Source organism: Pseudomonas sp. B34(2017), assembly GCF_002112915.1.
In the GTDB taxonomy this organism is placed as follows: domain Bacteria; phylum Pseudomonadota; class Gammaproteobacteria; order Pseudomonadales; family Pseudomonadaceae; genus Aquipseudomonas; species Aquipseudomonas pharyngis.
On sequence record NZ_NEJA01000005.1, the window covers coordinates 346,030 to 403,700 of the forward strand.

Genomic DNA, 57,671 nt, shown 5'->3' on the forward strand with positions numbered 1-57,671 from the left:
TCGCGCTGGCTGGGACCTGTCGCCACGCAACTGGTCGGCGGCCACCTGCGCAGCCGCGCCCGCTGGTATCAACAAGGATTTGCCAGCCTCAACCAGAACCTCGCCGAATACCTGGCCGAAGAATCGCGCACCCTCGTCGGGCAGCGCGAAGCCGAAGCCCGTTTCAGCGAACTGGACCGGATCAAACTCGATCTGGAACGTCTCGAGGCGCGCTTCGAGCGCCTTTCCCGATCCCTCGACCCAAGCGATAACGCATGAAGCTGCTCGCCGTCCGCCGTCTGTTGCGCATCCAGCGCGTCGTGATCCGCTACCGCCTCGATGACCTGCTGTTCGATCTGCCTTTGCCGTGGTTCCTGCTGGCGCTGCGCTACGTCCTACCGTGGCGCTGGTTCCCGCGCAAGCCGCTGGACCTCAGCCGTGGGGCACGCCTGCGCCTGGCGTTGCAGGACCTGGGGCCGATCTTCATCAAGTTCGGGCAGATCCTTTCGACCCGCCGCGACCTTCTGCCGGAAGACATCGCCGATGAGCTGATGCGGTTGCAGGACCGCGTGCCGCCGTTCGATTCGCAGCTGTCGGTCAAACTGATCGAAGAGCAACTGGGCAAGAAGATCAGCGAAGTGTTCAGCCGCTTCGACGTCGAACCGCTGGCCTCGGCTTCGGTGGCACAGGTACACGCTGCGCAACTGAAGACTGGCGAAGAAGTGGTGGTCAAGGTGATCCGCCCGGGTCTGAAACCGATCATCGCTCAGGATCTGGCGTGGCTGTTCATCCTCGCCCGCGCCGCCGAAAAAGTCTCCGCCGACGCCCGTCTGCTGCACCCGGTGGACGTGGTCAGCGACTACGAAAAAACCATCTACGACGAACTCGACCTGTTGCGCGAGGCGGCCAACGCCAGCCAGTTGAAGCGCAACTTCGAAGGCTCGCCGCTGCTCTACGTGCCGCAAGTCTATTGGGACTGGTGCCGGCCGAAAGTGCTGGTGATGGAGCGCATCTACGGGATTCAGGTGACCGATCTGGCGACCCTCGCCGACCAGCGCACCGACATGAAAATGCTCGCCGAGCGCGGCGTGGAGATCTTCTTCACCCAGGTGTTTCGCGACAGTTTCTTCCACGCCGACATGCACCCGGGCAACATCTTCGTCAGCACCGTCAACCCGTGGAGCCCGCAGTACATCGCGATCGACTGCGGCATCGTCGGCAGCCTGACCCCGGAAGACCAGGATTATCTGGCCCGCAACCTGTTCGCCTTCTTCAAGCGCGACTACCGTCGCGTGGCGCAATTGCACATCGATTCGGGCTGGGTGCCGGCGGAAACCAAATTGAATGAATTCGAAGCGGCGATCCGTACCGTGTGCGAGCCGATCTTCGAAAAACCATTAAAAGATATTTCATTTGGCCAGGTGCTGATGCGCCTGTTCCAGACCGCGCGCCGCTTCAACATGGAAGTGCAGCCGCAACTCGTATTGCTGCAAAAGACCCTGCTGAACATCGAAGGCCTGGGCCGTCAGCTGTACCCGGACCTCGATCTGTGGAACACCGCGCAGCCGTTCCTCGAACGCTGGATGCGCGAGCGCGTCAGCCCGAAAGCCTTGCTCGGCAACGTCCAGAGCCAGTTCGAACAACTGCCGCACCTGGCCAACATGGCCCGCGATCTGCTCGAACGCATGTCCCAACCCCACGCCAACGACCCGCCACCGCCGTGGAAAAAGCGCAAGGACGACTGGTTCCTGCGCCTGCTCGGCAGCGCCCATCTGGCAGGCGGTACGATCCTCGCCGCCGGGGGCCCGATGCACGAACTGGGGCATTGGCCCGCCGGGATCATGGTGGCCGTCGGCTTGTATCTGGTCGTTCGCCGATAGCCAGTTCCGTGATCGGCTGGCACACTGTTTCAACGCCTGAGCCCGACTATTGAAGTGTGGGTTCGCTGTCGGAGTCGAAGATGAAAAACTGGCTGGACGAGATCAAGTGGGACGCCGATGGCCTGGTGCCGGCGATTGCCCAGGATCACAAGACCGGACGCGTATTGATGATGGCCTGGATGAACCGCGAAGCCCTGGAGCTGACCGCGGCGGAAAACCGTGCCATCTATTGGTCACGTTCCCGTGGCAAGCTGTGGCGCAAGGGCGAAGAGTCCGGCCATGTACAGACGCTGCATGAAATGCGTCTGGACTGCGACGCCGACGTCATCATCCTGATGGTCGAACAGATCGGCGACATCGCTTGCCATACCGGCCGTCAAAGCTGCTTCTACCGCGTCTTCGAAAACGGCGACTGGAAAACGGTCGACCCGGTCCTGAAAGACCCGCACGCTATTTACTCCGCAGGACACAAACATGAGTGACACCCTGACCCGCCTTGCTCAGGTGCTGGAAGAGCGCAAGGGCGCAGCCGCCGACAGCTCGTATGTCGCCAGTCTGTACCACAAGGGTCTGAACAAGATTCTGGAAAAGGTCGGCGAAGAGTCGGTCGAAACGATCATTGCCGCCAAGGACGCCGCCGTCAGCGGCGACTGCAGCGACGTGATCTACGAGACCGCCGACCTGTGGTTCCACAGCATGGTCATGCTTGCCCAGTTGGGGCAGCATCCGCAGGCGGTGCTGGATGAACTGGATCGCCGTTTCGGCCTGTCCGGACACGTCGAGAAAGCCTCGCGCCCGTCCGCCTGAACAACTTCAAGAGAGGAACAGCAACATGGGCATTTTTGACTGGAAACACTGGATCGTCATCCTGGTGGTCGTGGTACTGGTGTTCGGTACCAAGAAACTTAAAAACCTTGGCACCGACGTCGGCGAATCGATCAAGGGCTTCCGTAAAGCCATGAACGACGACGAAAAACCGGCCGATCCGACCGTCACGCCTGCGCAACCGGTGCCGCCGGTTCAGCCGCAAGCCACCGCTCAGGCCAACCCGCCGCACACCATCGACGTGCAGGCGCAGAAAGTCGAAGAGCCGATCCGCAAAGACGTGTGAGCACTGACTAATGTTTGGTATCAGCTTCTCTGAACTGCTGCTCGTCGGCCTCGTCGCCCTGCTGGTGCTGGGTCCCGAGCGTCTGCCGGGCGCTGCACGCACCGCCGGCCTTTGGGTCGGACGGCTGAAGCGCAGCTTCAACGCGATCAAACAGGAAGTTGAGCGTGAAATCGGTGCCGACGAAATCCGTCGGCAACTGCACAACGAGCACATCCTGTCGCTGGAACAGGAGGCGCGGAAGATTTTCACGCCGGTTCAGCAGGAGCCGACGCCGGTACAGCCAGTGGCAGATCAGACGCCAGTGCCTCCGGTTGTGGAACAAACAATTCATGCGCCGACGGCGAGCATCGAGCACGTCTCTGCCGCAGCCGCTGAAACTGCGCCGATCATGAAGCCTGTCGAACCCATTGCTCCAGCTGCCGCGCCAACAACGCCAGCCCCACACGACCCAACACTGCCGCCGCGAGCCCCATGAGCGATCTCCCCGAAAACGACCAGCACATGCCGCTGGTTTCGCACCTCACCGAGTTGCGCACCCGCCTGCTGCGTTGCGTCGCGGCGATCTTCATCATCTTCGCCGGTCTGTTTGCCTTCACCCAGCAGATCTACACCTTCGTCTCGACGCCGCTGCGTGAATACCTGCCCGCCGGCGCGACGATGATCGCCACCGACGTGTCGTCGCCGTTCCTGACGCCGTTGAAGCTGACGATGATGGTCTCGCTGTTCCTGGCGATTCCGGTGATCCTGCATCAGATCTGGGGCTTCATCGCACCGGGCCTGTACAAGCACGAGAAGCGTGTCGCAGTGCCGTTGCTGATCTCCAGCATCCTGCTGTTCTACACCGGCATGGCATTCGCCTACTTCTTCGTGTTCCCGCTGATCTTCAAGTTCTTCGCCTCGGCCACCCCGGCCGGCGTGGAAATGATGACCGACATCACCAGTTACCTCGATTTCGTCATGACGCTGTTCTTCGCTTTCGGCGTGGCGTTCGAAATCCCGGTGGCCGTGGTGCTGCTGGTGTGGATCGGCGTGGTCGACGTCAAATACCTGAAGAAGATCCGTCCGTACGTGATCATCGGCTGCTTCGTGGTCGGCATGATCCTGACCCCGCCGGACATCTTCTCCCAGACCCTGCTGGCCGTGCCGATGTGGATGCTGTTCGAAGTCGGCATCCTGTTCGGCAGTCTGGTCAGCAAACGCGAGCGCCCGGAAGAAACCGCCGACGATCACAACGACCAGCCGCCAGCGACTCAGCCATGAACCTGCTGCTGCTCGAGGAGGCCGACTTCATTGCGGCCGACCGCGTCGTGCTGCGTGACCGGCGCCTGACCCACATGCAGGAAGTCCACCGCTCGGAAGTCGGCGACAGCCTGCGGGTCGGGCGCATTGGCGGGCTGATGGGCTCGGCCGAGCTGCTGCGCCTGGACGCGGGCGAAGCCGAGCTGCGGGTCACCCTCGATCAACCGCCACCGGCCAAACTGCCGCTGACCCTGGTACTCGCCCTGCCCCGCCCGAAGATGCTGCGCCGGGTGTTCCAGACCGTGGCGACCATGGGCGTGTCGAAGGTGATTCTGGTCAACAGCTACCGGGTCGAGAAAAGCTTCTGGCAGACGCCGTTCCTCGAACCGGAATCGATCCGCGAACAGTTGATCCTGGGCTTGGAACAGGCCCGGGACACGGTGCTGCCGGAAATCATCATCGAGAAGCGCTTCAAGCCGTTCGTCGAAGATCGCCTGCCGGCCATCACCGACGGCACTCTCGGTCTGGTCGGCCATCCGGGCAACTTCCCGCCCTGCCCCCGCGCCCTGAACGAACAGGTAACCCTGGCCATCGGCCCCGAGGGTGGCTGGATTCCCTACGAAATCGATCTGCTGGCCAAGGCCGGGCTGCAACCGGTGCAACTCGGCGAGCGAATCCTGCGGGTCGAAACCGCCGTCACCGCACTGCTCGCCCGGTTGTTCTGAAGTCCTCGCCAGACAAAAGGCGTTACAGATTGCCATCATGCGGCCGATACCCTCCCCATAAGTCCAATTAGTGGTCCGAGGGAGTCGTCGCATGTACCGTTGGTTAGCCGAGAGTCTTGGAAACGTCAGCGTTAAACGTAAGCTTGGAATCGGTTTCGGCCTGGTGCTGCTGCTGACCCTGTTGATCACCTTCACCGGCTGGACCGGCATGAGCGGGATCATCAGCCGAGGCGACAAGCTCGGCTTCATCTCCAGCCTCAACGAGCTGACCAAGGACCTGCGCCTGGCGCGTCTGGACTATGAAGCACGCCGTGGCGAACAGGGCCCCGGCGCGGTCAACGACCTGCTCGGCAAACTCGACGCCGGCCTACAAAGCGCCCGCGGCATGATCGAGCAACCGTCCGACGTGGCCATGATCGATCAGCAACTGGCAGCGGTCGCCGAGTACAAACGCGCCTTTGGCGACATGACCCAGGCCACCGTGCAGCGTGAAGACGCCCGCAGCAAACTCGGCGCCAGCGCCGATAACGCCGTGGCCAAGGTCAGCGAAGTCGAGAAATCCCTGTTGCAAGGCGACAGCGTTGCGCAATTCAACAGCGTGATCGAGCTGAGCAAACTGCTGCAGCAGGCGCGCTATCAGGTGCGCGGCTACACCTACAGCGGCAAGGCCGAAGCCGAACAACCGGCGCTGGATGCCATCGCCGCCGCCCTGAACAATCTGGAAAGCCTGCCGAGCAAACTGCCCGAGCAACACATCGCCAACCTGCAGCAGGCCACCGAATCGCTCAAGGCTTACCGCGCCGCCGTCAGCCAGTTCCGCGACTCCCAGGTGAACAACGCCAAAGCGCTGGCTCGCATGTCGGCCCAGGGCGACATCCTGCTCGACGTCAGCAAGAAACTCACCGAATCTCAGACCATCGTCCGCGACACCGATGCCGCGCACGCCAAAAACATGCTGATGATCGCCACCCTGCTGGCCCTGGCCTTCGGTCTGCTCGCGGCCTGGGCGATCACCCGGCAGATCATCATTCCGCTGGAGCAGACCCTGAAAGTCGCCGAACGCGTGGCCGCCGGTGACCTGACCCACAATCTGGTGTCCCTGCGCCGCGATGAACTTGGTCAACTGCAACGCTCGATGCAGAGCATGACCCAGGGCCTGCGCGAATTGATCGGCGGGATCAGCGACGGCGTGACCCAGATCGCCAGCGCCGCCGAAGAGTTGTCCGCGGTGACCGAGCAGACCAGCGCCGGCGTGAATAATCAGAAAATCGAGACCGACCAGGTCGCGACCGCCATGAACGAAATGGCCGCCACCGTGCAGGAAGTCGCGCGCAACGCCGAGGAAGCTTCGGAAGCCGCGGTCGCCGCCGACCAGCAGGCCCGTGAGGGCGACAAGGTGGTTGGCGAAGCCATCGCCCAGATCGAACGCCTGGCCGCCGAAGTCGGCCACTCCACCGAGGCCATGGGCGAGCTCAAGCGCGAAAGCGACAAGATCGGCAGCGTGCTTGACGTGATCAAGTCCGTGGCCCAGCAAACCAACCTGCTGGCCCTCAACGCCGCCATCGAAGCCGCCCGTGCCGGTGAAGCCGGACGTGGCTTTGCGGTGGTCGCCGATGAAGTCCGCAGCCTGGCCCAGCGCACTCAGAAGTCCACGGAAGAGATCGAAGAGCTGATCGTCGGCCTGCAGAACGGCACCCAGCAAGTGGCGACGATCATGGACAACAGCCGCACCCTGACCGACAGCAGTGTCGAGCTGACCCGGCGTGCCGGTGGTTCGCTGGAAAGCATCACCCGCACCGTTTCGGCAATTCAGGCGATGAACCAGCAGATCGCCGCGGCGGCCGAGCAGCAGAGCGCTGTGGCTGAAGAGATCAACCGCAGCGTGCTGAACGTGCGGGACGTGTCGGACCAGACCTCGGCGGCCAGTGAAGAGACGGCGGCCTCCAGCGTCGAGTTGGCGCGCCTGGGCACTCACCTGCAAACGCTGGTGGGCCGGTTCAAGGTGTAAGGGATGCTTGATCGCTTGATCGTTCCCACGCTCTGCGTGGGAATGCATCCTGTGACGCTCCGCGTCACGCTTGCGAAGGGACGCAGAGCGTCCTGAGCGGCATTCCCACGCAGACGGTTCGACGCCTCGACGTGGGAACGATCAGTGATAAAAAAACGCAGCCAATGGCTGCGTTTTTTTTGCCCTGCGTTTAGAGAACTTGCCGCAGGAACGCCTGGGCTCGCGGATCCTTCGGCGCATCGAAGAACTCGGCCGGCGAGGCGTCTTCCAGCAGTTTGCCGTGATCGAAGAACAGCACCCGATCCGCCACTTCCCGGGCAAAACCCATTTCGTGGGTCACGCAGACCATGGTCATGCCTTCCACAGCCAGGTTTTTCATCACGTCCAGCACTTCGCCGACCATTTCCGGGTCGAGGGCCGAGGTCGGTTCGTCGAACAGCATGACCTTGGGGTCCATCGCCAGCGCCCGGGCAATCGCCACGCGCTGCTGCTGACCGCCGGACAGGCGCGACGGGTATTCGCGGGCCTTCTGGGCGATGCCGACCTTCTCCAGCAATGCCAGAGCCTTGGCTTCGCTTTCCTTCTGGCCGCGCTTGCGCACGACTTTCTGCGCCAGGCACAGGTTCTCCAGCACGGTCATGTGCGGGAACAGATTGAAATGCTGGAACACCATGCCGACTTCGCGGCGGTAGGCGTTGACGTCGGTTTTCGGGTCGGCCAGTTGCAGGCCGTCGATGCTCACCGAGCCGGAATCGAATTCTTCCAGACCATTAAGGCAACGCAGGAAGGTCGACTTGCCGGAGCCGGACGGGCCGATCACCACCAGCACTTCACCTTTGGCCACGGACGTGCTGACGTTATCCACCGCGCGCACCACTTGCCCACGGGTGTCGAAGACTTTTACCAGATCACGGACTTCAATCACTTTGCGCGAGCCTCCGCTCAAGCCGGCTGGCGATTTTCGACAGCGGCAGGTTGATCAACAGGTACAGGCCGGCGACGCAGAACAGGATCTCGAACGGCGAGAACGACGTGGTGATGACTTCCCGGCCGCTTTTCAGCAGCTCGGTGATGGCGATCACCGACACCAGCGAAGTGTCTTTGACCAGACTGATGAACTGCCCGGCCAGCGGCGGCAGCACGCGTTTGAACGCCTGCGGCAACACCACATGACGCATCGACTGGCCGGCACTCAGACCCAGCGAACGCGCCGCTTCGTTCTGGCCGCGGGCAATCGACTGCACACCGGAACGAATGATTTCCGCCACGTAGGCGCCGGTGAACAGCGACAGCGCGGCAATCCCGGCGAACTCCCGGGACAGGTTCATCACCGTGCCGATGAAGAAATAGAAAATGAAGATCTGCACCAGCAGCGGCGTACCGCGCACCAGTTCGACATAGATCGTCGACAGGTCGCGCAGGGTCGGGTTGCTCGACAGCCGGCACAGCCCGGTGGCCAGACCGATCAGCAGACCCAGCACACCGGACACCACCGACAGCCAAAGCGTGGTCCACAGGCCCCACAGCAGCGGACCCGCCGCCCAATGCCGCGTCACGCCCACGACGTCGCCTTCGGCCACATCGTCGCCCTGAGCGAATTGCAGGCTGTTTTCGTCGACGGTCAGGTGCTGCTCGTCACCGGCATCGTTGCGCAGGGTGACCTGCGCGCTGCCACCTTTGCGCACCAGTTCGCTGACGGTGGAAATGTCGGTCGCGCGCTGGGTTTCCTCGGCCTGATAGGCGAAGTACTGCGGCACGCGGTTCCAGCGCCATTCGTAGGACATCAGCGACGTGGCGTAATACAACGCGCCGGCCAGGCCGACCAGCACCAGCACGGTCAGGACGTGCCAGGGCCATTGGGCTTTTTTCTGTTTCATTGAATGTTTCTCTGATTCGCTCGTTCCCACGCTCTGCGTGGGAATGCATCCTGTGACGCTCTGCGTCACGCTTGCGAAGGGACGCGGAGCGTCCCGGGCGGCGTTCCCACGCAAAGCGTGGGAACGATCAGCGGGCGGGCCTTATTCCATGTCCTTGAGCCACTCGGTGCTCTTGAACCACTTGTCATGGATGCGATCGTAGGTGCCGTCTTCGTGGATCTGGTGCAGGAAGTTGTTGATGAAGTTGATGCTGTCGTAGTCACCCTTCTTCAGACCGAAGGCCAGTGGCTCGTAGGTGAACGGCTTGTCGAGGAACACCAGTTTGCCGGCGCCGACCTTGTTCACCGCGACCACGTTGTACGGCGCGTCGTAGATGAAGGCATCAGCCTTGCCGTTGACCACGTCGAGCACGGCTTCCTGCTCGTTGTCGTAGCCGTGGTACTTGGCTTTGGAGATCAGCTTCTTGGCGACCATCTCGCCGGTGGTGCCGAGCTTGGAGGTGATGCGGTAGTCGGCGGTGTTCAGGTCTTTATAGGACTTGATGGTGCCTTCCAGTTCCTTGCGGATCAGCAGGGTCTGGCCGACCACGATGAACGGTTCGCTGAAGTTCAGGCGCAGGTTGCGTTCCTGGGTCAGGGTCATGCCGCTGCCGATCATGTCGAACTTGTCGGTCATCAGCGCCGGGATGATCCCGTCGTAGCCGGTGGAGACCAGCTCCAGCTTGACGCCCATGGCCTTGGTCATGGCTTTGAGGATGTCGACTTCGAAACCGATGATTTCGCCGCGCTTGTTGGTCATTTCGAACGGCATGTAGGTCGGATCCATGCCGACCTTCAACGAGCCACGCTTGACCGCGTCGTCGATTGCACCGGCCTGCGCCGCATTGACTGCAACCAGTGCCGTGACGCCGACCAGCAGCATCGACAGATACTTCTTCATCTTCAAGTCCCCAAAACCATTGCGTTTGCGGCGCGAAAACCGACAGAAATGGACAAGATTGTCCGGGTGCGCCAATTCGGGGACGGATGCTAACGCACTCGTCCGTTTGCACAAGGTTTTTTGATCGGTTGGTGCCGGATGGGACGCAGAGCGTCCCGGGCTGCATTCCCACGCAGAGCGTGGGAACGAGTGATCCGAGACGGTAATCGGCAGGCAAAAAAAAACCCCGCTTTCGCGGGGTTTCTTGATCAGGCCGGTTGCGCCTGCAAGCTCACAGGCTTGAGCGGCAGCAGCGGTGCATGAGGATCAGCTTTCACCGAAGCCCGCCAGGCGTCCAGCCACTCGGCGTGGCCTTCGGCCCACACCTGCTCGTGCAGACGGGCCAGGGCCACCGGATCGCTCAGCAGTTGCAGGCGATCATGGTTGTTCAGCCCGGCCGGGCCGACCTTGATCGCGTGACGCACACGTTCCTGGCGCAGCCATTCGATCGGCTCGGCCTGACCGTGACGCGAGGTCGCCAGCGAGCACGCCAGGGCGTTCTGCTGTGGATCGACCACCGCGCGGATGAAGCCGTCATTCAGTGCGTGCCAGCGGTTTTCGTGGGTGTACTGATCGGTGGCCAGCAGCTCCTGTGGCGGATTGTATTCCTCGGGGATGAGGAACAGGCTCTCGTCACGGGATTTGAGGCCCAGACCGACGCGGCTGGAAATCACCGACACCGGAATCGACAGCATCAGCGAACCGACGATCGGCACCAGCCACCACAGGAAGCTCGGGTTCAGCCAGATCACCAGCAGTGCCCAGAAGAAGCCCAGCAGGGTCTGCGGACCGTGACGCTTGACCGCTTCGCTCCATGGCGTCGAGTCGTCGTCACGCTGCGGCGAGTTCCAGGTCGCGGCCCAGCCGAGGAACGCGGCCAGAACGAAACGGGTGTGGAAAATCATCCGTACCGGCGCCAGCAGCATGGAGAACAGCATCTCCAGCAGCATCGACACGGTCACCTTGAACTTGCCGCCGAACTCTTTCGCGCCCTTGGCCCAGATCAGGATGATGCTCAACAGCTTCGGCAGGAACAGCAGCACGATGGTCGTCGAGAACAGCGCGATCGCCTTGTCCGGGTGCCATTGTGGCCACAGCGGATAGAGCTGACGCGGTTCGAGGAAGTACTGCGGCTCCATCAGCGTGTTCACCGCCAGCAGCGCGGTCGACAGCACGAGGAAGAAGAACCACAACGGCGCCGACAGGTAAGACATCACGCCGGTCAGGAACACCGCGCGGTGCACCGGGTGCATGCCTTTGACCAGGAACAGACGGAAGTTCATCAGGTTGCCGTGGCACCAGCGACGGTCACGCTTGAGTTCGTCGAGCAGGTTCGGCGGCAGTTCTTCGTAGCTGCCCGGCAGATCGTAGGCAATCCACACGCCCCAGCCGGCGCGGCGCATCAGCGCAGCTTCAACGAAGTCGTGAGAGAGAATCGCACCGGAGAACGCACCTTTGCCCGGCAACGGCGCCAGGGCGCAGTGGTCGATGAACGGCTTCATGCGGATGATCGCGTTGTGACCCCAGTAGTGGGATTCACCCAGCTGCCAGAAGTGCAGGCCGGCGGTGAACAGCGGACCGTACACGCGAGTGGCGAACTGCTGCATGCGCGCATACAGCGTGTCCATGCCCGAAGCGCGCGGCGCGGTCTGGATGATACCGGCGTCCGGCGTGGCCTCCATCAGGCGCACCAGACTGGTCAGGCACTCGCCGCTCATCACCGAGTCGGCGTCGAGCACGACCATGTACTTGTAGTCACCGCCCCAGCGACGGCAGAAGTCGTCGAGGTTGCCGCTCTTGCGTTTGACGCGACGGCGACGGCGGCGATAGAAGATCTTGCCGAAACCCTTGGCTTCGCGGCAGACGTCCAGCCAGGCCTGCTGCTCGGCAACGCAGATGTCGGTGTCGTTACTGTCGCTGAGGACGAAGAAGTCGAAACGGTCCAGGTCACCGGTAGCGGCGACCGACTCGAAGGTCGCGCGCAGACCGGCGAACACCCGAGGCACGTCTTCGTTGCAGATCGGCATCACCAGTGCGGTGCGCGCGTCTTTCGGAATCGGCTCGTTGCCGGCACTTTTACCGGAGATCCGGTATTTATCGTGGCCGGTGAGCAATTCGAGGAAGCCCATCAGCGCGGTCCAGAAACCGGCCGATACCCAGCAAAACAGAATCCCGAACATGATCAGGATGCTGGTCTGCAGCGCATACGGCAGCACTTGCGTGGCGGTTTGCAGCAGCGGTTGATGCAGGACTTCTTCCAGATCGACGAACGACCAGCCCTGGTACGGCATGATGCCTTTCATGTACCAGCCGGCGACGATGGTCTGCCCCAGCATCAGCACCAGCAGAATGTAGCGACGGATCGAGCCGACCGTGCGCCAGCGCGCCGCCGGCAGCACGTTGGCGTCCTTCGGCGGTTGCGGCGGGTTGGTGCGGCCGGTCAGGCGGCGCCAGCCACGCACCAGGATGTTGGTGCGCCACGGCTCCGGCACGACCTTGGTCCGACGGATCGGCGGCGTGGCCTTCATGCTGACCCGGCCGCTGGCGTCGAGCACCAGCATTTCCGCGTCTTGCAGCTCTTCGGCGGTGCTCAGGATCAGGCGCTTGCCCACCGAAGCCTGGGCGGCTTCGGTCGGTGCGTCAAAGGTCTTGGACGACAGGCGTTCATGCAATTCGCTGAAGGACTGGCAGCCCGCGAGTTCCGCGCGCTGCTCGTCGGTCATCGGCAGATGCGCCAGGTACTCGGACAGAGTCTCTGGCTGTACTTGAGAGTTACTCATCGGCAGGCAACTGATAGCTCCAGGTCTCGGTCAGGACTTCTTCAGTCGGTGCCGATTCCGGTGTGGCTGGGGCCGCGTCCGCAGCGGCTGGCTGCTTGGCGTCTTTGTTGGCCTTGTCCTTGGCATCTGCAACCGGCTTGGCGTCGGCCTGTTTGGCCTCGGCGGCCTTGGCTTCCTTGTCGGCTTTCTCTTGTTGCTTGGCGGCAACCTTGTCGGCCTTGGCTACCGACGAATTGGACGTCGGCACCGAAGACTTGGCCAGATCAGCGGTGACCACTGGCTGCACCAGAGCTGCGCGCATCTCGGTGGACTTGCTCGGGTCCTTGATCTTCATCCGCAGGGTCAGGCGCCAGCCCTTGGTTTCCGGGTTGTAGCGCACGCTGTTCTCGACCAGTTCGGCGTTGTCGCCGACGCTGACCTGGCTGCGAACGTCCGCATCTGGAGCCAAAGCGGCCAGAGACGGGCCTTCGAAGTCGACCAGGTAGGCAACGCTGCCATCCGGCTGACGGATCAGGTTCGATTGCTTGACGTCACCGGTCGAACGCAGGGTCTGCTTGACCCAGGCGCTGTCCGGCGCGTGAATCGCCGCTTCGTCCATGGTCCAGTGCATGCGGTAGGCGAAGTCCAGCGGCTGGCCTGGCTCCGGCAGTTTTTCCGGGTTCCAGAACGCAACGATGTTGTCGTTGGTTTCGTCCGCAGTCGGGATCTCGACCAGATCAACCGTGCCCTTGCCCCAGTCGCCCTTCGGCTCGATCCAGGCGCTTGGGCGCTTGTCGTAGCGGTCGTCGAGGTCTTCGTAGTGGCTGAAATCACGGCCACGTTGCAGCAGACCGAAACCACGCGGGTTCTCGACGCTGAACTGGCTCACGGCCAGATGTTTAGGGTTGTTCAGAGGGCGCCAGATCCACTCGCCGTTGCCGGCATGGATCGACAGACCGCTGGAGTCGTGCAGTTCGCGACGGTAGTTGAGCACTTTCGACGGCTGGTTGGCGCCGAACAGGAACATGCTGGTCAGCGGCGCGATGCCGAGCTTGCCGACCTTGTCACGCAGGTACATCTGGCCCTTGACGTCGACAATGGTGTCGCTGCCCGGACGCAGGATCAGACGGTAGGCGCCGGTCGCACGTGGCGAATCCAGCAGGGCGAAGATCACCAGGTGCTTGTCGCCCGGCTTCGGCTGCTGAATCCAGAACTCGCGAAAACGCGGGAATTCTTCGCCGGACGGCAAAGCGGTATCGATTGCCAGACCACGGGCCGACAGGCCGTAGGTGTGACCCTTGCCGACGACGCGGAAATAGCTCGCGCCCAGCATGGTCATGATTTCGTCTTGCTTGTCCGCCTTGTTGATCGGGTACAGCACACGGAAACCGGCGTAGCCCAGTTGTTCGGTGGCCTTCGGATCGAACTGCAGGTCGCCGAAATCGAAACGGCTTGGATCGTATTTGATCTCTTCGACCGTGTTAGCGGTGATTTCGTTGATTTTCACCGGCGTATCGAAGTGCATGCCCTGGTGATAGAAGGACAGCTTGAACGGGGTCTTCTGGTCGGCCCATTCGGCCTTTTCGGTGCGGAAACGAATCTTCTGATAGTCCGCGAATTTCATTTCACGGAATTCGTTCGGCAGGTTGCTGCGCGGGGCTTCGAACTTCTGCCCGGCCAGCTCTTTGGCCTTGGCCGACACATCGTCAAGATTGAATGCCCAAAGCTGGCCGGCGCTGAGCAGGCAGAGTACTGCCGAGCCCGCTACCAGAGCGCTGCGCAAGCGTTTGGCAGACAATTTTGCTGCATTACAGGGACTAACAATCACGAGCAACCCTCGCCGAAAACAGATCAATAAACCAACGGCCAGATGAAGTGCCTGTGAGGGATTCGGTACAAAAAAACCGACCTTTCAGGACACCCTTGCCAAGTTGGCGAGCATTGTTCCGACTCCGCTGGGTCAAAATGATTCCCCAATCGGATCCGGACAAGTCTCTACCTAAGTCAAAATGGACCAACGAACGCTGATCCCCGTAGCGCGCGATTATCTAGTAGCCCGCGTGACAACGCATCAGGGGTAACAAAGTATTTATCGCGAAAATTCCCTGTTTTCAGTCGAAAAGCCCTTAAAAAGTTGTTTCAAGCACTTTCATGTCTGTAACAGGAAGGTTACCGGGCCATCGTTGACCAGGTGCACCTGCATATCCGCGCCGAATCTACCTGATGCCACTGTGCCATGCATCTGTTTCGCTTTGCTTAATAGATAGTCGAATAATTCTTCGCCCAGCGCCGGAGGGGCGGCGGTCGAGAAACTCGGGCGCAACCCGCTTTTGGTGTCGGCAGCGAGGGTGAACTGAGAGACCAGCAGCAACCCGCCGCCCACATCCGCCAGGGACAGATTCATCTTGCCCTCGGCGTCACTGAACACTCGATAGTTAAGCAGCTTATGCAGAAGTTTGTCGGCGCTGGCCGGCGTGTCGTCGGGCTCTACCGCCACCAGCACCAGCAAACCCTGATCGACACTGCCAACCACCTCGCCCGCCACTTCGACCCGCGCGCCTTTCACGCGCTGCAACAGCCCCTTCATGCTTCTTCGGGCGGCAGGTCGAGCAGACGACGGGCCATTTTGCTGGCGGCGCGCACCAGTGCATCGGTGATGCCCGGTTCCGAGGCAGCGTGGCCGGCATCGCGGATCACCTGCAGCTCGCTGTTCGGCCAGGCCTGATGCAGTTCCCAGGCGTTGTCGAGCGGGCAGATCACGTCGTAGCGGCCGTGGATGATCACGCCCGGCAGATGGGCGATCTTGCCCATGTCGCGAATCAGCTGGTTCGGCTCAAGGAACGCGTTGTTGGTGAAGTAGTGGCATTCGATCCGCGCAATCGACAAGGCACGCTGCGGCTCGGAGAAACGGTCGACCACCAGCGGGTTCGGACGCAGGGTCGCGGTGCGCCCTTCCCAGGTCGACCAGGCCTTGGCCGCGTGCATCTGGGCGATCTGGTCGTTGCCGGTCAGGCGTTTGTGGAACGCGCTGAGCAGGTCGTCGCGCTCGTCCAGCGGGATCGGCGCGAGGTAGTCCTGCCAGTAATCGGGGAACAGACGGCTGGCGCCGGCCTGGTAGAACCATTCGATTTCCTGCGGACGGCAGAGAAAGATCCCGCGCAGGATCAGACCGTGCACGCGCTCCGGGTGGGTCTGCGCGTAGGCCAGCGCCAGGGTCGAACCCCAGGAACCGCCGAACAGCACCCATTTGTCGATGCCCAGGTGTTTACGAATGCGCTCGAGGTCTTCGACCAGATCCCAGGTGGTGTTGTTTTCCAGGCTGGCGTGGGGCGTGGAGCGACCGCAGCCGCGCTGGTCGAAGGTGACAATGCGATACAGGTTCGGATCGAAGTAGCGGCGACTCTGGGCGTCGCACCCGGCGCCGGGACCTCCGTGGATGAACACCACCGGCAAACCTTCCGGTGAACCGCTTTCGTCGACGTACAGCGTATGGGTGTCATCGACGGCCAGATCGTGCCGTGCGTGAGGTTTGATCTGCGGAAACAAAGTCTGCATTGCGCGCTCCGTAAGGGGTCGAGGTCATCCCTGAGGGGACTTCTATTATTCTGCCGTCCGGCATCATAAACCCGATTTACGTCAATGAGCATGCCCGTGCGCTGTCACATTTTGTCAGCCATGAACCCCAGCAGGTTCTCAAAGAGACGATCGACCTCGGCGACCTGATTTCGCGCCCGCAGGCAGCCGTGAACCAGCCCTTCGCCGTAATACAGCGCCGCGTCGACGCCCGCCGCGTTCAGCCGTTCGGCGTAGCACACGCCGTCGTCACGCAGCGGATCGAACTGCGCCACGGCGATCCAGGCCGGTGGCAAACCGCTGAAGTCCCCGGCCAGCAACGGCATCGCATAGGCGTTCGGCTTGGCGGTGCCGCGCAGGTACAAGGCGTGATAACAGTCGAGATCGCTGCTGGCGAGCAACGGCGCATCCGCGCATTCGCTGCGCGACGGCAACTGCTCATCGCCTCCCAGCCCCGGATAGATCAAGACCTGCGCGCCCGGCAGCGGCTCGCCGGCATCGCGCAGTGCCAGGCACAGCGCCGCCGCCAGATTGCCCCCGGCACTGTCGCCCGCCACCAGCATCCGTCCGGGATCGAACCAGAACGGTCCGCTGCGCAACGCGCGCCAGACGCTCAGGCAATCCTCGAAACCGGCCGGGAACGGGTGCTCCGGCGCCAGCCGGTAATCCACCGCCACCACCATCGCCCCGAGCGCCATGGCCAACTCGCAGCAGATGAAGTCATGGGAATCCAGCCCGCCGACCACCCAACCGCCGCCATGCAGATACAACACGCACGGCCAGCCACTGGCCGATGGCCGGACAGGCGGGCGATACGAGCGCACCGCCACCCCGCTCAACTGGAAATCCACCACCTCCAGACCCGCCGGCCGTTCGGGCGTGAAGGCGCGGCACATGGCGTCATAGGATTTGCGCAATCCGCCGAGGCTGCTGTCCTCGCTGGCAAAGCCTTCGGTTCTGGAAACGAAGGCTGCCATCGACGGCGAAAGTGGATAAGTGCCCATCAGTTTTTCAGGCTGGCCTGAACCGTGGCCACGCCGTCCTTGCCATCGAAACTGCTGACACCCGCCAGCCAGCGTTGCAGGTCTTCGGGATGTTCACGCAGCCAGGTCTTCGCCACTTCCTGCGGCGTCTTGCGCTCCATGATCGGCACCATCAACTGGCTTTCCTGGGCGGCGGTGAAGGTCAGGTTTTCCAGCAGTCGATGAACGTTCGGGCAGCGCTCGGCGTAGTCCGGCGCGGTGACGGTGGAAACGGTGGCGGCGCCTTCGTTGGGGCCGTAGACGTCTTCACTGCCGGTCAGGTAGGTGATTTTCATGTTGATGTTCATCGGGTGCGGCGTCCAGCCGACGAACACCACGAACTCCCTGCGGTTCACCGCCCGCTGCACGGCGGCGAGCATGCCGGCCTCACCGGATTCGACGATCTTGAAATCCTTCAGGCCGAAATGGTTGGTTTCGATCATGGTCTTGATCGTGGTGTTGGCGCCGCTGCCGGGCTCGATGCCGTAGATCTTGGCACCGAGCTGATCCTTGAATTTCGCGATGTCGCCGAAGGTTTTCAGCCCTGCGGCCGCCACGTAATCCGGAACCGCCAGCGTCGCCTGGGCGTCGGCCAGGCTGGGTTTGTCCATGACCTTGACCTGATTGGCGGCGAGGAACGGCGCAATATTCTTGTCCATCGCCGGTTTCCAGTAGCCGAGGAAGATATCCAGACGCTTGTCGCGGATGCCGGCGAAGATGATTTGCTGCACGGCGCTGGTCTGCTTGCTTTCGTAGCCGAGGCCGTTGAGCAGCACGTCGGCCATGCCGCTGGTGGCGATCACGTCGGTCCAGTTGACGACGCCCATGCGCACGGTTTTGCAGGAAGCATCATCGGAAGCCATGGCGCCGGCGCTGAGCAGCGCACTGCCGGTCAGGATTAACGCACAACGAGTGAACAGTCTTTTCATGTGGGATCGTCTCGTGCGGCAGCGGGTTATTGTTCGGATCGGTGTCTTCTTGCACCGTGGCCGAAACATTACGCAGCAGACGAGCGGGAAAAGCGAACTGTGGCGACCGGGATTTGCACGGTGGCGACTTCTCCCGATCGTTCCCACGCTCCGCGTGGGAATGCAGCCCGTGACGCTCCGCGTCACTGGACGCGGAGCGTCCCTTGAGGCATTCCCACGCAGAGCGTGGGAACGATCACAGCTGACTCAGTTGTAGTGGTTTTTGCCCCAGGCGAGCAGCCCTTGCAGCAATTCCTTCAGCACCACCCGTGTCGGCTCCGCCAGATCGGCGCGGTAGCGGAACGGTTCGAACTCTTCCATGTAGGTGCACTGGCCCAGCTCCAGTTGCACAGCGTGGATGTTTTCCGCCGGGTTGCCGTAGTGACGGGTGATGTGGCCGCCCTTGAAGCGCCCGTTCAGCACATGGCTGTAAGCGTCGTGGCGGGCGCAGATCGCTTCCAGTTGCGTGGCCAACTGCGGATCGCAACTGGCGCCGTTGAAAGTGCCGAGGTTGAAGTCCGGCAGCTTGCCGTCGAACAGGTGCGGGATGATCGAGCGGATCGAATGCGCATCGAACAGCAACGCGTAACCGAACTCGGCCTTCAACCGCGCCAGCTCCTCCTGCAAGGTGCGGTGATACGGCGTCCAGATCTGCTCCAGATAGGTCGCACGCTCTTCTTTCGACGGCTCCTGGCCTGCCTTGAACAACGGAATGCCATCGAACAGCGTCGCCGGGTACAGCCCGGTGGTGGCGCCGGCGTACAGCGGTTTGTCGTCGGACGGCCGGTTCAGGTCGATGACGAACCGCGAGTACTCGGCCGCCAGAGTGCTGGCGCCCAGTTCGGCGGCGAAATCGTAGAGCTGCGGAATGTGCCAGTCGGTGTCCGGCAGGCTTTTCGCGTCCGGGATCAACCCGGCCTCGACCGCCGGGGTCAGGCGTACGCCGGCGTGGGGCATGCTGATCAGCAGCGGCACGCGACCTTGTTTGAAGTTCAGAACCTTATCCACAACCGCTCTCCTACAGACTTGATTCAACGCCGTGACGCACGACGCGTTTGTCCAGTTCACCACCGAGCCAGTACGCCAGATCCGCCGGGCGGTCGATCTGCCAGGCGACAAAATCGGCGACCTTGCCGACTTCCAGCGAACCGTGGGTCTCGGCCATGCCCAGGGCTTGTGCCGCATGAATCGTGGCGCCGGCCAATGCCTCTTCCGGAGTCATGCGGAAACAGGTGCAGGCCATGTTCAGCATCAGGCGCAACGACAGCGCCGGCGAGGTGCCGGGGTTGAGGTCGCTGGCGATGGCGATTTTCACCTTGTGTTTGCGCAGGGCGTCCATCGGTGGCAACTGGGTTTCGCGCAGGAAGTAGAACGCCCCCGGCAACAGCACCGCGACGGTATCGGATTCGGCCATGGCGATGGCGTCGGCTTCGTCCATGAACTCCAAGTGATCGGCGGACAATGCGTGGTAGCGCGCAGCGAGGCTGGAACCGTGCAGCGACGACAATTGCTCGGCGTGCAGCTTCACCGGCAGACCGAGTTTTTGCGCGGCGATGAACACCCGCTCGACCTGCTCCGGGGAGAACGCCAGGTATTCGCAGAACGCATCCACCGCATCGACCAGCCCTTCGGCGGCCAGCGCAGGGAGCATCTCGGCGCAGATGTGATCGATGTAATCGTCGGCGCGATCCTTGTATTCCGGCGGCAAGGCGTGGGCGGCCAGGCAGGTGCTGCGCACGCTGATCGGCAGCTCGGCGGCGAGGCGACGGATGACCCGCAAAATCTTGCGCTCGCTGGCCAGATCGAGGCCGTAGCCGGATTTCATTTCGACCGTGGTCACGCCGTCGCGCATCAGGCTTTTCAGGCGCTTGGCGGCGCTGGCGAACAGCTCGTCTTCCGAGGCTTCGCGCGTGGCGCGCACGGTGCTGGCGATGCCGCCGCCGGCGGCGGCGATCTCTGCATAGCTGACGCCTTGCAGGCGCTTCTCGAATTCGCCGCTGCGGTTGCCGCCGAACACGGTGTGGGTGTGGCAGTCGATCAGGCCGGGAGTGACCCAAGCGCCTTGCAGGTCATTGACCGCCGGGTATTCGCCTGACGGCAATTGGCTGCGCGGGCCGATCCACTCGATGAGTGCACCGGACGTCACGATGGCCGCATCCTCGATGATCGAGTAGACGCCTTGCGCCATGGTTGCGACGTGGCAGTGTTGCCAGAGGGTTTTCATCCCAAGTCCTCGTCTTGCGATCGTTCCCACGCTCTGCGTGGGAATGCAGCCCGTGACGCTCCGCGTCACTGGACGCGGAGCGTCCCTTGAGGCATTCCCACGCAGAGCGTGGGAACGATCAGTAGTGGTTAAAGGCTCGGCAGCAGTTTCGCCGGAACCAGCTCCGTCAGCACCCGCGAAGCCAGCAGTTCGGTCGCTGCATTGATATCCGGCGCGAAGAAGCGGTCCTTCTCGTAGAACGGCACTTCGCGACGCAGAATCCCACGGGCCTGTTCCAGTTTGGCCGAGGTCTTCAGGCCGTTGCGCAGGTCCAGGCCCTGCACCGCCGCCAGCCATTCCACCGCGAGAATCCCGCGAGTGTTCTCGGCCATTTCCCACAGGCGCTTGCCGGCGGCCGGGGCCATCGACACGTGGTCTTCCTGGTTGGCAGAAGTCGGCAGGCTGTCCACCGAGTGCGGATGGGACAACGCCTTGTTTTCGCTGGCCAGGGCCGCAGCGGTCACCTGGGCGATCATGAAGCCGGAGTTCACGCCTCCGTTGGCGACGAGGAACGGCGGCAGCTGCGACATGTGCTTGTCCATCATCAGCGAGATACGGCGCTCGCTCAGGGAACCGATTTCGGCAATGGCCAGCGCCATGTTGTCAGCGGCCATGGCCACTGGTTCGGCGTGGAAGTTGCCGCCGGAAATCACGTCGCCTTCGGCCGCGAACACCAGCGGGTTGTCGGATACGGCGTTGGCTTCGATGGCCAGCACTTCGGCGGCCTGACGGAACTGGGTCAGGCACGCGCCCATGACTTGCGGCTGGCAACGCAGCGAGTACGGGTCCTGCACCTTTTCGCAGTTCTGGTGCGAGTCGGAGACTTCGCTGCGCTCGCCCAGCAGATCGCGGTAAGCGGCAGCGGCGTCGATCTGGCCTTTCTGGCCACGGGCGGCGTGGATGCGCGCATCGAACGGCGAACGCGAGCCCAGCACCGCTTCCACCGTCAGACCGCCCAGCGCCAGCGCGCCGGCGAACAGGTCTTCACCTTCGAACAGACCACGCAGTGCGAATGCGGTAGAAACCTGAGTACCGTTGAGCAGCGCCAGACCTTCTTTGGCCGCCAGGGTCAGCGGGGTCAGACCGGCGACTTTCAGCGCTTCGGTCGCTTCCATCCACTCGCCCTTGTAGCGCGCCTTGCCCTCACCCAGCAGCACCAGCGACATGTGCGCCAGCGGCGCGAGGTCACCGGATGCACCGACCGAGCCTTTCAACGGAATGTGCGGATAGACCTCGGCGTTGATCAACGCGATCAGCGCATCGATCACTACGCGACGAATCCCGGAGAAACCACGGCTGAGGCTGTTGACCTTGAGCACCATGATCAGGCGCACCAGCTCATCGCTGATCGGCTGGCCGACGCCGGCGGCGTGGGACAGCACCAGCGAGCGCTGTAGGTTTTCCAGGTCTTCGCTGGCGATGCGAGTCGAGGCCAGCAGGCCGAAACCGGTGTTGATGCCGTAGGCGGTGCGGTTTTCCGCGAGGATCTGCTCGACGCAGGCCACGCTGGCTTCGATCTGCGCGCTGGCGCTGTTGTCGAGGGTCAGCTTGACCGGGTTCTGATAAACGTCACGCAGTTGGGCCAGGCTCAGTTGGCCGGGGATCAGGTTCAGCGCAGTCATTTTGTGCTCCTTTTGAGAGTTTATTGTTAACTCGCCAGACGCTCCGGAGATGTCCGTTGTCCGTCGCGTCTGCCCTTTTGGGGAGCCGCGCCTTGGCACGCTGGCGTGGGTAGTTTTCAGTGCAAATTCGGTAATGCGTTGTGCAGCAGATCCGTGTCTTTCAGAACGTTTGCAGCTGCGGCGATATCCGGCGCCAGCCAGCGATCCTGATCGTAGGCCGGGACCTTTTCGCGCAGCAGTCGCCAGGCGGTATCGGTGCCGGCGCCGAAGCGCTGTTCCTTGAGAAATTCAAACGCCTGGGCCGCCAGCAGGTACTCGATGGCGAGGATCTGAGTGCAGTTTTCCAGCGCGCGATGCAGCTTCAGCGCGGCGTTGGTGCCCATGCTCAAGTGATCTTCCTGCAGGCCCGAGGTGACGTAGTTGTCGAGCACCGCCGGCTGCGCCAACTGGCGGTTTTCCGCGCACAGCGACGCGGCGACGTATTGCACGATCATCATCCCGGAGTTCACCCCCGGATTGGCCACCAGGAATGCCGGCAGACCGCTGACGTGCGGGTTGATCAGGCGATCCAGACGCCGCTCGGCAATCGATCCGATTTCAGCCATCGCAATCGCCAGCAGATCCGCCGCCAGCGCCACCGATTGCCCGTGCGGGTTGGCCTGGGACATGACACGGAAGTCATCCGGCGTGCCCAGCAGCAACGGGTTGTCGGTGCAGCCGTTGAGCTCGGTTTCGATCTGTTTGATCGCGTGTTCCAGTTGATCGCGGGCGGCGCCGTGCACCTGCGGGATCGAGCGGATGCTCAAGGCATCCTGAGTGCGAATGCCTTTGCTCGCCGCGATCACTTCGCTGCCATCGAGCAAGGCGCGCAGATTGACGCCGACCTGCTGCATGCCCGGATGCGGTTTGAGCGCAATGATCTCGGCATCGAACGCGGCGATCTGGCCGCGCTGGGCTTCGAAACTCATGGCGCCGATCACGTCGGCCCATTGCAGCAGACGTGTGGCGTCGGCAATCCCCAGGCAACCGAGGCCGGTCATGCACGGCGTACCGTTGACCAGGCACAGACCGTCCTTCGCCCCGAGCTGAACCGGTTGCAGGCCCTCTTCGGCCAGCGCCTGCTGTGCAGACACGATCTGCCCGCGATAGCTGACATTGCCCACGCCCAGCAGCGCGATGCCGATGTGGGCCATGTGGGTCAGGTAACCCACCGAACCCTGGGACGGCACTTGCGGGGTGATGCCGCGATTGAGCAGCGCCAGCAGCGCTTCGACCACCCGGCGATGAATGCCGGATTTGCCGTGGCTGTAGTTGCGGATCGCCGAGCACAGGATGGCGCGGGTCTGCTCATCGGCCAGTACCGGACCGACGCCGCAGGCATGGCTGAGCAAGGTGTTGCGCGACAGCTGGCTGAGCTGTTCGTCTTTCAGCGAGACGTTGCACAGCGCACCGAGCCCGGTGTTCACGCCATAGGCGCGCTCGCCGCTGGCGACGATGCGCTGGACGATGCCCTGCGCGTTTTCAATGCGCGCCCAGGTCTGCGCCGACAGCTCGAGCTGCGCGCCGTGACGAGCGACTGCGACCACATCCTGCCAACGCATCGGGGCGTCGGCGATAACGATTTTTTCAGCCTGGGACATCTAAAACCTCATTAACCTGATCGTTCCCACGCTCTGCGTGGGAACGCCGCCTGGGACGCTCCGCGTCCCGCTCTCACCGCAAGACTCAAGTCCTGCGCAATGGTGACGCGGAGCGTCACGGTATGCATTCCTACGCAGACGGTTCGACGCCTCGACGTGGGAACGAGCCTGCCGTAAACCTTTAAACCACAGCCGCCCGCCGCTGCACGAAACGGTCGACATACTCGTCCGCCGGCGAATGCAGGATCTCTTTCGGCGTGCCGACCTGGATCAGGCGGCCGTCCTTGAGGATCGCGATGCGGTTGCCGATGCGCACGGCCTCGTCGAGGTCGTGGGTGATGAAGACGATGGTCTTGTGCAGGGTCTTTTGCAGCTCCAGCAACTGGTCCTGCATCTCGGCGCGGATCAGCGGATCCAGCGCACTGAACGCTTCGTCCATCAGGATGATGTCGGTGTCCGCCGCCAGGGCGCGGGCCAGACCCACACGTTGGCGCATGCCGCCGGAGAGCTGGTGCGGGTATTTGTTTTCGTAGCCCTTGAGGCCCACGGTGTTGATCCAGTGCAGCGCGCGTTCGGCGCACAGTTGCTTGGTCTCGCCGCGCACTTTCAGGCCGTAGGCGACGTTGTCGAGCACGGTCTTGTGCGGCAGCAGGCCGAAGCTCTGGAACACCATGCTGATCTTGTGCCGACGAAATTCGCGCAAGGCGTCCATGTCGTATTGCAGGATGTCCACGCCGTCCACCAGGATCGCGCCGCTGGTCGGGTCGATCAGGCGGTTGAAGTGGCGCACCAGGGTCGATTTGCCGGAGCCGGACAGGCCCATGATCACGAAGATCTCGCCGGTGCCGATGCTCAGGGACAAATCGTTGACCCCGACCACGCAACCGGTTTCGTTCAGCACCTGATCCTTGGTCTTGCCCTGGCCGACCATCGTCAGTGCATCCTTGGCGCGGTTGCCGAAAATCTTGAAGACGTTTTTGACTTCGATCTTGCTCACGGTTGCGTTGCTCATTTGCTCACCTCATGCCGTGGCCGACCATACGCCTGGGTAATGCGGTCGATGACCACTGCGAGAATCACGATCGCCAGACCGGCTTCAAGGCCGCGTCCGACGTTGAGGGTCTGAATGCCCACCAGCACATCTTCACCCAGACCACGGGCGCCGATCATCGAGGCGATCACCACCATCGACAGGGCCATCATGGTGGTCTGGTTGATCCCGGCCATGATGCTCGGCAGGGCCAGCGGCAGTTGCACGCCGAACAGTTGCTGCCAGCGGTTGGCGCCGAAGGCGTTGATCGCTTCCATCACTTCGCCGTCAACCTGGCGGATGCCCAGATCGGTCAGGCGGATCAGCGGCGGCGCGGCGTAGATCACGGTGGCGAAAATCGCCGGCACCTTGCCCAGGCCGAACAGCATCAGCACCGGAATCAGGTACACGAAGCTCGGCATGGTCTGCATGATGTCGAGCAGCGGCATCAGCACCGAACGCAGGCGATTGCTGCGCGCCGAGAGAATCCCCAGCGGTACGCCGATCAGCACCGAAATGACCGTCGCCACCATCATCAGCGCGAGGGTCTGCATCAACTTGTCCCACAGACCGACAGCGCCGACCAGGAACAACAGACCGACGATCACGGCGGTGGTCACGACTTTGCGCGTCGCATGCCAGGCCACGACGCCGACGATGGCCAGCATCAACCACCACGGCGCGGCGCGCAGCAGGCCTTCAAGATTGACGATGGCCCACAGCAGGGTGTCGGAGATATGACGGAACACATCGCCGTAGTTGGTGACCAGCGCATCGACCCAACCGTTGACCCAGTCGGCGATGGAAAAGGTAAAGCTTTCGGGAAACATAAGCGGCTCTCAATCAGGAAACTCAATCAAGCGATTGCGGCGAACACCCCGGCCAGCCTCTCGGTTGGCCGGGAGGAATTCGACCTACAGCGCCGCGTCGATTTTCTTGGCAGCGTCTTCACTCACCCACGCATGCCAGACCTCAGGATGTTCCTTGAGGAAGATTTTCGCCAGTTTTGGCGACTCGATACGTTCCTTCGCCATGCGGCCCAGGTTCTGGTTCAGCAGGTCGATCGGCAGGTTGACCTTTTCCAGCACGGCCACCAGTTCCGGCGCTTGCTCGTGGAAGGTCTTGGACAGACCGACCTTGATGGTCACGGTCTTGTCGACGCCCGGTTTTTCTTCCAGTTTCACTGCGTCGATCTGGCCCATCAGCGGGGTTGGCGACCAGTAGTAGAACAGGATCGGCTCGCCACGCTTGTAGCTCGACAGCACCGCCGCATCCAGCGCCGGACCGGTGCCCGGACGGAAGTTGGTGTAGCTGTTTTCCAGGCCGTAGCTTTTCAGCATTTCGCTGTTGTCCAGCTCGCAGGTCCAGCCGGCCGGGCAGTTGTAGAAGCGGCCCTTGGAAGGCTCTTCGGCGTCCTTGAAGATGGCGGCGTATTTGCCCAGGTCGGCGATGTTTTTCAGGTCCGGCGCCTTGGCTTCGATCTTGCGTTTGGCGTCGCCTTCGATCACGTAGCGCGGCACGTACCAGCCTTCGATCGCACCCACCACCGGGGCGCCGACACCGACGACCTTGCCGGCCTTCTCGGCCTTGTTCCAGACCTCGCTGCGGCCGACCCATTCTTCGGCGAAGATCTGGATGTCGTTGCTGCTCAGGGCGTTTTCCATGGTGATGGAGTTGCCCGGCAGGCTGTCGGTCTTGCAGTCGTAACCTTTTTCCAGCACCACTTGCAGAACGTCGGTCAGCAGCATGCCGCTTTCCCAGTTCAGGCCGGCGAATTTCACCGGTTTGCCGGACTCGCACCAGCCAGCGGCCTGGGTCGCGCCGGCGCTGGCCAGCAGGCCCATGGAAAGCAAGGTGGTCAGCAGGGTCTTGTTCGATTTCATTGTTGTGACGCTCCTAATCATGAATTGGCTTACGGCAGTCAAGAGGCATCCAGCCCTGTCCACGTCCAAATCAGGCCTGCGCCGCAGCGCGACCGGCCCCGCTTGTTTTAGGTTGTACAACGCTGTCCTGCTCGACGGGCAGAATCAGTCGATCGGGTACGGTGCCGTGCCATTTTTTCGCGCAGACGTAGTACAGCGCTGCGGGCAGCACGAGACCGATGATCCAGGAAATATCCACATCCCCCAGGGCCGCCACCAATGGACCGGTATAGAACTTGGTGGAAATGAACGGCAGTTGCACCAGCACCCCGAACACGTAAACGCTGATACCGAGGATGTTCCAGCGGCCGTAGCGACCGTTCGGATCCGCCAGTGCCGGCACGTCGTAGCGCTCGCGGGTGATGCAGTAGTAGTCCACCAGGTTGATCGCACTCCACGGCGTGAAGAACGCCAGCAGGAACAGGATGAAGGACTTGAACGCACCGAGGAACGAATGCTGGCCGAGCAGTGCGATCAGGGTCGCCGCGCCGACGATCACCAGCACGAACACCAGACGCTGCATGCGGGTGACCGTCAGGTGGCCACGGAAGCCGCTGATGATGGTCGCGATGCACATGAAGCTGCCGTAGGAGTTCAGGGTGGAGATGGTGACCTTGCCGAACGCGATGCTGAAATACAGCAGCGCGGCGGTGGCACCGGTCCCGCCCAGACCGACGATGTAGGCGACTTCATGACCGGCGAATTGCCCGTTGGCCGAAGCGGCCGCGAACACACCGAGGATCATCGCCACCTGCGCACCAATCACCGAACCGGCACCGGCGGCGAAGAAGGTTTTCACCGAAGACACCTTGCTCGGCAGGTAACGCGAGTAGTCCGCCACGTAAGGGCCGAAAGCGATCTGCCAGGAGGCCGCGAGCGACACCGCCAGCAGGAAACTGCTCCAGCTGAAGTGGCGGATTTCCAGAAGTGCGCCGACGTCCACCTGACTCATCAGACGGCTGAACAGGTATACGAAAGCAATCACGCCAATGGCACTGGCGATGCGGCCGATCCAGTGAATCACCCGATAGCCAAGCACCGTGACCACGACGATGACGCTGGCGAAAAGCAGGATGCCAACGGTATCGCTGACCCCGAACAACTGGCCCAGCGCCTGACCGGACAACACCGTTCCGGTGGCGGTGAAGCCGAGGTACATCAGGCACACCAGCACGATCGGAATCGCCGCGCCGTAGACGCCGAACTGCACCCGGCTGGAAATCATCTGCGGCAGGCCAAGCTTCGGCCCTTGCGCTGCGTGCAGCGCCATCACCCCGCCGCCCAGCAATTGACCGATCAGCAGACCGATCAACGACCAGAACACATCGCCGCCCAGCACCACGGCCAGGGCCCCGGTGACAATCGCGGTGATTTGCAGGTTGGCACCCATCCACAGGGTGAACTGACTGAACAGACGACCGTGTCTTTCCGCTTCCGGGATGTAGTCGATCGAACGCCTTTCGATCAACGGTTTACTGCCTGCACGATCGGTGTTGCCCGCCATGATTCAACCTCTGTGGATTGTTCTGGTTATTGTTGTTGTGGCCCTGTGGGAGCGAGGGTGCCCGCTCCCGCAGATGTTCACTTGCCGGTGATCATCGGCAGGTTCAGCCCTTGTTCCTTGGCGCAGTCGATGGCGATCTGGTAACCGGCATCGGCGTGACGCATGACGCCGGTGCCCGGGTCGTTGTGCAGCACGCGAGCGATACGCTCGGCCGCTTCGTCAGTACCGTCGCAGACAATCACCATGCCCGAGTGCTGGGAGAAGCCCATGCCGACGCCGCCGCCGTGGTGCAGGGACACCCAGGTCGCACCGCTCGCGGTGTTCAGCAGCGCGTTGAGCAGCGGCCAGTCGGAGACGGCATCGGAGCCATCCTGCATCGACTCGGTTTCACGGTTCGGACTGGAGACCGAGCCGGAGTCGAGGTGGTCGCGACCGATCACGATCGGCGCCGACAGCTCGCCGCTGCGCACCATTTCGTTGAACGCCAGACCGAGCTTGGCGCGCAGGCCCAGGCCGACCCAGCAGATACGCGCCGGCAGACCCTGGAAGCTGATGCGCTCACGCGCCATGTCCAGCCAGTTGTGCAGGTGGGCGTCGTCCGGGATCAGCTCTTTGACTTTGGCGTCGGTCTTGTAGATGTCCTGCGGATCACCCGACAGTGCAGCCCAGCGGAACGGGCCGATGCCACGGCAGAACAGCGGACGGATGTAGGCCGGTACGAAGCCTGGGAAATCGAATGCGTTTTCGACGCCTTCTTCCTGAGCCATCTGACGGATGTTGTTGCCGTAGTCGAAGGTCGGCACGCCCATCTTCTGGAAGTCGAGCATGGCTTTGACGTGCACGGCCATCGATTGCTTGGCGGCCTTGACCACAGCGGCTGGCTCGGTCTTGGCGCGGGCGCGGTATTCGTCCCAGGTCCAGCCGGCCGGCAGGTAACCGTTGAGCGGGTCGTGGGCGCTGGTCTGGTCGGTGACCATGTCCGGGCGCACGCCGCGCTTGACCAGTTCCGGAAGGATTTCAGCGGCGTTGCCGCACAGGGCGATGGAAACCGCCTTGCCTTCGGAGGTGTATTTGGCGATGCGGGCCAGCGCGTCGTCGAGGTCTTTGGCCTGCTCGTCGACGTAGCGGGTCTTGAGGCGGAAATCGATGCTGATCTGCTGGCATTCGATGTTCAGCGAGCAGGCACCGGCGAGGGTCGCGGCCAGTGGCTGGGCGCCGCCCATGCCGCCGAGGCCGGCGGTCAGGACCCACTTGCCGGTGAGGTTGTCGTTGTAGTGCTGGCGACCGGCTTCAACGAAGGTTTCGTAGGTGCCCTGGACGATGCCCTGGCTGCCGATGTAGATCCAGCTGCCGGCGGTCATCTGGCCGTACATGGCCAGGCCTTTGGCGTCGAGTTCGTTGAAGTGTTCCCAGGTTGCCCAGTGCGGCACCAGGTTGGAGTTGGCGATCAGTACGCGCGGGGCGTTGCTGTGGGTCTTGAACACGCCGACAGGCTTGCCCGATTGCACCAGCAGGGTTTCGTCTTCGTTGAGATTGGTCAGGCTCTCGACGATCTTGTCGTAGCACTCCCAGTTACGCGCAGCGCGACCGATGCCACCGTAGACCACCAGTTCTTTCGGGTTCTCGGCGACTTCCGGGTCGAGGTTGTTCATCAGCATGCGCAGCGGCGCTTCGGTCAGCCAGCTCTTGGCGGTCAGCTTGTTGCCGCGGGCGGCACGGATTTCGACGTCACGAAACTTAGTGGTTTTGTTGTCAGTCACGAAAAAGACTCCTCAGCGATCAATTCAAACCAACCCTGGCAGTGGGCAAGCAGCCTGTGCGCCTCAGTGCGCGACAAGCGAATCAGTGGACGCTGCGGAGAGTCTCGATCGACTCATACGCATACGTCTTTACTTGTACATACAAGAATATGCAATCGAGCGGCCAACTTGTTGGAGGGCTGTTCAATAAAAATTCCGAACAGGGCTGCAGAGCGCCTGAATCAAGGGCTCTGGCGTCCATGAAATTTTTCGCGGGGTGGATAGAGGGTGGCGAGAGGTTGTTACGAAAGCGTGGTTCTGCGCCACGCTGGGGCGTTCGGTAACAAGTTGGTGCGCATTTCGGGAACGTCGGGACGAAAAAAAACCGCTGCTTTAAAAGCAGCGGTTTTTGATCGTTCCCACGCTCTGCGTGGGAATGCATTCCGTGACGCTCTGCGTCACAAAGCGGACGCGGAGCGTCCATGGCGGCATTCCCACGCGGAGCGTGGGAACGATCAGAAGGGAGGATCAGCGCGGGGACAGTTCGATCACGCAGCAGCCGGCATTGACGGCAATCTCCGTCAGCCCGGTGTTACCGTCCAGTTGCAGGCAGTCATGCCGGCCGAGTTGCGACGTACGGTCACCGACCGTGACCTCCAGCAGCTCGCTGACGCTGAAGATCAGCACGGTGCTCGCCGAACTGAAAAACCGCTGCTCGCCGTCCAGCCATTGCAGGCGTGCGCTGTAACGCTGGGGCGAGTAGATCAGGTTGAAGTCACGGATCGCGCCGCCGAGCAAAGTGCAGGACACCTGGCTTTCGCCGCTGAAGGCAAACGGGTCGAGGGGTAACAACGGCCGGGTATCGTCGCCGTCGACACACAGGGTCATGCCGTCACCCTGCAACACCGTGATGACCCGCTGGTAACCGGCGAAGGTCGAAAAGCCGCCGGATTCGGCGATGTCGGCAATCGACAGGCGCCAGCCAAAACCGTCGAGGCCGGCGCCGGCGTCACGGGTGATTTCCTCGGTGCTGCCGCCGCCGTTTTTCCACGGCATGCGCGGGTAGCCTTCAGCGCGTAAAACTTTCACTTCACTCATTTATGGAACCGACCTTCCAGACGATGACGGGAACCGGGGTGGATCAGGCGTGCCGCTGTCACCGGCTGACGACCCGACCACGTACGACGGCGGATCAGCAGGCACGGCTCGCCTTTTTCGATCTGCAGCAATTTGCATTCGGACGCTTCGGCAAGGATCGCTTCGACCACGTGCTCGCCTTCGGTCAGCGGCGCGACCTGGTTCAGATAGGCGTAAGGCGTTTGCAGGGTGAAGTCCTGCTTGAGGTATTCCGGGGCGACCAACGCATTGACGAAGCGGTCTTCGATTTGCACAGGAATGTCGTTTTCGTAATGCACGATCAGCGAGTGAAAGACCTTCTGCCCTTCGCGCATGTCCAGCGCCAGCGCGCGTTCGGAACCGGCAGCCTCTTCTTCCAGAGTGATTACCTGACAGGTGTGGCGATGGCCACGGGAGGCGATTTCGTCGGCGATGTTGTGCACTTCGAACAGCGCGGACTGGCTCTTCGGTTCAGCAACGAAAGTGCCGACGCCTTGCATGCGCACCAGCAGACCGTCGGCGGTCATTTCCCGCAGTGCGCGGTTGATGGTCATGCGGCTGAAGCCCAGTTGGCTGACCAGCTCGCTCTCCGACGGCACGCGGTAATGGGGCGGCCAGTTACCGCTGTCGATCTGCTGGGTGATCATCTGTTTGACGCGGGCGTACAAGGGCGCCGGACTGTCGCCCATGTTCGCGGCCAACGGGGAGACTGGAGGCGGAGTCGGCACGGTGGATCCCTGTTCATTGGATGAAAGTTGCTAGCTTGCCGGAGTTTACCGGGCAGGCAAACGTCTGTATATGTATATACAAATAACACACGATGGGGTGCTGAACCATGTCCGCCTTCTTTGCCGAACGCGCGCTGCTGCCTAACGGATGGGCCAACAATGTACGTCTCGAGGTCAGCGCCGATGGCGTTTTGACCCGAATCCAGGCCGATTCCACCGCAGATGGCGCCGAACGGTTGAGCGGTCCGCTGCTGCCGGGGATGCCGAATCTGCACTCCCACGCGTTCCAGCGAGCGATGGCGGGACTGGCGGAAGTGGCCGGCAATCCCAACGACAGTTTCTGGACCTGGCGCGATCTGATGTACCGGCTCGTCGGAAAAATCAGCCCCGACCAGCTCGGGGTGATTGCCCGTCAGCTGTACATCGAAATGCTCAAGGCCGGTTACACCTCGGTCGCCGAATTCCATTACGTCCACCACGATAACAACGGCCAGCCTTACGCCGACCCGGCCGAGCTGGCGTTACGCATCAGCCAGGCGGCCAGCTCGGCCGGCATCGGTCTGACGTTACTTCCCGTGCTCTACAGCCACAGCGGTTTCGGCGGCCAGACGCCGAACGAAGGCCAGCGCCGTTTCATCAACAGCACCGAAAACTACCTGAAGCTGCAATCGCGCCTGCAACCCCTGCTGGCGCAGCAAAAGGCGCAGTCGCTGGGCCTGTGCTTCCACTCGTTGCGCGCGGTCACACCGCAACAGATCAGCGAAGTACTGGCGGCCAGCGACCAGCAATGCCCGGTGCACATCCACATCGCCGAGCAGCAGAAGGAAGTCGATGACTGCCTGAGCTGGAGCGGTCGTCGCCCGCTGCAATGGCTGTACGAAAACACCGAAGTCGATCAGCGCTGGTGCCTGGTGCACGCGACCCACGCCAACCCGGAAGAAGTCACCCTGATGGCCAACAGTCGCGCCATCGCCGGCCTGTGCCTGACCACCGAGGCCAACCTCGGCGACGGGATTTTCCCGGCGGTGGATTTCCTCGCTCAAGGCGGGCGCATGGGCATCGGCTCCGACAGCCATGTGTCGTTGAGCGTGGTAGAGGAATTGCGTTGGCTGGAATACGGCCAGCGTCTGCGCGATCAACGGCGCAATCGCTTGTATGGCGCGGATCAGCCGATGGTCGGCCGTACGCTGTATGACGCGGCGCTGGACGGTGGCGCTCAGGCGCTGGGCCAGCCGATCGGCGCGCTGGAAGTCGGCAAGCGTGCCGACTGGATTGTGCTCGATGGCAGCGATCCCTATCTGGCCACGGCCAGCGGTGACGGGATTCTCAATCGCTGGCTGTTTGCCGGTGGCGATCGTCAGGTGCGCGACGTGCTGGTCAACGGTCAGTGGGTCGTGCGCGAGGGGCGACATGCCGGGGAGGAGGACAGCAATCGCGCCTTCACTCAGGTCCTGCGAGAGCTTTTGGGCTGACACAAAACCTCTGTTACTGATCGTTCCCACGCTCTGCGTGGGAATGCAGCCCGGGACGCTCCGCGTCCCAAAAGCGGACGCAGAGCGTCCATTGAGGCATTCCCACGCGGAGCGTGGGAACGATCAGAACAGGAGAAGTCAGTTGGACGTTTTGGCCATCTGCTGATCCGACGCCCGCCAGATCAGACGCGTGGTGTCATAACCCTGCTGGCGCGCCTTGCTCAGCAGTTCCTCACGCACCACACCGTTGACGGTCGGCGTGCGGGACAACAGCCACAGGTAGCGACGACTCGGGTCGCCCACGAGGGCGGTCTTGTAGTCATCGCTGACGTACAGCACCCAGTATTGACCCTTCGCCACACCCGGAATCAGGCGCGAGAACCAGGTATCGAACTCGACCCACAGCTTGTCGGTCTTGCCCGGCACCTGTGGATAAGCCGTGCCTTTGACCTCTTCCCACTTCCAGTCTGCCGTCAGACAGCGGTTGTACACCGCGATATTGCCGTCGGGCTTGAGCGAGTAACGGGCTTCGGATTGCGCGCAATTGCGCTGGAAGTACATCGGCAGACGCGCCAGCTCGTACCAGGTGCCCTGGTAACGCTTGAGATTGACACTGTTGACCGTCTTCGGCGCCAGCGGATCTTCACCGGACGTGGCGCAGCCAGCCAATACCAGGCCGGCAAAAAGGACAAGCAATAACCGCTTCATTGTTTTTCTCCCGTGGGCGCGAAGCCCCGGTTTACTTCAGGCCTTGGCCGGAAAACATCAGCACTTTGTCACCGGCGTACTGCACGCTGATAAAGCTGTTCTTGTCGCCCCAGGTGCAACTGGACATGCCCAGCGCGCCCGAGCAATCGGTGGGCTTGCCGAGCAGCGTCTCGACTTCGGCCTTGGCCATGCCGGCCGAGAGCTTCGAATAGTTTTCCTGATTGACCTTGCTGCATGCGGCCAACAGCACGCAAAACGACAGAAGGGCGATAGATCGCAGCGACATGGTGTAACTCCTGGAGCGGAAGGGGGATGGCCTGGCGCCAACCAGAAGCTTAGAAGAGAAAACCCCTGTCTGGTTCCCTGGCAGACCGGCTATTTGTTCGCCCGCTCGTCCGGCATTCATCGGTAAATCAGACACTTTGTGGGGCTATTGAGCATTTCGTCGACTTTCACAAAAGCCGCCTAATCTTTGGCGCGCCACGGTCGAAATAAGAGCAGCGCAAAGCCCGATAGTGTGGCAAATTGCCGCCCTTTCTTGACCAGCCCCTTCGCGGTAGCTCTCTTAATGACCAGAAACATGAAATTCAGCCACAAGATCTTGTTGGCTGCCGCCCTTGTGGTGGCCGTTGCATTCGCCTGTTTCATTTTGTTCAACGACTATCGCCAGCGCGAAGCCCTGCAAAGCAGCACCGAAGCGTCGATGCAGGAACTGGGCAGCCTGACCACCAGCAACATCCAGACCTGGCTGGAAAGCCGCATCCAGTTGCTGCAATCGATGGCGCAACAGGTTGTCGCCGACGGCAACGCCCCGGCCAGCCTGAAACGCATCATCGACCTGCCCGCCTACACCGGCAATTTCCAGCTCAGCTACTTCGGCGGCGCCGACGGTGTGATGTTCTCGGTCCCGGCCGGCAACCGCGCACCGGATTACGATCCGCGCGCCCGTGGCTGGTACAAGGCCGCCAAGGCTGCGCAACAGACCATCGTCACCGAACCGTACATCGCCGCCTCGTCGGGCAAACTGGTCATCACCGTCGCCACCCCGGTGCAGCGCCAGGGCCAGATGATCGGTGTGGCCGGCGCCGACATTGACCTGTCGAGCGTCAGTGCGATCATCAACTCGCTGAACTTCGGCGGCCACGGTCACGCGTTCATCGTCGGTGCCGACGGCAAGATCCTGATCCACCCGGACAGCAAGCTGGTGCTCAAGACCCTGGCCGAGGCCTACCCCAACGGCGCGCCGAAAGTCAGCCCGGGTCTGAAAGAAGTCGAGTTCGACGGCAAGACCCAACTGATCTCCTTCACCCGCGTCAACGGCGTGCCGTCGGCCGACTGGTACGTGGCGCTGGTGCTGGACAAGGACACCGCGTTCTCGATGCTCAGCGAATTCCGCACCTCGGCGCTGATCGCGATGGTCATTGCCGTAGTGATCATCATCGCCCTGCTCGGCATGCTGATCCGCGTCCTGATGCAGCCGCTGCTGACCATGGGCCGCGCCATGCACGATATCGCCGAAGGCGAAGGTGACCTGACCAAACGCCTGACCATTCACGGCAACGATGAGTTCGGCGCACTGGGCACCTCTTTCAACCGTTTCGTCGAGCGCATCCACACTTCCATCCGCGAAGTGTCGTCGGCCACCGGCCAGGTCAACGAAGTCGCCCTGCGCGTGGTCGCGGCGTCGAACTCGTCGATGTTCAACTCCGACCAACAGGCCTCGCGCACCAACAGCGTGGCCGCCGCGATCAACCAGCTCGGCGCCGCCGCCCAGGAAATCGCCCAGAACGCCGCCCTCGCCTCGCAACATTCCAGCGATGCGCGCAGCCTGGCCGAAGACGGCCAGCAGGTGGTGGATAAAACCATCCACGCCATGCAACAGCTGTCGGCGAAGATCAGCGACTCCTGCGGCAACATCGAAACCCTGAACAGCAACACCGTGAACATCGGGCAGATTCTGGAAGTGATCACCAGCATCTCCCAGCAGACCAACCTGCTGGCGCTCAACGCCGCGATCGAAGCGGCCCGTGCCGGTGAGGCCGGTCGCGGTTTCGCCGTGGTCGCCGACGAAGTCCGTAACCTGGCGCACCGCACCCAGGATTCGGCGCAGCAAGTGCAGAAGATGATCGAAGAACTGCAGGTCGGCGCACGTCAGGCGGTCGGCATCATGACCGAGAGCCAGCGCGAGAGCGAAAGCAGCGTCGGCATCGCCAACCAGGCCGGCGAACGCCTGGGCAGCGTGACCCAGCGCATCGGCGAGATCGACGGCATGAACCAGTCGGTGGCGACCGCGACGGAAGAGCAGACGGCGGTGGTCGAGTCGATCAACGTTGATATCAACGAGATCAACACGCTGAACCAGGAAGGTGTGGAGAACTTGCAGGCGACTTTGCGGGCTTGTGCGGATCTGGAGCAGCAGGCTGCGCGGTTGAAGCAGTTGGTTGGCAGCTTCCGAATCTAAGTCGTTCGAAGCCGTCTTCGCGCTTGAACCCGCGAAGACGGAACAACGCTAGACACGCTTGTCACCTCAGACTGACTCAGGACTGAATTAAGACTAAACTCAGTCCTAGTCCACTCAGCGAGGCGCAGCCCGTGAAGCTTTCATCCCAGATCAAACCCATCAGCTACCTGAAAAGCCATACCGCCGAAATCGTCAAAACGATTAGCGAAAGCCGTGAGCCGCTGGTGATTACCCAGAACGGCGAAGCGAAGCTTGTAGTCATGGACGTCAAAAGTTTTGAAGAGCAGGAAGAAACAATGGCTCTGCTCAAACTGCTTGCCATGGGAAATCGAGAAATTGAGGAAGGCAAGTACAGGGACGTTGAAGACGTTTTCGCAGAGTTGGACAGGATCGACCCCCAATGAGTTTGAAGGTCGTTATTCTTCAGTCCGCCGAAACAGATCTCAAAGATCTTCGCACCTACCTCATCAAACAGTTCTCACCTCAAACCTGGCATAGCACTTATGCCAGCTTGAAGATCGCTATTCGCAGTCTCGCATCCTTACCCTATTCAGGTTCCATTCCCGAAGAAATAGAAAGGCTGAACCTTGGTCAATATCGACAAGTCATCTCTGGCTTGAATCGCATCATTTATGAAGTCCGAGAGCAAACCATCTATATCCATATCATCGCCGATACGAGAAAAAACCTGCCTGCACTCTTGATGAAGCGTTTGCTTCAAGGCAATCCGTGAGTCTGATGCAGCTTCAGAAACTCGACCCCGGCTGCGAAAGAAACTCCAGCTCCTCAACCGTAGACTCCCGCCCCAACACCGCATTGCGATGCGGAAACCGTCCAAACCGCGCAATCACCTTCTGATGCCGCTCGGCATAATCCAGGTTGTCGGCAAACACCCCACGCTCCGCCTCCGGCTGCTCAGCCACCAGTTCGATGAATCGCGAGACCGCTTCATTCTGCACCGCGAGGTTTTCGCAGTGTTCGAAGACGAGGTAAATGAAGAGTCGCTGGATCGGTTTCAACTGCCGATCGAAGTCTGCGGCAATCCCCTGAGCCACCAGTTTCTGTGCCCGTAGATCACCGGAAAAAGCCTTGGGCGTATCGCGAAAGATCATTCGCGGGAGTTGGTCGAGCAGCAGCACCAGCGCCAGCCAACCTTCGGGATGTTGCGTCCACTCGGTCAATTCGCCAGCGAGGGCCTGATCGACAAAGACCCCGAAACGCTCACGCGCTTCGAGGTCCTGGCTGTCTTTCTTGCCAAACCACAACTTGCCCTTTTCAGCCGTTACATCCTTTGCCGATTCGGCATGACCGAACCACCAATCGAGCAACGGCTGCCAGGGCGCGGTCATGGTTTATTCCTTGTGGTAAGCCGTGGCGCGGGCGACTTCTTCTTTCGAGCCGAGGAACACCGCTACGCGCTGGTGCAGGCCTTCAGGCTGAATATCGAGGATGCGCTGGTGGCCGTCGGTGGAAGCGCCGCCCGCCTGTTCCACCAGGAACGACATCGGGTTGGCTTCGTACATCAGGCGCAGTTTGCCCGGTTTGGACGGCTCGCGGCTGTCGCGCGGGTACATGAACAGACCGCCACGGGTCAGGATGCGGTGTACGTCGGCAACCATCGCCGCGACCCAACGCATGTTGTAGTTCTTTTTCAGCGGGCCTTCTTCACCGGCCAGCAGTTCCGAAACGTAGCGCTGTACCGGGGCTTCCCAGTGACGCTGGTTGGACATGTTGATGGCGAATTCCTGGGTGGATTCAGGAATGGTGATGTCTTCGTGGGTCAGGACGAAGCTGCCCATTTCGCGGTCCAGGGTGAAGCCTTTGACGCCGTGGCCCAGGGTCAGCACCAGCATGGTTTGCGGGCCGTAGATCGCATAACCGGCGGCAACCTGCTGAGTGCCTGGCTGCAGGAAGGCCTTTTCATCCAGCGCTTCGTTCTGGCTCAGGTATTCGTTCGGGCAACGCAGCACGGAGAAGATAGTGCCGACCGGGGCGTTGATGTCGATGTTCGACGAACCGTCCAGCGGGTCGAATACCAGCAGGTAGGCGCCTTTCGGGTATTTGCCCGGGATCTGGTAGGCATTGTCCATTTCTTCGGACGCCATGCCGGCCAGGTGACCGCCCCACTCGTTGGCTTCGAGCAGGATTTCGTTCGACAGCACGTCGAGCTTCTTCTGCACTTCGCCTTGCACGTTTTCCGTGCCCATGCTGCCCAGAACACCGCCCAGGGCGCCTTTGGACACGGCGTGGCTGATCTCTTTACAGGCGCGCGCCACCACTTCGATCAGGAAACGCAGATCGGCAGGAGTGTTGTTGCTGCGGGTCTGCTCAATCAAATAGCGACTCAGGGTAACGCGGGACATGGACGGCTCCGGTGGAATGGGGGGCTAAAAACCCGCGCAGTTTACAGGGAGTCTGAAACCGTAGCGAGCAATGACGCCGGTAACGTGCGTCGGGTGCAATTCCTGCTATCAGACGTGATCGAACCGAGAGAGTTCAGGCACCGGATTCAGCGTAGATGCAAACCCGACGGGTGTGGAGGTCACACCCGTCATATTCAGGACTTGGCCGACGGCTTGCGCAGCAGGCTGAAGGCCATCGCCGCCAGAAACAGCACACTGAGCAGCAACACCGCCCACAGGCCGAACTTCTTCCAGTTGGTGTCCGCCGTGGCCGAGGTGGTGGCCGTCGAAGTCTGGGTCGCCAGCGCTTCGCCCTGCACCGTGGCCTTGCCCAGCGTGGCCAGTTTCTCCGGTTTGAAATCGGGGATCAGCGTGGTCAGCGGCAGGTTCGCCGTTTTCACGGTCGGATTGCCCAGCGCCAGGCGGTACGGCCCTTCGCCGCGCGCGAGGAAGATCACCTGAGTGGCGCGCACCGCGTATTTCACGCTCGGCGCCTGCTCGCCGAGACCGCCGCCGCGCTCGTCGACCGTCAGTTTCAACTGCTGCACGGTCTGCCCGTACAGCTGCAATTCGTTCTGCACCACGTCCTGGCCATTCTGGGTAAGACGATAGAGCAAGCCGCTGCTCAGCGGTTGCCACGGCAGGCTGCTTTCGCGACGCCCCGACAACGTCACCGGCGCGAGGCTGTTGGCCTGTTTCAGTTCGACCTGCACACGCTCGATGTTCAGCCCCATCGGCAACTGCCAGGTGTATTCGCCGGGCTTGCCGCTGCTGCCGGCCAGTGCCGGCGACCAGACCAATGGCAGCGGCAGGTTGCGCGGGTCGCTGCTTTTCAGTTGCGCCGACGTCAGGACCGGCGCCGAGGCCGGCGAATCCCACAGCAGACGCAGATACCGCGCCGATTGCCCGGGCAGCGCCACTTCATGCTGCTCGACCCGTTCGTCGGCAAAGGTCAGGCGCGCCACCTGACCTTCGCCCCAGGCCTGCCAGTGCTGCAAGTCGTCGCTGGCCTCGATGCTGAAACGCTGGAAGCCGTCGCGCTCGCTGGTCCAGTCGAGGATCAGTTGCTGCAACGGCGCTTTGATAGCACTGGCGTCGAGCAGCCAGCCACGCAGCACTTCTTCACCGGCTTCGAGCTGGCTGGACGGCTGCACCTCCACCAGCGTGCCGGTGGTGGATTGCACGCGCACACTCGGCGCGCGCTCGGTGGCATCCGCCGAGTTGTACAGCGGGAACCACTTCACCTCATGCAACTGGCCGTCATCGCGGGTCTGCGCTGACTCCCGGGCCAGCGCGTAGGCCTGTGGCTCTCCGGCGGCGTTGAACACCCGCAGGTCGCTGAGATCAGTCTGGCGCGCCTGCAACTGCACGCTCAGCGGCAGTTCGAGGCGATACCACGGGCCGGAACCGCTGACCGACAACGGCACCTGCGCGGCGAAGTCCGCCGGTTTTTCCTGGGCGCCGGCCGTCATGGCCACGCCCAGCAACAGCCACCCGAGATTAAGCTTGCGACTCAAGACGACACTCCTTCGGTTTCCGGGGCCGGTTGGTCCGACACCGGTGCAGCTTCAACGCGTTTGGGCGGCAGCGGCGCAAAGTAACCCACCACCAGCAGCAACACGCCGACGCCGATGAACGAGACGATCCGGGCCAGTCCGCCACGGTTGCTCAATTCGACAAAAATCAGTTTGGCCACCACCAGCGCAATCAGCGCCGCGCCGATCAGCCACACTTCACGGCGATGGCGCAGGTGCCCGCCGATCATCAGCCCGAGCGCCATCAGCGTCCAGACGATGGACAAGCCGGCCTGCACCAGCATCGAGTCGAGCAGCAGATCCAGCTCGAACGGAATCCCCGCCCAATGGTGCGCAGCACGGGTCACCAGCGCGGTGCAGAACGCGAACAGCGAAACACCGGCAATCAGTTGAGTCGCGTAAGCCGCGTAATCCTGGCGGATCGACAGCTCGGCCACGGCGCTGCGCGACCAGACGTAGACACCGAACAGCGCAAACAGCAGACCCAATTCCAGCGGGTTGAGCAGCGGCACATAAGGCAGCGGTTCGGCATTGCCATCGCTGACGCCATTGGCCAGCCAGAACCAGACCAGCATCAGCACCGCCAGCGGCGCCGCCGCATACAAACGGTATTGGCGAGGGAACGCTGCCACCGGCCATGGCCACTGACGCGGTGCGGCCATCAGCAACAGATACACGCTCGGCAGAATCGCCCAGCCCAGCCAGCGCCAGGCGTTGTACTGCTCGGACAACAGCAGCAGTCCGTAGCGCAATTCCAGCGCCAGCACGCCGATCAGCAGCCAGCAACCGAGCACATGGGCCGTGCTCAAGGCCCGCGCCAGCAACATCGGTGCCAGACGTCGCAGGCTGATGAAATGCACAACGAACACCGCCGCCCACGCCAACCAGCCGAAATCCGCCGCCGGGTGATAACGCGAATGCCACGAGACCAGCAACACCAGCCCGGCCACCGGAATCAGCAAGGTGCAGAGTAGACCGAGCGACGGCCATTTCAGGCGCAAGGCCAACACCGCCCACAACGCGACCATCAACGCGGCGACCAGCAGCAATAGCGATTTTTCCAGATTCACCGGCGCAAACCGCATCACTTCGCTGAACCACGCCAGCGCCCACCAACCGGCGCCCCACACCAGCAACACGTCGGACAGTCGCTGCAGGCTCAGCACATCGAACGCCGAAGCGTGATTGCCCAATTGCAGGCGCCACGCCCCGATCATCGCCGCCAGACCCAGCACCAGCGGCGTCCAGAATCCGCCATGGGCCAGCGGTCGCAGCCCCTCGCTGGACAGCGGCCCCAACAACTCGGGGCCGGCAAGCAGAAACGCCGCGCCGCCGATCAGTTGCAACAGCAGACCGAACACAAAACTCACGCGCTGCTTGAGGTACAGACTGAGCCAGATGATCAGCAAACCACTGGCCGCCCACACCGCACTCGCGGTCTGCCATGGCAGCACGAACAACACCGCCAGATTGATCAGCACCAGACCCGCCAGCAGCACCACCGACAACCCGCGCAGCAGACGAACATCGCTGCGCACCATCTCGTCGCGCGCCGCCAGCAGCATGCCGGCGATCAACGCCAGACCGATCAACGAGGCGCTGAGCAGACCGCTCCAACCGGCGCTGAACACGGCCGCCGAATCCTCGCCCGCCCCTTGCAGGCGTAACAGGAACAACGCCCCGCCGAGCAGTTGCACGGCAAACGCGGTGAACAGGAACGTGCGCGATTGCAGGCGCAAGCCGACGAACAAGGTCGCCAGCCCGGCCAATGCCCAACTGATCGCCGTGCCCTGAATGAAGAAGAACAGCGGCGCCAGCAGATACAGGAAGGTCAGCCCCAGGCACGCCAGCACTGGCAAGCCCTGACGCTCCCACAGCGAGGTTTGCTCCGGCGACGCCTTGCGCAATTGATAGAAGCTGAACAACAACGCCGCGCCGAGCATCAATGCCCCCAGCGGCGCGCCGTCGAGGAGGCTGCTTTCGCCGACACGTAACTGGCTGAGAAACGCCAGCGCCGAACCCAGTTGCAGCAGCAATGCGAAGGCCCGTGCCAACGGCCGTTGCTGACGCAAACCGAGCCAGAAAATCCCCGCGCCCTCCACCGCCCAGGCCGCGGACGTCCAGCGCGCATCCAGCCCCAGCGGAATCGCCAGGCTGGCGAAAATCACCCCGAGCGCCAGGCAAGTCTCGCCCAGCAACATCGCCCGACCGCCCATCAGCACTTTGGCCAGGGCCATGTAGATCATGCCCAGCGCCAGCGCACTGAACGCGGCAGCGAATTCCAGATGCTGGACCAGCGCGAATTGCAGGCCGAAACCCACCAGCGGCGGACCGAACAGCATCGTCCCGTCGACGTAATCGCCCTTGCGCGCCGACCAGTGCAGCAGCGCCTGGCGATCGTTGTCCGCCGGCGCATCCGGCATGTCCAGCAACTTGCGTCGGGCGAACAACAGGCCGATGGCCAGGTACATCAGGAAGAACAGCATCAGGAACGGTTCGGTGCTCCACAGCAGTTCCGGCGTGTACGAACGCAAGCCCCAGGCGAAACCGATGCCGAAGGTCCCAACGAAGCCGATCAGGTTGAGCAGACGCCAGGCCTTGAACCAGGCGATGGCCAGAATGCCGGCGTTGAGCAGCGCGAAATAACTGAACAGCGCGACGTGGTTGCCGGCGCCGGTGGAGGTCAGAATCGGCGCGGCGAAACCGCCCAGTGCGGCGACGCAGGCCAGGGCGAGGGAATCCTGGGTGATGGCCAGAATGGCCGAAAACACCGTCACCGCCACCAGCAAGCCCAGCGCAGCAGACGGATCGAGCAGCGGGTGCAAACGCATCGCCGCAAACACCGTCAGGTACAACACCGCGATCCCGGTGCCTTGCAGCATCAAGGCGTAGCTGCTGTTGCGATGGCGCAACCACCAACCCAGCGCCAGCAAGCCCAGCGCTGCCGCCGCGACCCCGGCGTAACGCAATTCGATCGGCACCACCATGCCTTCGGTGGCGTAGCGCAGCAGAAAGGCCAGACCGAAGAACAACAGCACCACGCCGACCCGCAGCACGGTGTTGCCACCGAACAGCCAGTTGCGCGCAGCGCTGATGCCGCGCTCGATGAGGTTCGGGCCACGAGGTTCGGCGGGTTGTCGGGGTTCAGGTTCAGGCGTAACGGCGTCCAGACGCCAGACATCGACCGGCAGCGGCTGACTGGATTCGCTGGCGGCGACGGCAACAGGTTCGAGTTCGGGTGGCAGTTCCCAGACCAGCTCGGGTTCAGCGGCAGAGGGTTGTTCAACTACCGTGACGGGCTCAACGACCGTTGCGCTGGCCGGGGCGACACTCGGTGGCGCTGGCGAATGCGCTGGAGCACCCTCCAGCAGAAACAGTCGCTGCTCGACGCCCTGCAATGCGATCTTCGCGTGATCCAGCTGACGCTGTTGCTCGGCGGCTTGTGAACCGAGCCGCGCGATACGCATCGCCTGGCCGATGGCGAGCCCCAGCAACGCGCCCAACAGCGCATCGCTGAACGACTCGTCGAGCAGCCAGCCGAGCAGCAGCCCGATCAACATGAACATCCATTGCATGGTCGATATCCCTGAGCAGCCCCGTGGCGGGGCGGAACCAAGGCTCAGTATATCGGCCCGGCCCAACAATCGTGGGGCCGGGCGCACATTTGTCGCTAAAAGTTACTCCAGTGCCTTCCAGATATCCGTGGCGTACTCGCGGATCGTCCGGTCGGAGGAGAACCAGCCCATGCGCGAGGTGTTCAGCACCGCCGAGCGCCACCAGTTATTGGCGTCGTGCCAGAGCGCATCGACGCGCATCTGCGCCTCCCAGTAGGAGTCGAAATCGGCGCAGACGAAGAACCGGTCGTAATCCACCAGCGAATCGATCAGCCCGGTGTAGCGCGATGTGTCGTCCGGCGAAAACACCCCGCTGCGAATCGCCTGCAACACATCGTTGAGGCGATGGGACGCGGCAATGTCCGGCACCGCGCTGAACTCGTGGTTCTGCTTGCGCGCTTCGACCTGCTGGGCACTGAGGCCAAAGATAAACATGTGCTCGGCGCCGATGCTCTCGCACATTTCCACGTTGGCACCGTCGAGGGTGCCGATGGTCAGCGCGCCGTTCAGGCCGAACTTCATGTTGCTGGTGCCCGAGGCTTCGAAACCGGCGGTGGAGATCTGCTCCGACAGGTCCGCCGCCGGAATGATGCTCTCCGCCAGGCTGACGTTGTAGTTGGGCAGGAACACCACTTTGAGCAGGCCACGCACGGTCGGGTCGTTGTTCACCACCCGGGCGATGTCGTTGGTCAGTTTGATGATCAGCTTGGCCTGGTGATAACTCGCCGCAGCCTTGCCGGCGAAGATTTTCACCCGTGGCACCCAGTCGATTTCCGGCTCGGCGCGGATCGCCTGATACAGCGCGACGGTGTGCATCAGGTTGAGCAACTGGCGCTTGTATTCGTGGATCCGTTTGACCTGCACGTCGAACATCGCCGCCGGGTTGACCGCGATCCCCAGCCGTTCATGGATCAGGTAAGCGAGGGCCTTTTTGCTGTGCAGACGCTGTTCGGCGAAGGCTTTGCGGAACGCTGGTTTTTCGGCGAACGGCTCAAGATCGAGCAGACGCTCTTCAGGGTTGTCCAGCACGTCGGCGCCAAGGGCATCGACCAACATCGACGTCAGTTCCGGGTTGGCCTGATACAGCCAGCGGCGGAAGGTGATGCCGTTGGTCTTGTTGTTGATCCGCTCCGGATACAGCTTGTGCAGCTCGGCAAATACGGTTTTGCGCATCAGTTGCGTGTGCAGCCCGGACACGCCGTTGACGCTGTGGGAACCGAGGAACGCGAGGTTGCCCATGCGCACCCGGCGGCCGTTGTCTTCCTCGATCAGCGACACCGCGCGCAGCACGTCGAAATCGTGAATGCCCTTGGCCCGCAGCGAATCGATGTGCTGGGCGTTGATCAGATAAATGATCTGCATGTGCCGTGGCAGCATGCGCTCCATCAGCCCCACCGGCCAGGTCTCCAGCGCTTCGGGCAGCAGCGTGTGGTTGGTGTACGACAGCGTATCGACGGTGACTTGCCACGCCGCGTCCCAGGCCACGTCATAGACGTCGACCAGTTGGCGCATCAGTTCGGCGACGGCGATCGAGGGGTGGGTGTCGTTGAGCTGGATTGCCGCGTGATCGCCGAGGGTCAACACCGAGGTGTGCATGTTGCGATGACGGCGCAGCAAGTCCTGAAGCGACGCAGCGACGAAGAAGTATTCCTGACGCAGGCGCAGTTCCTGCCCGGCTTCAGTGCTGTCCGCCGGGTAGAGGACGCGGGAGATACTTTCGGCCCGGGCCACTTCGGCGACGGCACCGAGATGGTCACCGGCGTTGAAGCGCTCCAGGTGCAGATCTTCCATGGCCCGGGCCCGCCACAGGCGCAAGGTGTTGACGCTCGCCCCGCGCCAGCCGACCACCGGGGTGTCGTAGGCAATCGCCCGGACGGTTTCCGCCGGGTGCCAGACTTGCCGGGACTTGCCGCTGGCGTCGGTGACTGTCTCGACGCTGCCGCCAAAGCCGATCGGATAGACCACCTCTGGCCGCTCGAACTCCCAGGGGTTGCCGAAATCCAGCCAGTGCTCGGTCTGTTCCTGCTGCCAGCCATCGACGATGGCCTGACGGAATAACCCGTGCTCATAACGAATGCCGTAGCCGTGGCCGGCGATGCCGAGGGTCGACATGCTTTCCATGAAGCATGCCGCCAGCCGTCCGAGGCCACCGTTGCCCAGCGCCGCATCCGGCTCCAGAATGCGGATGCGCTCGAGATCGACGCCCAGTTCGGTCAACGCTTCACGGGCGACGTCCAGCAAACCGAGGTTGCTCAGGCTGTCGTACAGCAAACGGCCGATGAGAAATTCCAGCGAGAGGTAATACACCCGCTTCTGGCCTTTGCGGTAAATCTGCCGGGTGTGGTCCATCCAGTGCTCGACCATGTGATCGCGCGCCGCCAGGGCGATGGCTTCGAACCAGTCATGGTCGAAGGCGTGATCCGGGTCTTTGCCCACCGCATAGGTGAGTTTGGTCAGGACGGCGTCGCGGAATGCGGCCACCTCTGCTTCGCGAACTAGTGGTTCTTGAGTCATCGATAGGACCTCGAGCGAGCGGGGAGTTGTCAGAGCCTAGACGGTCTGACCGACGGTAAGGGCTCTGGTTCGGCAGTTTTTACCGAGAGTGTGAGATCGACCGGCAATACTCTGGCGAATGCCTCAATGAATGCAGGGGCCGTGCCGAATTGTCGGACGATGTGCGCGCATGAAGAAAAAATCTGGCGAAAGGTTGTTCAAAAATCCACCAGTCCCGGTATGATCGCGCGCCCTGATGCACACGCCTGGTAAACACCGATGATGAAGCCCAACCTGATCGCCGCAGCCGAGATCGACCGTCTCGATACCTGGGCCAAATATTCGGCCCCGATGTGCGGCTCGTGCGTTTCCAGCTGCTGCACGCTGCCGGTCGAGGTCAAGATCAAGGATCTGGTGCGTATCGGTGTGGTCGACGAGTTCGAACTGGGCGACCCGCCGAAGAACATCGCCAAGCGTCTGCAAAAGGAAGGGCTGGTCGAGCGCTTCAACCAGAAGTCGGGGATTTTCACCCTGCAGCGCATGAGCAACAACGATTGCTACTACCTGGATCGTAAGAGCCGCCTGTGCACCATTTATGACAAGCGCCCGGACACCTGCCGCAACCACCCTAAGATCGGCCCGCGCCCGGGTTACTGCGCGTACAAGCCGAAGGAAGTGGAGCGGGTGCAGAACTCCCGTTCGATCGAGCGGTTCTGATCCCGACGCCTGATTGATCGTTCCCACGCTCTGCGTGGGAACGCAGCCCGGGACGCTCCGCGTCCCAAGAGCCGAACGCGGAGCGTCCGCTGAGGCATTCCCACGCAGACGGTTCGACGCCTCGAAGTGGGAACGAGACTTTCGAAAGCCAGACAAACAAAAACGCCCCCGGTCTCTCGACCGGGGGCGTTTTTTTCAGCCTTGGCTAAATCTTACGCCTTGGCTTTCTTGGCAGCGCGGGTACGCTCGCTTTCGTCCAGGATCTTCTTGCGAAGACGGATGGACTTAGGAGTCACTTCGCACAGCTCGTCTTCCTGGATGTATTCCAGAGCCTGTTCCAGGGTGAAGCGAACAGGTGGGACCAGAGCGATGGTTTCGTCTTTACCCGAAGCACGCATGTTGTCGAGCTTCTTGCCTTTGGTCGGGTTCACACCCAGGTCGTTGTCGCGGGAGTTCTGACCAACGATCTGACCGTTGTAGATCTCCTGGCCGTGTTCTACGAACAGCTTGCCACGAGCCTGCAGGGTTTCCAGGGAGTAGGTCAGTGCCTTGCCGGTTTCAACCGAAACCAGAACGCCGTTCTGACGGCCGGACATGTGGCCCGACTTCACTGGAGCGTAACGGTCGAAGATCGAGGTCAGGATGCCAGCACCGTTGGTCAGGGTCAGGAACTGGTTACGGAAACCGATCAGACCGCGAGCAGGGATGTTGTATTCCAGACGAACACGGCCCTTGCCATCCGGCACCATGTTGCTCAGGTCGCCTTTACGCAGACCCATCTCTTCCATGACCTTGCCCTGGGATTCTTCAGGGATGTCGATGGTCACGTTTTCGAACGGTTCCTGCTTCACGCCGTCAACTTCACGGATGATCACTTCAGGACGGCCCAGGGCCAGCTCGAAGCCTTCGCGACGCATGGTTTCGATCAGTACCGAGAGGTGCAGCTCACCACGGCCGGATACCTTGAACTTGTCAGCCGAGTCGCCTTCTTCAACGCGCAGTGCAACGTTGTACAGCAGCTCTTTGTCCAGACGATCCTTGATGTTACGGGAGGTCACGAACTTGCCTTCTTTACCGCAAAATGGCGAGTCGTTTACCTGGAAGGTCATGGAAACGGTTGGCTCGTCAACGGTCAGAGGCTTCATCGCCTCGACGTTGTTGATGTCGCACAGAGTGTCGGAGATGAACAGCTCGTCGAAACCGCTGATGCAGACGATGTCGCCAGCTGCAGCTTCTTCAACGTCAACGCGGTGCAGACCGTGGTGACCCATCAGCTTCAGGATACGACCGTTGCGGCGCTTGCCGTCGGCGCTGATAGCGACAACCGGGGTGTTCGGCTTGACGCGACCACGAGCGATACGGCCAACACCGATAACACCCAGGAAGCTGTTGTAGTCCAGCGCGGAGATCTGCATCTGGAACGGACCGTCACGATCAACAGCCGGAGGCGGAACGTGGTCGACTACCGCCTGGTACAGCGCGGTCATGTCTTCGCCCATGGCGGTGTGGTCCAGACCGGCGATGCCGTTCAGGGCCGAAGCGTAAACAACCTGGAAGTCCAGTTGTTCTTCGGTGGCGCCCAGGTTGTCGAACAGATCGAAGATCTGGTCCAGAACCCAGTCAGGACGCGCGCCCGGACGGTCAACCTTGTTGATGACCACGATTGGACGCAGGCCGGCTTCGAAAGCCTTCTTGGTCACGAAACGGGTTTGCGGCATAGGGCCGTCCTGGGCGTCGACCAGCAGCAGCACGGAGTCAACCATGGACATAACGCGCTCGACTTCGCCGCCGAAGTCGGCGTGGCCCGGGGTGTCCACGATGTTGATGTGGTAGCCGTTCCAGTTGATGGCGGTGTTTTTCGCCAGAATGGTAATGCCGCGCTCTTTTTCCTGGTCGTTGGAGTCCATCACGCGCTCGTCGTTGAGCTCGTTGCGCTCCAGGGTGCCGGATTGACGCAGGAGTTTGTCTACCAGGGTGGTCTTACCATGGTCAACGTGGGCAATGATGGCGATGTTGCGTAGATTTTCGATCACTTGTGTATCTCGATCAGAGGATTCGGTTTGCTGACAAGTCTTGGCAGCGATTGACAGTAGTGTCCGGCATGGCCGTTACAGCTTGACGGCGGTGTCGGGGGGCCGGTGACGCAGGCCACAGGCAAACAGCCCCGGGCACTTAGCTCGGTCGATAAACGCGCACATTGGCATGCCCCTCACTGAGCAAATGGTGAGCATGCAGGCGACTCATCACGCCTTTGTCGCAATACAGCAGGTACTGGCGAGTAGGGTCCAGTTCCTTGAAACGAGCGTTCACTGCGTAGAACGGCATCGTCTGTACCTCTATGCCGGCGAGCTCCAGCGGGTCATCCTCGGCGGCATCCGGATGACGGATGTCGATGACGATCTGACCGGCCAGCGCTTCGCTGACTTCTTCGATCTGCAAATCCTGGCCCAATTCGTCGATCACCCGATCGATCGGCACCAGTCTGGCGTTTGCGAGCGCACGCTCAAGCACCGCCATGTCGAATTCCTGCTCTTCGTGCTCGACCCGGCCACGCTTGGCGGCGGTCTTCGGGTTGACCGAGATGACGCCGCAGTATTCCGGCATGTGCCGGGCGAAATCACCGGTACCGATCTGGTCGGCCGTGTCGATGATGTCCTGCTTGTGGGCGACGATCAGCGGCCGCAGGACCAGTTTGTCGGTGACGCAATCGATGACCGACAGGTTCGGCAACGTCTGGCTCGATACCTGGGAAATCGCTTCGCCGGTGACCAGCGCATCGATGTGCAGGCGTTCGGCAATGCTCGACGCTGCGCGCAACATCATACGCTTCAATACGACGCCCATATGACTGTCGTCGACCTTGCCGAGAATTTCGCCCAAGACTTCTTCGAACGGAACACTGACAAATAGCACGCGTTGCGAGCTGCCGTACTTCTTCCAGATGAAATGCGCGACTTCCATTACGCCCAATTCGTGGGCACGACCGCCCAGATTGAAGAAGCAGAAGTGCGTCATCAGGCCGCGACGAAGGATCTGGTACGCGGCAACGGTCGAGTCAAATCCGCCGGACATCAGCACCAGCGTTTGCTCCAGCGCACCGAGCGGGTAGCCGCCGATGCCATTGTGCTGGCTGTGAATCACGAACAACCGTTTGTCGCGAACTTCGATACGGACTTCGATTTCCGGCTGTTTCAGGTCGATTCCGGCAGCGCCGCACTCACGGCGCAGCTTGCTGCCGACGTATTTTTCGACGTCCATCGAGCTGAACGCATGCTTGCCCGCACGCTTGCAGCGCACCGAAAAGATCTTCCCGGCCAATGCATCGCCGTAGTGCTGCTTGCACTTTTCGGTGATGTCGTCGAAGTCGCCCAGCGGGTACTCGTCGATCTGCAGAAAGTGCGCGATGCCCGGCATGCAGGTCAGGCGCTCGCCCATCTCTTTCAGGGCCTTGGGGTCGGTGACGCGGGTTTCCAGCTCGAGGTTGTCCCACACACCGTTCACCACCACGGCCGGGTCCAGGTCGCGGAGCACGGTGCGGATGTTCTTGGCCAGCTGGCGGATGAATTTCGTCCGGACAGGTCGGCTTTTGATGGTGATCTCGGGGAAGACTTTTACGATTAGTTTCATGAAAACAGCGCGCGCTGGGCCAGCCGAAAAAGGGGGGCGCGGATTATAGCGGAAATTGCTCAAGGTTTAACCAGTTAATGTGCAGAAGGTTTTGCACGCACCAAAACAGGTCATTTTACGATTTGAGCGCTACATTAAAGGGCGAGATTTTCGCCTTTAAGGCGCTTTCGACCTTTAGAAGCGTGAATTTGGGGCAAAAAACCCATGCTGGGGCACTGGCATGCAATTTGCTCCCTTGTGAGGCAGGTTGCCTTGGCAGAGTATTCGCGCCGGCATCACCACTATTAAGGGCATCCACTACCCGCCCTAATTCACCCGGAGGACACTATGTCGAAGTCGGTTCAACTCATCAAAGATCATGACGTCAAGTGGATTGATCTGCGCTTCACGGACACCAAAGGCACTCAGCACCACGTGACCATGCCGGCTCGCGATGCGCTGGAAGACGACTTCTTCGAAGTTGGCAAGATGTTCGACGGTTCCTCCATCGCTGGCTGGAAAGGCATCGAAGCCTCCGACATGATCCTGCTGCCGGACGACGAAACCGCCGTTCTGGACCCGTTCACCGAAGAGCCGACCCTGATTCTGGTCTGCGACATCATCGAACCTTCGACCATGCAAGGTTACGATCGCGACCCGCGCGCCATCGCCCGCCGCGCCGAGGAATACCTGAAGACCACCGGTATCGGTGACACCGTATTCGCCGGTCCAGAGCCTGAGTTCTTCATCTTCGACGAAGTGAAGTTCAAGTCCGACATCTCCGGTTCGATGTTCAAGATCTACTCCGAGCAAGGCTCGTGGATGTCCGACCAGGACGTGGAAGGCGGCAACAAAGGCCACCGTCCAGGCGTGAAAGGTGGCTACTTCCCGGTTCCGCCGTTCGACCACGACCACGAAATCCGTACCTCCATGTGCAACGCACTGGAAGAAATGGGCCTGACCGTTGAAGTTCACCACCACGAAGTGGCAACTGCCGGCCAGAACGAAATCGGCGTCAAGTTCAACACCCTGGTGAAGAAAGCCGACGAAACCCAGACCCTGAAATACGTTGTACACAACGTTGCCGACGCCTACGGCCGCACTGCGACCTTCATGCCGAAGCCGCTGTACGGCGACAACGGTTCGGGCATGCACGTTCACATGTCCATCTCCAAAGATGGCAAGAACACCTTCGCGGGTGAAGGTTATGCCGGCCTGTCCGACACCGCCCTGTACTTCATCGGCGGCATCATCAAGCACGGTAAGGCCCTGAACGGCTTCACCAACCCGGCCACCAACTCCTACAAGCGTCTGGTGCCAGGCTTCGAAGCTCCAGTGATGCTGGCCTACTCGGCTCGCAACCGTTCTGCCTCGATCCGTATTCCTTACGTCAACAGCCCTAAAGGCCGTCGTATCGAAGCCCGCTTCCCGGATCCGGCTGCCAACCCGTACCTGGCGTTCGCAGCGCTGCTGATGGCCGGTCTGGACGGTATCCAGAACAAGATCCACCCAGGCGATGCTGCCGACAAGAACCTGTACGACCTGCCGCCTGAAGAGGCGAAAGAGATCCCGCAAGTTTGCGGCAGCCTGAAAGAAGCCCTGGAAGAGCTGGACAAGGGCCGTGCGTTCCTGACCAAGGGCGGCGTGTTCTCCGACGACTTCATCGACGCTTACATCGCGCTGAAATCCGAAGAAGAAATCAAGGTCCGCACCTTCGTACACCCACTGGAATATGAGCTGTACTACAGCTGCTGATCCGGTAGCGCCGCGCTACGTGGCGTGACAAAAAGAGGCCTCCTTCGGGAGGCCTTTTTTGTGCCCGCAATTTATCGCCTCTGATCGTTCCCACGCTCTGCGTGGGAACGCCTCAAGGGATGCTCCGCGTCCGGTGACGCGGAGTGTCACGGGCTGCATTCCCACGCAGAGCCTGGGAACGATCAACCGAATAATCTCTGGATGTGTGCAGGGTTGGGCCAACCGTCGCGACTGGCCTATGCTGCAACCCATCGTTTTCGTTTCCGGTCGATTTCATGGGTCGCACCCTTCTCTGTATTTTGCTGCTGATCGCCCTGCCCGCTGCCGCGCAGATCTACAAGTACACCGATGCCAGCGGCAACACGGTGTACAGCGATCACGCGCCGGACGGCGTGCAGGCGCAGCCGGTGGAGTTGCCGCCGCTCAACAGCGTCCAGCCTCAGGCACCGAGCGCACCCTCTTCAGACACCCCCAGCCCTGCGCCAGCACGCAATGCCTATGAAGTGCTTGAGCTGACCGGCCTGCCCACCGAAGAGGCCCTGCGCGCCAACAACGGCACCTTCACAATCAGCGTGCTGATCAAGCCGCGCCTGCAACCGCCGCATCAATTGCGTCTGCTGCTGGATGATGCGCCTTATGGCCAGCCGAGCAATGTACCGATCCTGCAACTGGTGAACGTAGACCGGGGCGAGCATCGGCTCGCGGTGCAGGTGATCAATGGCGAGGCGATCATTCAGCAGAGTCCGGCGGTGGTGTTCACCGTGCAGCGGGTGCACAAGCCATGACACGGGGATTGATTGCCTTGTGCCTGTCGCTGATCGCGTCTGGCGCATCGGCCGAGGTGTTCACTTACGTCGATGCACAGGGCAATCGGGTCTACACCGATCAACCACGGGGCAACGCCAAGCGTGTACCGCTGGCCACCAGCAATCGCATGGCCTCGAACCCGACAGCTGCACCGGTCACGCCTTCGAACAAATCAGCAGAGCCGCCGCTGTTCCACTACGACATGCTGCGGGTGCTGATCCCTGAGCCGGACGCGACCATTCGCAGCAGCGCCGGAGAGCTGATCGTCAGCGTCACCAGCGAGCCGGGCCTGCAAAAAGGTCATTTGTATCGCCTGCTACTGGATGGCCAGGCCGTCGGCGAACCCGGCCTGAGCCCGGTGTTCCCGCTGAGCAACATCGATCGTGGCAGCCACAACCTGTCGGTGGAAATCCTCGACGCCCAAGGCCGGACCGTGGAGAAAACCGCCAACCAGCCGTTCCACATGCAGCGCATTTCCCTGGCACAGAAGCGTCAGGTCAAACCGTGCGTCAGCGCCGACTATGGCGTGCGCCCGGAATGCCCGCTGAAAGACAAACCCGCCGAACCGAAAAATCCTTTCCTGCGTTTCTTCTGACGTCGTTCAGCTTTGCGCACTATATTGGTGCAATACGCTGCACCGTACTCACATTCCAACCCATTTTGGTTCGAAAGTACCCGCCAGAGCGGTTTGACTGCCACGCAAACGAGCGTCAAACGCCCGTTTCAGGGGTTGAACGCTTCTTTTCGGAGCCTTGGTTTGGTTTTTGCATTTTCCTCGCATCAGCGCTGTATCCCTGCGCGCGCCATGCTCCAAAAGAGGTCCTCATGACCATCAGTGACGCACTGCATCGCTTGCTACTCGACAACCTGACCACCGCCACCATCCTGCTCGACAGCGAATTGCGCCTCGAGTACATGAACCCGGCGGCGGAGATGCTGCTGGCCATCAGCGGTCAGCGCAGCCATGGGCAGTTCATCAGCGAGCTGTTCACCGAGTCCACCGAGGCGCTCAATTCGTTGCGCCAAGCGGTGGAGCAGGCGCACCCGTTCACCAAGCGCGAAGCGATGCTCACCGCCCTCACCGGCCAGACCCTGACCGTGGATTACGCGGTGACGCCAATCCTCAGCAACGGCGCGACCCTGCTTTTGCTGGAAGTGCATCCCCGTGATCGCCTGTTGCGCATCACCAAGGAAGAGGCGCAACTGTCGAAACAGGAAACCAGCAAGATGCTGGTGCGCGGCCTGGCCCACGAGATCAAGAACCCGCTCGGCGGCATTCGTGGCGCCGCGCAACTGCTGGCCCGGGAACTGCCGGAAGACAGCCTGCGCGATTACACCAACGTCATCATCGAAGAGGCCGACCGCCTGCGCAATCTGGTCGACCGCATGCTCGGTTCGAACAAACTGCCGTCGCTGGCCTTGTGCAACGTCCACGAAGTGCTGGAGCGCGTCTGCCAACTGGTCGAGGCCGAAAGCCAGGGCTGCATCACGCTGGTGCGCGATTACGACCCGAGCATCCCCGATGTCCTGATCGACCGCGAACAAATGATTCAGGCGGTGTTGAATATTGTGCGCAACGCGATGCAGGCCATCAGCAGCCAGAACGAGCTGCGCCTGGGCCGCATCAGCCTGCGCACCCGCGCCATGCGCCAGTTCACCATCGGCCACGTCCGTCATCGCCTGGTGACCAAGATCGAGATCATCGACAACGGTCCGGGCATTCCGGCGGAACTGCAGGAAACCATCTTCTTTCCCATGGTCAGCGGCCGTCCGGACGGTACCGGGCTCGGCCTGGCCATCACCCAGAACATCATCAGCCAGCACCAGGGCCTGATCGAGTGTGACAGCCATCCAGGCCACACCACGTTCTCGATCTTTCTGCCACTGGAACAAGGAGCCACATCGACATGAGCCGTAGTGAAACCGTGTGGATCGTCGATGACGACCGTTCTATCCGTTGGGTTCTGGAAAAGGCCCTGCAACAGGAAGGCATGACCACCCAGAGCTTCGACAGTGCCGATGGCGTGATGAGCCGCCTCGCGCGCCAGCAGCCGGACGTGATCATCTCCGATATCCGCATGCCCGGCGCCAGCGGCCTGGACCTGCTGGCACGGATCCGCGAGCAGCACCCGCGGCTGCCGGTGATCATCATGACCGCTCATTCCGATCTGGACAGCGCTGTCGCCTCCTATCAGGGTGGCGCGTTCGAATACCTGCCCAAGCCGTTCGATGTCGACGAAGCCGTGTCACTGGTCAAACGTGCCAATCAGCACGCCCAGGAGCAGCAAGGCCTGGAAGTCGCCCCGACCCTGACCCGCACCCCGGAAATCATCGGCGAAGCGCCGGCGATGCAGGAGGTGTTTCGCGCCATCGGGCGCTTGAGCCACTCCAACATCACCGTGCTGATCAACGGTGAATCCGGCACCGGTAAAGAACTGGTGGCCCACGCCCTGCACCGCCACAGCCCGCGTGCGGCCTCGCCGTTCATCGCGCTGAACATGGCGGCGATCCCGAAAGACCTGATGGAATCCGAACTGTTCGGCCACGAAAAAGGCGCGTTCACCGGTGCGGCCAACCTGCGTCGCGGCCGTTTCGAACAGGCCGACGGCGGCACGCTGTTCCTCGATGAAATCGGCGACATGCCGGCGGACACCCAGACTCGCCTGCTGCGGGTGCTGGCCGATGGCGAGTTCTATCGCGTCGGCGGACATGTGCCGGTCAAGGTCGATGTACGGATCATCGCGGCGACCCACCAGAATCTGGAAACCCTGGTTCACGCCGGGAAATTCCGTGAGGACTTGTTCCACCGCCTCAACGTGATCCGCATCCACATCCCGCGCCTGTCGGACCGTCGCGAAGACATCCCGACCCTGGCCAAGCATTTCCTCAGCCGCGCCGCGCAAGAGCTGGCGGTGGAGCCGAAGCTGCTGAAAAGCGAGACCGAGGAATACCTGAAGAACCTGCCGTGGCCGGGCAACGTGCGTCAACTGGAAAACACCTGCCGCTGGATCACCGTGATGGCGTCCGGGCGCGAGGTGCATATCAGCGACCTGCCGCCGGAACTGCTGAGCCTGCCGCAGGACTCGGCGCCAGTGACCAACTGGGAACAGGCGCTGCGCCAATGGGCCGATCAGGCCCTGGCACGCGGGCAGTCGAGCCTGCTCGACAGCGCGGTGCCGGCGTTCGAGCGAATCATGATCGAAACGGCTCTGAAGCACACCGCCGGGCGTCGTCGCGACGCTGCGGTGCTGCTGGGCTGGGGCCGGAACACCCTGACCCGCAAGATCAAGGAACTCGGCATGAAGGTCGATGGCGGGGATGATGACGAGGGCGATGAAGGCTGAGATTCAGCGCCAACCTGCACCGCCGCAAGGCACCGTGACCCTTAATCGGGCACGGTCACCGGTCCGGGCTTGCACTGTAAACAGCTGAAAATCCCAACCTGTAAAAAGACGAAGGCCCCGTACTACGGGGCCTTCGTCATTGTGTGGGGCTTTTTTGTTTCAAAACGAGAAAAACTGGCACGCCCCCTGCAATAACTCCATCAGGTGATTCGATTCACCCACCCTTTCGGGGGCCTTGGTACAGGCAGGCCGGGGATTCCCCTCTTTACACCGGACTCATCGAGTCCACCCTTTTGGGGCCCTTGATACAGGCAGGTCAGGGGTTCCTTCTTTACACCGGCTCAGAACGCGATGCGATGAGCCCGCCCGTTTCGGGAACCTTGGTACAGGCAGGCCGGGGATTCCCTCTTTTATTGCTCCCGGAGATGGATCTCCAGCCGCCAGCGGTCATCGACCGCCTGGCCGGCCCAGTCGCCCAGCAGCGGCCGAGCCGCCACCAGCGTCAGCAACAATCCCCCGTCACTCAACCGCGTCCGCCAGTTCACGTCCTTGCCGTTGAACTTGAGCTGGCCTTTCTGCGCCTGGCCTTCGGCCTCGAACAGCAACGCGAGGCTGCCATCGACGATCTCGCCGTGCAGCTTCGGCTCGTTGTTGAACCACACCGCCAGACCGCCATCGATCACCTCGACCTGCTGCAAAACGGTCGGGTCAGGCGTGGTCAAACGGCCGATCATCATCCCGACCATCACACCGACGATCGCCAGTGAGGCCATCACCCGCGGGAATAGTTTCGAACGCGGATCCGCTTGCGGCGTAGAATGCGCGTCATCTTTACCTTCGGAGCCGTGCATGTTTCACGTCATCCTTTTTCAACCGGAAATTCCGCCGAACACCGGCAACGTTATCAGGCTGTGCGCCAACAGCGGCTGCCACCTGCATTTGATCGAACCGCTGGGTTTCGAGATGGACGACAAGCGCTTGCGCCGCGCCGGTCTCGACTACCACGAGTATGCCACCTTGCAGCGCCATGCCGACCTCGCCAGTTGCCTCGAAAGCCTCGGTCATCCACGGCTG

At 61.8% G+C, this 57,671-nt stretch carries 50 protein-coding genes and 1 pseudogene (2 of these 51 only partly in view); 21 read left to right on the top strand and 30 right to left on the bottom strand.

The window, feature by feature from the left end; translation table 11 throughout:
* The 10 genes and pseudogenes from CAF80_RS18120 to CAF80_RS29260 all read left to right on the top strand — a co-directional run.
* Positions 1-258, top strand: the final stretch of a protein-coding gene (locus tag CAF80_RS18120; protein ID WP_039772453.1) for an SCP2 domain-containing protein. It extends 366 nt beyond the left edge of the window; the window shows 258 of its 624 coding nt (coding positions 367-624); its start codon lies beyond the left edge, outside the window; the stop codon is at positions 256-258.
* Complete coding sequence (gene ubiB / locus CAF80_RS18125; RefSeq protein WP_039772455.1) at positions 255-1,859, top strand: ubiquinone biosynthesis regulatory protein kinase UbiB; 1,605 nt, start codon at positions 255-257, stop codon at positions 1,857-1,859. The genes CAF80_RS18120 and ubiB overlap by 4 nt, the downstream gene beginning before the upstream one ends.
* Before the next feature lie 80 nt (positions 1,860-1,939).
* On the top strand, positions 1,940-2,341 hold the full coding sequence (hisI, locus tag CAF80_RS18130) for a phosphoribosyl-AMP cyclohydrolase (RefSeq protein WP_007909357.1): 402 nt from the start codon (positions 1,940-1,942) through the stop codon (positions 2,339-2,341).
* Positions 2,334-2,666: a phosphoribosyl-ATP diphosphatase gene (locus CAF80_RS18135; RefSeq protein WP_007952422.1), complete on the top strand. Its 333-nt coding sequence runs from the start codon at positions 2,334-2,336 to the stop codon at positions 2,664-2,666. Before hisI ends, CAF80_RS18135 begins: the two co-directional genes overlap by 8 nt.
* A gap of 25 nt (positions 2,667-2,691) precedes the next feature.
* The gene (locus tag CAF80_RS18140) at positions 2,692-2,970 is read left to right on the top strand and encodes a twin-arginine translocase TatA/TatE family subunit (RefSeq protein ID WP_007952423.1); all 279 of its coding nucleotides are present in this window, start codon (positions 2,692-2,694) and stop codon (positions 2,968-2,970) included.
* Positions 2,971-2,980: 10 nt separating this feature from the next.
* Positions 2,981-3,445, top strand: coding sequence for a Sec-independent protein translocase protein TatB (gene tatB, locus CAF80_RS18145; RefSeq protein ID WP_064592882.1), 465 nt, complete (start codon positions 2,981-2,983; stop codon positions 3,443-3,445).
* Positions 3,442-4,230: a twin-arginine translocase subunit TatC gene (tatC, locus tag CAF80_RS18150; protein WP_007952425.1), complete on the top strand. Its 789-nt coding sequence runs from the start codon at positions 3,442-3,444 to the stop codon at positions 4,228-4,230. The genes tatB and tatC overlap by 4 nt, the downstream gene beginning before the upstream one ends.
* On the top strand, positions 4,227-4,934 hold the full coding sequence (locus CAF80_RS18155) for a 16S rRNA (uracil(1498)-N(3))-methyltransferase (protein WP_085667686.1): 708 nt from the start codon (positions 4,227-4,229) through the stop codon (positions 4,932-4,934). Before tatC ends, CAF80_RS18155 begins: the two co-directional genes overlap by 4 nt.
* A gap of 208 nt (positions 4,935-5,142) precedes the next feature.
* Positions 5,143-6,087: pseudogene (locus CAF80_RS29255) on the top strand (methyl-accepting chemotaxis protein); the annotation flags it as partial.
* A gap of 141 nt (positions 6,088-6,228) precedes the next feature.
* Positions 6,229-6,942, top strand: coding sequence for a methyl-accepting chemotaxis protein (locus tag CAF80_RS29260; RefSeq protein ID WP_371857706.1), 714 nt, complete (start codon positions 6,229-6,231; stop codon positions 6,940-6,942).
* Positions 6,943-7,132: 190 nt separating this feature from the next.
* Here CAF80_RS29260 and CAF80_RS18165 read toward each other — a convergent pair whose 3' ends face one another.
* The 20 genes from CAF80_RS18165 to hutC form a co-directional block, all read right to left on the bottom strand.
* Positions 7,133-7,867 (bottom strand): amino acid ABC transporter ATP-binding protein, encoded by a 735-nt coding sequence (locus CAF80_RS18165; RefSeq protein WP_064592877.1) that lies wholly within the window; start codon positions 7,865-7,867, stop codon positions 7,133-7,135.
* A complete protein-coding gene (locus tag CAF80_RS18170; RefSeq protein WP_007952431.1) occupies positions 7,860-8,819 on the bottom strand; it encodes an amino acid ABC transporter permease in 960 nt (319 codons plus the stop codon). The genes CAF80_RS18165 and CAF80_RS18170 overlap by 8 nt, the downstream gene beginning before the upstream one ends.
* 141 nt (positions 8,820-8,960) lie before the next feature.
* Positions 8,961-9,758: a transporter substrate-binding domain-containing protein gene (locus CAF80_RS18175; RefSeq protein WP_039772466.1), complete on the bottom strand. Its 798-nt coding sequence runs from the start codon at positions 9,756-9,758 to the stop codon at positions 8,961-8,963.
* 248 nt (positions 9,759-10,006) lie between these two features.
* The gene (gene mdoH, locus CAF80_RS18180; RefSeq protein WP_074689544.1) at positions 10,007-12,577 is read right to left on the bottom strand and encodes a glucans biosynthesis glucosyltransferase MdoH; all 2,571 of its coding nucleotides are present in this window, start codon (positions 12,575-12,577) and stop codon (positions 10,007-10,009) included.
* Positions 12,570-14,384: a glucan biosynthesis protein G gene (locus tag CAF80_RS18185; protein WP_085667782.1), complete on the bottom strand. Its 1,815-nt coding sequence runs from the start codon at positions 14,382-14,384 to the stop codon at positions 12,570-12,572. The genes mdoH and CAF80_RS18185 overlap by 8 nt, the downstream gene beginning before the upstream one ends.
* Positions 14,385-14,705: 321 nt before the next feature.
* Positions 14,706-15,143 (bottom strand): D-aminoacyl-tRNA deacylase, encoded by a 438-nt coding sequence (gene dtd / locus CAF80_RS18190; RefSeq protein WP_064592873.1) that lies wholly within the window; start codon positions 15,141-15,143, stop codon positions 14,706-14,708.
* Complete coding sequence (gene pip / locus CAF80_RS18195; RefSeq protein ID WP_007952436.1) at positions 15,140-16,111, bottom strand: prolyl aminopeptidase; 972 nt, start codon at positions 16,109-16,111, stop codon at positions 15,140-15,142. Before pip ends, dtd begins: the two co-directional genes overlap by 4 nt.
* Positions 16,112-16,215: 104 nt before the next feature.
* The gene (locus tag CAF80_RS18200; protein WP_085667685.1) at positions 16,216-17,133 is read right to left on the bottom strand and encodes an alpha/beta hydrolase; all 918 of its coding nucleotides are present in this window, start codon (positions 17,131-17,133) and stop codon (positions 16,216-16,218) included.
* Entirely contained in the window at positions 17,133-18,080 is a 948-nt protein-coding gene (locus CAF80_RS18205) for a choline ABC transporter substrate-binding protein (protein ID WP_085667684.1), read from the bottom strand. Before CAF80_RS18205 ends, CAF80_RS18200 begins: the two co-directional genes overlap by 1 nt.
* Before the next feature lie 246 nt (positions 18,081-18,326).
* On the bottom strand, positions 18,327-19,127 hold the full coding sequence (hutG, locus tag CAF80_RS18210) for an N-formylglutamate deformylase (protein WP_039764730.1): 801 nt from the start codon (positions 19,125-19,127) through the stop codon (positions 18,327-18,329).
* A 10-nt stretch (positions 19,128-19,137) separates the two neighbouring features.
* On the bottom strand, positions 19,138-20,343 hold the full coding sequence (gene hutI, locus CAF80_RS18215) for an imidazolonepropionase (protein WP_074689540.1): 1,206 nt from the start codon (positions 20,341-20,343) through the stop codon (positions 19,138-19,140).
* Positions 20,344-20,471: 128 nt separating this feature from the next.
* Positions 20,472-22,004 (bottom strand): histidine ammonia-lyase, encoded by a 1,533-nt coding sequence (gene hutH, locus CAF80_RS18220; protein WP_039764727.1) that lies wholly within the window; start codon positions 22,002-22,004, stop codon positions 20,472-20,474.
* Positions 22,005-22,120: 116 nt separating this feature from the next.
* Positions 22,121-23,644, bottom strand: coding sequence for a histidine ammonia-lyase (hutH, locus tag CAF80_RS18225; RefSeq protein WP_074689538.1), 1,524 nt, complete (start codon positions 23,642-23,644; stop codon positions 22,121-22,123).
* A 181-nt stretch (positions 23,645-23,825) separates the two neighbouring features.
* On the bottom strand, positions 23,826-24,656 hold the full coding sequence (locus tag CAF80_RS18230; protein WP_074689536.1) for a glycine betaine/L-proline ABC transporter ATP-binding protein: 831 nt from the start codon (positions 24,654-24,656) through the stop codon (positions 23,826-23,828).
* Positions 24,653-25,504 carry a proline/glycine betaine ABC transporter permease gene (locus tag CAF80_RS18235; protein WP_007952475.1) on the bottom strand — a complete coding sequence of 284 codons (852 nt, stop codon included), beginning with the start codon at positions 25,502-25,504 and terminating at the stop codon, positions 24,653-24,655. The genes CAF80_RS18230 and CAF80_RS18235 overlap by 4 nt, the downstream gene beginning before the upstream one ends.
* An 84-nt stretch (positions 25,505-25,588) precedes the next feature.
* A complete protein-coding gene (locus tag CAF80_RS18240) occupies positions 25,589-26,557 on the bottom strand; it encodes an ABC transporter substrate-binding protein (RefSeq protein ID WP_039764723.1) in 969 nt (322 codons plus the stop codon).
* Between the two features lie 70 nt (positions 26,558-26,627).
* Entirely contained in the window at positions 26,628-28,100 is a 1,473-nt protein-coding gene (locus tag CAF80_RS18245; protein ID WP_074689534.1) for a cytosine permease, read from the bottom strand.
* Between the two features lie 77 nt (positions 28,101-28,177).
* Positions 28,178-29,860, bottom strand: coding sequence for a urocanate hydratase (gene hutU / locus CAF80_RS18250; RefSeq protein ID WP_039764719.1), 1,683 nt, complete (start codon positions 29,858-29,860; stop codon positions 28,178-28,180).
* Positions 29,861-30,367: 507 nt separating this feature from the next.
* Entirely contained in the window at positions 30,368-30,937 is a 570-nt protein-coding gene (locus CAF80_RS18255) for a HutD family protein (RefSeq protein WP_074689532.1), read from the bottom strand.
* On the bottom strand, positions 30,934-31,644 hold the full coding sequence (gene hutC, locus CAF80_RS18260; RefSeq protein WP_170844914.1) for a histidine utilization repressor: 711 nt from the start codon (positions 31,642-31,644) through the stop codon (positions 30,934-30,936). The genes CAF80_RS18255 and hutC overlap by 4 nt, the downstream gene beginning before the upstream one ends.
* Positions 31,645-31,790: 146 nt before the next feature.
* Here hutC and CAF80_RS18265 point away from each other — a divergent pair, with 146 nt between their 5' ends.
* Positions 31,791-33,155 (top strand): formimidoylglutamate deiminase, encoded by a 1,365-nt coding sequence (locus tag CAF80_RS18265; protein WP_085667683.1) that lies wholly within the window; start codon positions 31,791-31,793, stop codon positions 33,153-33,155.
* 138 nt (positions 33,156-33,293) lie between these two features.
* Here CAF80_RS18265 and CAF80_RS18270 read toward each other — a convergent pair whose 3' ends face one another.
* Both CAF80_RS18270 and CAF80_RS18275 read right to left on the bottom strand, forming a co-directional pair.
* Positions 33,294-33,863, bottom strand: a complete 570-nt coding sequence (locus CAF80_RS18270) for a lipocalin family protein (RefSeq protein ID WP_039764712.1) — start codon at positions 33,861-33,863, stop codon at positions 33,294-33,296.
* A 31-nt stretch (positions 33,864-33,894) separates the two neighbouring features.
* On the bottom strand, positions 33,895-34,149 hold the full coding sequence (locus tag CAF80_RS18275) for a hypothetical protein (RefSeq protein WP_007952486.1): 255 nt from the start codon (positions 34,147-34,149) through the stop codon (positions 33,895-33,897).
* A gap of 282 nt (positions 34,150-34,431) precedes the next feature.
* On the opposite strand from CAF80_RS18275, the gene CAF80_RS18280 reads away from it, so the two are divergent.
* The 3 genes from CAF80_RS18280 (at position 34,432) to CAF80_RS18290 (ending at position 37,057) form a co-directional block, all read left to right on the top strand.
* Positions 34,432-36,324: a methyl-accepting chemotaxis protein gene (locus CAF80_RS18280; protein ID WP_218191735.1), complete on the top strand. Its 1,893-nt coding sequence runs from the start codon at positions 34,432-34,434 to the stop codon at positions 36,322-36,324.
* 131 nt (positions 36,325-36,455) lie between these two features.
* Entirely contained in the window at positions 36,456-36,728 is a 273-nt protein-coding gene (locus tag CAF80_RS18285) for a type II toxin-antitoxin system Phd/YefM family antitoxin (protein ID WP_039764708.1), read from the top strand.
* Entirely contained in the window at positions 36,725-37,057 is a 333-nt protein-coding gene (locus tag CAF80_RS18290) for a type II toxin-antitoxin system RelE/ParE family toxin (protein ID WP_039764706.1), read from the top strand. The genes CAF80_RS18285 and CAF80_RS18290 overlap by 4 nt, the downstream gene beginning before the upstream one ends.
* A 13-nt stretch (positions 37,058-37,070) precedes the next feature.
* Here CAF80_RS18290 and CAF80_RS18295 read toward each other — a convergent pair whose 3' ends face one another.
* From CAF80_RS18295 to CAF80_RS18315, 5 genes are all read right to left on the bottom strand, one after another.
* Positions 37,071-37,673 (bottom strand): DUF924 family protein, encoded by a 603-nt coding sequence (locus tag CAF80_RS18295; RefSeq protein WP_085667681.1) that lies wholly within the window; start codon positions 37,671-37,673, stop codon positions 37,071-37,073.
* A gap of 3 nt (positions 37,674-37,676) precedes the next feature.
* Positions 37,677-38,687: a class 1 fructose-bisphosphatase gene (locus CAF80_RS18300; protein WP_085667680.1), complete on the bottom strand. Its 1,011-nt coding sequence runs from the start codon at positions 38,685-38,687 to the stop codon at positions 37,677-37,679.
* Positions 38,688-38,881: 194 nt separating this feature from the next.
* Positions 38,882-40,243, bottom strand: coding sequence for a DUF3999 domain-containing protein (locus tag CAF80_RS18305; protein ID WP_085667679.1), 1,362 nt, complete (start codon positions 40,241-40,243; stop codon positions 38,882-38,884).
* The gene (locus CAF80_RS18310) at positions 40,240-43,836 is read right to left on the bottom strand and encodes a DUF2339 domain-containing protein (RefSeq protein WP_085667678.1); all 3,597 of its coding nucleotides are present in this window, start codon (positions 43,834-43,836) and stop codon (positions 40,240-40,242) included. The genes CAF80_RS18305 and CAF80_RS18310 overlap by 4 nt, the downstream gene beginning before the upstream one ends.
* Positions 43,837-43,938: 102 nt before the next feature.
* Positions 43,939-46,389 carry a glycogen/starch/alpha-glucan phosphorylase gene (locus CAF80_RS18315; protein WP_039764697.1) on the bottom strand — a complete coding sequence of 817 codons (2,451 nt, stop codon included), beginning with the start codon at positions 46,387-46,389 and terminating at the stop codon, positions 43,939-43,941.
* A 258-nt stretch (positions 46,390-46,647) separates the two neighbouring features.
* On the opposite strand from CAF80_RS18315, the gene CAF80_RS18320 reads away from it, so the two are divergent.
* Positions 46,648-47,085: a YkgJ family cysteine cluster protein gene (locus tag CAF80_RS18320; RefSeq protein WP_007952500.1), complete on the top strand. Its 438-nt coding sequence runs from the start codon at positions 46,648-46,650 to the stop codon at positions 47,083-47,085.
* A 212-nt stretch (positions 47,086-47,297) separates the two neighbouring features.
* Here the strand turns inward: CAF80_RS18320 and typA are convergent, their stop codons facing one another.
* Both typA and thiI read right to left on the bottom strand, forming a co-directional pair.
* A complete protein-coding gene (gene typA, locus CAF80_RS18325; RefSeq protein WP_007952502.1) occupies positions 47,298-49,118 on the bottom strand; it encodes a translational GTPase TypA in 1,821 nt (606 codons plus the stop codon).
* Between the two features lie 139 nt (positions 49,119-49,257).
* Positions 49,258-50,712: a tRNA uracil 4-sulfurtransferase ThiI gene (gene thiI / locus CAF80_RS18330; RefSeq protein ID WP_011332034.1), complete on the bottom strand. Its 1,455-nt coding sequence runs from the start codon at positions 50,710-50,712 to the stop codon at positions 49,258-49,260.
* A 327-nt stretch (positions 50,713-51,039) separates the two neighbouring features.
* Between thiI and glnA the strand changes: the two genes are divergently transcribed.
* From glnA to ntrC, 5 genes are all read left to right on the top strand, one after another.
* Positions 51,040-52,446 (top strand): glutamate--ammonia ligase, encoded by a 1,407-nt coding sequence (glnA, locus tag CAF80_RS18340; protein WP_011332032.1) that lies wholly within the window; start codon positions 51,040-51,042, stop codon positions 52,444-52,446.
* Between the two features lie 275 nt (positions 52,447-52,721).
* Entirely contained in the window at positions 52,722-53,231 is a 510-nt protein-coding gene (locus CAF80_RS18345) for a DUF4124 domain-containing protein (RefSeq protein WP_085667677.1), read from the top strand.
* On the top strand, positions 53,228-53,848 hold the full coding sequence (locus tag CAF80_RS18350) for a DUF4124 domain-containing protein (protein ID WP_039764693.1): 621 nt from the start codon (positions 53,228-53,230) through the stop codon (positions 53,846-53,848). Before CAF80_RS18345 ends, CAF80_RS18350 begins: the two co-directional genes overlap by 4 nt.
* A 230-nt stretch (positions 53,849-54,078) precedes the next feature.
* The gene (gene glnL / locus CAF80_RS18355) at positions 54,079-55,164 is read left to right on the top strand and encodes a nitrogen regulation protein NR(II) (protein WP_007952516.1); all 1,086 of its coding nucleotides are present in this window, start codon (positions 54,079-54,081) and stop codon (positions 55,162-55,164) included.
* The gene (gene ntrC / locus CAF80_RS18360) at positions 55,161-56,597 is read left to right on the top strand and encodes a nitrogen regulation protein NR(I) (RefSeq protein WP_007952518.1); all 1,437 of its coding nucleotides are present in this window, start codon (positions 55,161-55,163) and stop codon (positions 56,595-56,597) included. Before glnL ends, ntrC begins: the two co-directional genes overlap by 4 nt.
* A 410-nt stretch (positions 56,598-57,007) precedes the next feature.
* Here the strand turns inward: ntrC and CAF80_RS18365 are convergent, their stop codons facing one another.
* Positions 57,008-57,448 carry a hypothetical protein gene (locus CAF80_RS18365; protein WP_085667676.1) on the bottom strand — a complete coding sequence of 147 codons (441 nt, stop codon included), beginning with the start codon at positions 57,446-57,448 and terminating at the stop codon, positions 57,008-57,010.
* On the opposite strand from CAF80_RS18365, the gene CAF80_RS18370 reads away from it, so the two are divergent.
* On the top strand, positions 57,447-57,671 hold the 5' end (the start) of the coding sequence (locus tag CAF80_RS18370) for a tRNA (cytidine(34)-2'-O)-methyltransferase (protein WP_007952520.1). Its footprint extends 231 nt past the window's final position; the window shows 225 of its 456 coding nt (coding positions 1-225); the start codon lies at positions 57,447-57,449; its stop codon lies off the right edge, out of view. The two genes, CAF80_RS18365 and CAF80_RS18370, sit on opposite strands and share 2 nt — an antisense overlap.

Excerpts from the sequence above, each read along its gene's own strand:
- ubiB (WP_039772455.1), top strand. The coding sequence starts at position 255 with ATGAAGCTGCTCGCCGTCCGCCGTCTGTTGCGCATCCAGCGCGTCGTG.
- hisI (WP_007909357.1), top strand. The coding sequence starts at position 1,940 with ATGAAAAACTGGCTGGACGAGATCAAGTGGGACGCCGATGGCCTGGTG.
- CAF80_RS18135 (WP_007952422.1), top strand. The coding sequence starts at position 2,334 with ATGAGTGACACCCTGACCCGCCTTGCTCAGGTGCTGGAAGAGCGCAAG.
- CAF80_RS18140 (WP_007952423.1), top strand. The coding sequence starts at position 2,692 with ATGGGCATTTTTGACTGGAAACACTGGATCGTCATCCTGGTGGTCGTG.
- tatB (WP_064592882.1), top strand. The coding sequence starts at position 2,981 with ATGTTTGGTATCAGCTTCTCTGAACTGCTGCTCGTCGGCCTCGTCGCC.
- tatC (WP_007952425.1), top strand. The coding sequence starts at position 3,442 with ATGAGCGATCTCCCCGAAAACGACCAGCACATGCCGCTGGTTTCGCAC.
- CAF80_RS18155 (WP_085667686.1), top strand. The coding sequence starts at position 4,227 with ATGAACCTGCTGCTGCTCGAGGAGGCCGACTTCATTGCGGCCGACCGC.
- CAF80_RS29260 (WP_371857706.1), top strand. The coding sequence starts at position 6,229 with ATGAACGAAATGGCCGCCACCGTGCAGGAAGTCGCGCGCAACGCCGAG.
- CAF80_RS18170 (WP_007952431.1), bottom strand. The coding sequence starts at position 8,819 with ATGAAACAGAAAAAAGCCCAATGGCCCTGGCACGTCCTGACCGTGCTG.
- CAF80_RS18175 (WP_039772466.1), bottom strand. The coding sequence starts at position 9,758 with ATGAAGAAGTATCTGTCGATGCTGCTGGTCGGCGTCACGGCACTGGTT.
- mdoH (WP_074689544.1), bottom strand. The coding sequence starts at position 12,577 with ATGAGTAACTCTCAAGTACAGCCAGAGACTCTGTCCGAGTACCTGGCG.
- dtd (WP_064592873.1), bottom strand. The coding sequence starts at position 15,143 with ATGAAGGGGCTGTTGCAGCGCGTGAAAGGCGCGCGGGTCGAAGTGGCG.
- pip (WP_007952436.1), bottom strand. The coding sequence starts at position 16,111 with ATGCAGACTTTGTTTCCGCAGATCAAACCTCACGCACGGCACGATCTG.
- CAF80_RS18200 (WP_085667685.1), bottom strand. The coding sequence starts at position 17,133 with ATGGGCACTTATCCACTTTCGCCGTCGATGGCAGCCTTCGTTTCCAGA.
- CAF80_RS18205 (WP_085667684.1), bottom strand. The coding sequence starts at position 18,080 with ATGAAAAGACTGTTCACTCGTTGTGCGTTAATCCTGACCGGCAGTGCG.
- hutI (WP_074689540.1), bottom strand. The coding sequence starts at position 20,343 with ATGAAAACCCTCTGGCAACACTGCCACGTCGCAACCATGGCGCAAGGC.
- hutH (WP_039764727.1), bottom strand. The coding sequence starts at position 22,004 with ATGACTGCGCTGAACCTGATCCCCGGCCAACTGAGCCTGGCCCAACTG.
- hutH (WP_074689538.1), bottom strand. The coding sequence starts at position 23,644 with ATGTCCCAGGCTGAAAAAATCGTTATCGCCGACGCCCCGATGCGTTGG.
- CAF80_RS18230 (WP_074689536.1), bottom strand. The coding sequence starts at position 24,656 with ATGAGCAACGCAACCGTGAGCAAGATCGAAGTCAAAAACGTCTTCAAG.
- CAF80_RS18235 (WP_007952475.1), bottom strand. The coding sequence starts at position 25,504 with ATGTTTCCCGAAAGCTTTACCTTTTCCATCGCCGACTGGGTCAACGGT.
- CAF80_RS18240 (WP_039764723.1), bottom strand. The coding sequence starts at position 26,557 with ATGAAATCGAACAAGACCCTGCTGACCACCTTGCTTTCCATGGGCCTG.
- CAF80_RS18245 (WP_074689534.1), bottom strand. The coding sequence starts at position 28,100 with ATGGCGGGCAACACCGATCGTGCAGGCAGTAAACCGTTGATCGAAAGG.
- CAF80_RS18255 (WP_074689532.1), bottom strand. The coding sequence starts at position 30,937 with ATGAGTGAAGTGAAAGTTTTACGCGCTGAAGGCTACCCGCGCATGCCG.
- hutC (WP_170844914.1), bottom strand. The coding sequence starts at position 31,644 with ATGGGCGACAGTCCGGCGCCCTTGTACGCCCGCGTCAAACAGATGATC.
- CAF80_RS18265 (WP_085667683.1), top strand. The coding sequence starts at position 31,791 with ATGTCCGCCTTCTTTGCCGAACGCGCGCTGCTGCCTAACGGATGGGCC.
- CAF80_RS18270 (WP_039764712.1), bottom strand. The coding sequence starts at position 33,863 with ATGAAGCGGTTATTGCTTGTCCTTTTTGCCGGCCTGGTATTGGCTGGC.
- CAF80_RS18275 (WP_007952486.1), bottom strand. The coding sequence starts at position 34,149 with ATGTCGCTGCGATCTATCGCCCTTCTGTCGTTTTGCGTGCTGTTGGCC.
- CAF80_RS18280 (WP_218191735.1), top strand. The coding sequence starts at position 34,432 with ATGACCAGAAACATGAAATTCAGCCACAAGATCTTGTTGGCTGCCGCC.
- CAF80_RS18290 (WP_039764706.1), top strand. The coding sequence starts at position 36,725 with ATGAGTTTGAAGGTCGTTATTCTTCAGTCCGCCGAAACAGATCTCAAA.
- CAF80_RS18295 (WP_085667681.1), bottom strand. The coding sequence starts at position 37,673 with ATGACCGCGCCCTGGCAGCCGTTGCTCGATTGGTGGTTCGGTCATGCC.
- CAF80_RS18300 (WP_085667680.1), bottom strand. The coding sequence starts at position 38,687 with ATGTCCCGCGTTACCCTGAGTCGCTATTTGATTGAGCAGACCCGCAGC.
- CAF80_RS18310 (WP_085667678.1), bottom strand. The coding sequence starts at position 43,836 with ATGCAATGGATGTTCATGTTGATCGGGCTGCTGCTCGGCTGGCTGCTC.
- CAF80_RS18315 (WP_039764697.1), bottom strand. The coding sequence starts at position 46,389 with ATGACTCAAGAACCACTAGTTCGCGAAGCAGAGGTGGCCGCATTCCGC.
- CAF80_RS18320 (WP_007952500.1), top strand. The coding sequence starts at position 46,648 with ATGATGAAGCCCAACCTGATCGCCGCAGCCGAGATCGACCGTCTCGAT.
- thiI (WP_011332034.1), bottom strand. The coding sequence starts at position 50,712 with ATGAAACTAATCGTAAAAGTCTTCCCCGAGATCACCATCAAAAGCCGA.
- glnA (WP_011332032.1), top strand. The coding sequence starts at position 51,040 with ATGTCGAAGTCGGTTCAACTCATCAAAGATCATGACGTCAAGTGGATT.
- CAF80_RS18345 (WP_085667677.1), top strand. The coding sequence starts at position 52,722 with ATGGGTCGCACCCTTCTCTGTATTTTGCTGCTGATCGCCCTGCCCGCT.
- CAF80_RS18350 (WP_039764693.1), top strand. The coding sequence starts at position 53,228 with ATGACACGGGGATTGATTGCCTTGTGCCTGTCGCTGATCGCGTCTGGC.
- glnL (WP_007952516.1), top strand. The coding sequence starts at position 54,079 with ATGACCATCAGTGACGCACTGCATCGCTTGCTACTCGACAACCTGACC.
- ntrC (WP_007952518.1), top strand. The coding sequence starts at position 55,161 with ATGAGCCGTAGTGAAACCGTGTGGATCGTCGATGACGACCGTTCTATC.
- CAF80_RS18365 (WP_085667676.1), bottom strand. The coding sequence starts at position 57,448 with ATGCACGGCTCCGAAGGTAAAGATGACGCGCATTCTACGCCGCAAGCG.